The organism is Micromonospora sp. NPDC048947, from assembly GCF_040649495.1.
GTDB classification, from domain to species: Bacteria; Actinomycetota; Actinomycetes; order Mycobacteriales; family Micromonosporaceae; genus Micromonospora; species Micromonospora alfalfae.
Map to the genome: position 1 here is coordinate 54,871 of NZ_JBEZFO010000015.1, position 56,825 is coordinate 111,695.

The window sequence follows — 56,825 nt, forward strand, 5'->3', positions numbered from 1 at the left end:
GCTGCGGCGCACCGAGTTCGGGGTGCTGTTCCAGTTCGGTCAACTGGTGGCCGAGTTGACGGCAGCCGAGAACGTCGCCCTGCCCCTGCTCCTCGCCGGCACGGGGCGGCGAGAGGCACGGACGGCGGCGCTCACCTGGCTGGAACGGTTCGGGGTGGCCGAGGTGGCCGACGTGCGGCCGGGTGAGATGTCCGGGGGTCAGCAGCAACGCTGCGCCACGGCGCGGGCGCTGGTGACCGAGCCTCGGGTGCTCTTCGCCGACGAGCCGACCGGCGCACTGGACACGCTCGCCGGCGAGCAGGTCCTCACCCAACTGGTCCGGCTCGCCCGCGAGCAGCGCACCGCCGTCGTGCTGGTCACCCACGAGCCGCGGATCGCCGCGTACGCGGATCGGGAGATCGTGCTGCGCGACGGCCTGGTGGACCACACCGGCCTGGGGCTCGACGTGCCGCTGGCCGGCGGTGCCCGTTGAGACCGACGACGCTGCTCCGCCTCGCGCTCGCCGGCACCCGCACCGACACCGCCCGGGTGGTCCTCACCGCGCTCAGCGCCCTGCTGGCGACCCTGGCCGGGCTGACGGCGCTCACCGTGTTGGCCATCGAGAAGCCCGCCGGCGACGCCTGGGCCCAGTCGGAGCAGTACCGCAACGCGCTGCTGCGCGAGCCCGGGTTGCGCGGTGGCACGGCGTTCGCGCTGCTGATGCTGATGATCCCGGTGCTGGCGTTGGCCGGTCAGTGCGCCCGGCTCGGCGCGCCGGCACGGGACCGCAGGTTGGCCGCGCTCCGGTTGGCCGGCGCCACGCCCGGGCAGGTCACCCGGCTGGTGGTGCTGGAGACCGGCGTGGCCGCTCTGCTCGGCACGCTCGTCGGGCTGGGTGTCTATCTGGTCGGCCGCGATCTGCTGCACCGCCCGGACGCGCAAGGGCGACTGGCCCTGCCCACCGACGTGCTGCCGTCGACCGGCGCGCTGGCCGGAGTGGTGCTCGGTCTGCCGGTTGTGGCGGCGCTGGCCACCGTCCTGATGCTTCGTACTGTCACCACCAGCCCGCTCGGGGTGAGCCGCAAGGCCGCCCGCGAGCGTGGTCCGGGTCCGTGGGCGGGGCTCCTGATCGGGTTCGGCGTGGCCTCGTTCGCGGTGATCCGCCCGGTGGTGAATTCGATCGACGACGACGGAGGGCTGACCTGGCTGGTGCCGCTGTTGTTCGCGGGGGGTGCCTTGGCGGCGATGATCGGGGTGGTGATCGGCACCGGCTGGCTGTCGTACCACTGCGGCCGGTTGTTGCGCCGGCACGCCCGGGGTCCGGCTGCCCTGCTCGCGGCGGGCCGGCTGATGGCCGACCCGTGGGCGGGTAGCCGCACGTTCGCGGCGCTGCTCGCCGCCCTGATCTTCGGCGGGGGCGCAGCCGCCCAGCGGGCCTACTTCGGGACCAAGGACCAGCTTGAGCGGGAGCAGAACCGGGTCGCCGGGTTGGATGGTGGCACCAACCCCTTCTACCTGTCCACTATGGATTACGTCGATGGCGCGATTGCCGTGGCCATCCTGATCGCGACGGGCGGGCTGATCGTCGCGCTGGTCGAGGGGATCGTCGCCCGCCGACGCGCCTACGCCGCACTGGTCGCCACCGGGGTGCCCCGCGCCACGCTGAGCCGTTCGGTGGCCTGGCAGGCGTTGGCGCCGGCAGCACCGGCGATCCTGCTCGCCCTCACAGTGGGCACGCTGCTCGGCCGAGGGCTTGCCGCGGCGGAGGTGTCGGCGGGCGGCGGGTCGACGATGATCTGCGAGGCCACGGCAGCGCTCTGTGCGGACCCTGCCACCAGCGCACAGTACAACCGGATCGTGCACATTCCCGAGGTGCAGCGCGCCGTTCCCGTACCTCTGGAGCACCTGGCGTGGCTCGGCGCCGGCGCCTTGGCCGCGGTGCTGGTGACGATCGGCGTCGGCCTGCTCTTCCTGCGCGTCAGCACCGCCCTGGACGAGCTGCGGACGACCTGAGTCGAGCCGAACCCGCCGCCCGGCCGGGTCAGGCGGCGAGCAGGCCGGAGGAGAGCGCGATCAGGGTGCCGACCACTGCCGAACAACAGCAGACCAGCAGGCCGGCGACCACAGCGAGGATCAGCCAGACCCGGCGATCCCGGGCCACCGACGCCACGCTCGGACGGCGGCCCTCCTCGGCGGCCCCGCCGTCACCATCCGTAGCCCCGGTCACCCCGGAAGTCTAGGCCGCGACATCCGCTGCGACCCGGGAACACCGGGCGCGGCGCCTGCCACCCGTGACCCGCCGGTGATCGCGCCCGATCAGGAAAGTGGCGCCCTCTCAACGACCGAGGGGACGGACCACCTCCGGGATCGGGCGCGATCACCGCGACCCAACGGGTCAGGCGCGGCCGATGCGGTCCAGGATCCAGGCGTTGATGAACGCCTCCTCGCGCCAGGAGTCGTAGCGACCGCTCGGGCCGCCGTGCCCGGCACCCATCTCGGTCTTGAGCAGGTAGTCGCCGCTCGGTGCCACCGCCCGCAGTCGGGCGATCCACTTCGCCGGCTCCGAGTAGAGGACCCGGGTGTCGTTGAGGCTGGTCACCGCGAGGATCGCCGGATAGTCCACGGCGGCCACGTTCTCGTACGGCGTGTAGGACTTCATGTACGCGTACACCTCGGGGTCGTCGAGGGGGTTGCCCCACTCCTCCCACTCGGTGACTGTCAGCGGCAGCGACGGGTCGAGGATCGACGTGAGCGCGTCCACGAACGGCACCTGCGCCACGATCCCGGTGAACGCGTCCGGCGCGAGGTTGGCCACAGCGCCCATCAGCAGGCCACCGGCCGAGGCGCCCCGGGCGACCAGCCGGTCGCTGGACGTCCAGCCGGCCTTGACGAGGTGCTGGGCGCATGCCACGAAATCGGTGAAGGTGTTCTTCTTGGCCAGCAGCTTGCCCTGGTCGTACCACCGCCGGCCCAGCTCACCGCCGCCCCGGATGTGCGCCACGGCGAAGACCACACCCCTGTCCAACAGGGACAGTCGGGCCACCGAGAACCACGGGTCCATGCTGGCCTCGTACGAGCCGTAGCCGTACAACTCGCAGGGCGCCGAGCCGTCCCGGGGGGTGCCGACGCGGCAGACCAGTGAGATCGGCACCCGGGTGCCGTCGTCGGCGAGTGCCCAGTCGCGGTGCTGCTCGTACTCGGCCGGGTCGTACGGTCGCCCGTCCGGACCGGGCAGCACCGGCTTCTGTTTGAGCAGCACCATCTGCCGGGTGACCAGGTCGTAGTCGTACACCGAGTCGGGGGTGATCAGCGAGGAGTAGCGCAGCCGGACCTGGCCGGTGCGGTACTCCGGGTTGGCGTCCAACCCGACGCTGTACAGCGGCTCGGGGAAGTCGATGTCGTACCCGTCGTCACTGCCCACCGGCAGCACCCGCAGCCCGGTGAGCCCCTCGGTGCGCAGCGACACCACCAGGTGGTTGGCGAAGGCGTCGACGGCTTCCAGTCGGGTGCCGGGGGTGTGCTCGATCAGCGGCACCCAGTCGCCCGGTACGTCCGCCGAGGTGAACGCCAGCGCGAAGTCCTCCGCGCCGTCGTTGTGCAGGATCAGGAAACGGTGGCCGTGGTGCTCGACCGTGTATTCGACGCCCTGTCGGCGGGGGGCGATCACGGCCGGCGCGCCGGTCGGGTTGCCGGCGGGGATCACCAGCACCTCGCTGGTGACCTTGCTGTGCACGTCGATGAGGATGAACTTCTCCGACCGGGTCAGCTCCACCCCCACCCAGAACCGCTCGTCGTCCTCCTGGTGGACGACCACGTCGTCGGCTGCTGCGGAGCCGATGGTGTGCCGCCAGACCCGGTTCGGCCGCCAGGCGTCGTCCACCGTCACGTAGAACAGCACCGAGGCGTCCGACGACCAGGCGGTGCCGTAGAAGGTGTCCGGCACCTCGTCCGGCAGCAGTTCGCCGGTGGTCAGGTCCTTCACCCGCAGGGTGAAGCGTTCGTCACCGGAGAAGTCGGTGGAGTAGGCCAGCCAGCGTCCGTCCGGGCTGACGTCGAACGCGCCGAGCGAGAGGAAGTCGTGCCCCTCGGCCAGCAGGTTGCCGTCGAGCAGCACCTCCTCGCCGTCGAGCGGGGCGCCGTCCGCGCTGACCGGCGGGTCGGTCTCACCGTCGCGGACCGCCCGGCGGCACTGCACTCCGTACTGTTGCCCCTCGACCGTCCGGGTGTAGTACCAGTGCCCGCCCTTGCGGGTCGGCACGGACAGGTCGGTCTCCTGGGTGCGTCGGCGAGTCTCCTCGAACAGGTCGGCGCGCAGGTCGGCCAGGTGTGCGGTGCGCGCGTCGGTGTACTCGTTCTCGGCGGTCAGGTAGGCGATCGTCTCCGGGTCGTCCTTGGCGGCGAGCCAGGCGTACTCGTCGACGACGGTGTCGCCGTGGTGGGTGCGCTCGCTGGGCACCCGCTTCGCCGCGGGCGGGGCAGTCTCGGTGGTCACGGCGGCCACGTTACCGGCCGGCAGCCGCAGCGCGCCGGACCAGCGGCATCCCGATACTCGCCACCACGACTTTAGAACACATGTACGATGGCCGGCATGGCGGCAGCAGCGAGTTCCCTCGGCCGGTCCGGAGCCCTTGAGATCACCCGGCGGTTGGCGGCGATCTGCGGTCCACCGTTCTCCCGGCTGGCCGGGCCGGCCGACGAGGTGGCGGGGCGACCGGCGCGTTGGGTGGCCGTCCCGGGCGGGCCGCACGCCGCCGCCGAGGTGCTGCGGCTGGCCGCCGTGCACGATCTGGCGGTGGTGCCCCGAGGCGCGGGCACGAAGATCGACTGGGGTGCCGCCCCCGTTCAGGTCGACATCCTGCTCGACACCGGCCGACTGGCCGGCATCGGTCACGAGCCGGTCGACTCGCTGGTGACCGAGGTGGGGGCCGGCACTCCACTGCGGGCGGTGCAGGCCACCCTGGAGCGCACCGGCCAGCGGCTCGCGATGGACGCCCCCTCACCCGGCGCGACAGTGGGCGGCGTGCTCGCCGCCGGCGAGGCCGGCCCGTTGCGCCACCGCCACGGCAGCCCCTGCGACCAACTTCTCGGTCTGCGTTACCTCGCCGCCGACGGCGAGCTGACCAGCGTCGGCGGTGGCGCGCCCGGGCTCGACCTGGCCCGACTGCTCTGCGGCTCCCAGGGTGCGCTCGGCGTGCTGGTGTCGGCGAGCCTGAGGGTGCAGCCGGTGCCGGCGAGCAGGCTCTGGGTGTCCCGCCCGGTGTGGACGCCGTTGGAGGTGCACGACCTGGTCCGGACGATCCTCGCCGCTCGGCTGGAGCCGGCGGCCATCGAGCTGGACCTGCCCGGAGGCACCCCCCGCCCACGTACGCCGTACCCGCCCGGTCACCCGGCGGCCACCGCCCGGGAGCGCCATCCGTCGATGTCCGGCCGGGCCGGCGCCCCGTCCCGGGCCGGCAGCCTGGTGGTGCTGCTGGAAGGCGGCCCCGCCGACGTCACCGAGCGTGCCGAGCGGCTTGTCGGCCTGCTGCACGGGGAGGCGACGATCGCGCACTCCGCGCCGACGTGGTGGCGCCGCTACCCGTTCGCGCCGGGTGACACGGCGCTGCGCCTGGAGGTGCCGATCGGCGACCTGCACGCCGCCGTCTACGCGCTACGCGACGCGGCCGGAGCGCCGGTGCCGATACGCGGGTCCGCCGGGCTGGGCGTGGTGCACGCGGCGTTGCCCGGGGCGCTGGCAGCCGACCGGGTGGCGTCCATCCTGGCCGCCGTCCGAGGGGTGCTGCTGGCCCGGCAGGGCCGCTGCGTGGTGGTCTCCGCTCCGGCGGCGGTCCGCCAGGCGGTCGACCTCTGGGGCGAGTTGGCCGGCCTGGCCCAGTTGCGGGCCGCGAAGCGGCACCTCGATCCGGAGCACCGGCTCGCGCCGGGGCGGCTCCCCGGCGGCCTGTGAGGCCTGGCCGGCCGTGCTCAGTCCAGCCACCACCGGTGCATGTCCAGCAGTGGAGGGGTGAGGCGGGCCACCAGCACCAGCAGGCTGCCGGCCGCCCCGGCCAGCAGCAGTGACCGGGTTGCCCGGGGCAGGGCCTCGCGCTCCCGGACGACCAGCGCCACCGCGACGATCGCCAACGGCAGCCCGAGCACAGCACCCGTCAGGTAGAGCACCGCCACCACGGGGTGGAGCACCCCGAAGAAGGCCATGTCCTTCGGGTCGTACGCGCCGGTCAGCATCTCGGCCGGGCCGACGCCGGCGCTCGCCATCTGACCGACGTAGAGCAGCAGCACGGCGAGGAACCCGCCGATGGTCGCGAACTGCGCGACGATCAGGGCCCGGACAAACGGCCGGGAGTACGACGTGACCTGCGCGGCACTCGACATGGTCGTCAATCTACCGAGCAAACCCGATAGCCGTTGGCCGCGCTGCGGTCAGGTCGCGTCGTTGCGGAGCACCAGGACGGCGATGTCGTCCCGGGGTGGCTCGACCGAGAAGTTGATCGCCGCGGCGCGCAGCCGGGCGGCCACCACGTCGGCCGAATATCCGGCCAGGGGAGCGGCGGCGTCCCGCAGCCGGTCGGTGCCGAACAGCTCCCGGCCGCGCCTCCGCTCGGTGACGCCATCGGTGTAGAAGATCAGCGAATCGCCCGGTGCGAGCGTGATCTCCGCCGTCGGCGAGGTGATCGTGTCGAGCAGGCCGAGCGCGGTGCCGCCGGTGCCGACGAACCCGGCGCCGCCCGCTGCGGCGAGCAGCACCGGCCGGTCGTGCCCGGCGAGGTGCAGCGAGACGTCCAACTGGTCACCCTCGCCCGGCCCGACCGCTGCCAGGGCCAGCGTGCAGTAGCGACCGCCACCGCGCTCGACAAGCGTCTCGTTGAGCCGGGCCAGCGCCTCGGGTAACGGTTTGCCGTCGCCGACCAGCACCCGGATCACGTCCCGGACCAGCCCGGTCACCGCGGCGGCCTGGACACCCTTGCCCGAGACGTCACCGATCACCACCAGCCAGCGCCCGTCGGGCAGCGGCACCACGTCGTAGAAGTCGCCACCCACCTCGGCGTCGTCGCCGGTCGGGACGTACTCGGCGGCGAAACCGATCCCGTCCACAAGCGGCAGCACCGGCGGCAGCAGAGACTGCTGGAGCGTCTGCGCCACCCGACGGCGTTCGGCGTGGATCCGGGCGTTCTCGATGGCCAGCGCGGCCCGTCGAGCCACGTCCTCCAACACGGCCACCTCGTCCGGGTCGTGCCGGTGCCGCTGGTGCCGCCCCACCGCCAGGGTCCCGAGCCGCTGCCCGCGGGCGATCAGCGGGACGGCGAAACCCTCCATCGGCCCGCCCAGGGGGATCTGCGCCGCGCTGCGGGACGCCTCGCGGAGACGGGCCTGGATCGAGTCCGGCCCGGTCTCCGCCAGCACCTTGTGCAACTGCGGAAGCATCGACTCGTCGGCGTGGCTGGCAGCCGCCAGCCGGAGCCGACCCCATTCGTCGGCGGTGTGCACAGCGCACCACTGACCGAGTCGCGGCACCACCAACTGCGGCACCAGCGCCATGGTCAGGTCGACGTCGAGCGACTGGGCCAGCAGTTCGCTCGCCTCGGCCAGGAAGGTCAGCCACACCTGCCGGCGGACGTCGGCCCGGCGCAGCCGGTCGTTCTCCAGGTGCAGCGACAGCCGCTCGGCGGTGAGCACCGCCAACGGTTGGGCGTACGCCGACGGCGCGGCGTCCAACTCCAACTCCCCGGCGTACGGGCGGTGCACAGTCAGTGGGACCCGGAGCAGGTCGCTGCCGGGGCGGGGCGGCCGACCGAAGCGGGCCAGCACCTGACTGCCCTGCCCGTCGCCCCGGTCCAGGCGGATGGTGCCGCCGGCTGCGCCCACCATCTCGGCGACCCGGCTGAGCAGGCTGGTCGCGAAGTCGGGCAACGGGTCGTCCCCGTACAGGTCGGGGGCTGTCTGCATGAGTTCGCTCATCGCGCTGGCGCTCGGCGCGGACCCGTCGGCGCTCGTCCGGGGGCCGGCGTTGGCCGGTGTCGATTCGCCGATGGTCCCGCTGGAGGGCGGGTCGGCGCCAGGGCGGTCCAGCCGGAACCAGACGCCCTTCCCGGTGGGCAGGTACGTGGTGCCCCAGCGGCTGGCGAAGTGGTCGACCAGCAACAGGCCCCGGCCCCGGACGGAGACCTCGTTGATCTCGGTGGAGTCGTTGCGGTCGCCGACTGTCAGCTCGTCGCCGGAACCGGGGGCGAAGTCGGAGACGGTGACGGTCAGCCCGATCTCGTCCGCGACGACCTCGATGTCCAGTTCGGTACGGGCGTGCTCGACGGCGTTGGTGGTCAGCTCGGTGGTGAGCAGCAGCGCCTCGTTGGCCAGTTCGTCGAGGTGTGACTCGGTCAACACCGAGCGGACCACGGCGCGGGCGGCGGCCGGCGTACGGCGGTCGGCGGGCAGCCGCACACGCCGGACGGCCCCGTCCCGGGCCCCGGCCGTCGCGGGCCCCGCCTCGGCTGACACCCCCGTATCCTCCACCGTCCCCCTGCCGGGTGCCAAGCCGATCACCGATCGCGGGCTGTCGCGTCGGTCAGCGGCACCGGCGGCAGGGGGCTGGTCGACGCGTCGAAACGAACGGTCCGGGAGCCGGGCGAGGTTTGCGGCGCGCCGTGCCGGCTCGACCCTGATCGGGCGGGTCGGCGGGCGATCGATGCCACCTGGCGGGTCGCGCACCCTGGCACCACGGCGCGCGCGGGCACAATATGGGGTGCCGGTGTGCCCGCACGGACCGGCGCCCCCCGAGTTGAGCGAGGAATGATGACCACGTCGAAGCAGTCGGTGGCGGATCCGTCCGCGTCCGACCACGAGGCGCTCCTCGGTGAGTTGGCCGAGGCACTGCGACGGATCGGGCGCGGTGACCTGAAGGTCCGGCTCCCCCGCCGGGCCGGCGCGGCCGGTGAGGTGGCGGACGCCTTCAACGAGGTGGTCTCGCTCCAGGAGCGGCAGTACCTGGACCTGCGGCGGATCAGCCGAATCGTCGGTCGCGACGGCCGGCTCACCGAGCGGCTCGACGACGAGGGGTTGGACGGCTCGTGGGCGGAGGGGCAGCGGGCGATCAACTCGCTGATCGACGACCTGGGTCGACCGACCACCGAGATCGCCCGGGTGATCGTGGCGGTCGCCGACGGTGACCTGTCCCAGCACATGGCGTTGGAGATCGACGGTCGGCCGCTGCGCGGTGAGTACCTGCGCATCGGGCGCACCGTGAACACGATGGTGGACCAGCTGTCGTCGTTCTCCAACGAGGTGACCCGGGTGGCCCGTGAGGTGGGCACCGAGGGCAAGTTGGGTGGCCAGGCCGACGTGCGGGGCGTCGCCGGCACCTGGAAGGACCTCACCGACTCGGTGAACACCATGGCGTCGAACCTGACCGGCCAGGTGCGGTCGATCTCGCAGGTGGCGACGGCGGTGGCCAAGGGTGACCTGTCGCAGAAGATCACGGTCAGCGCCCGTGGTGAGGTGGCCGAGCTGGCCGCCACGATGAACTACCTCACCGACACGCTGCGGCTCTTCGCCGAGCAGGTGACCCGGGTGGCCCGTGAGGTCGGCACCGAGGGCAAGTTGGGCGGCCAGGCCGAGGTGCCGAACGTGGCAGGCACCTGGAAGGACCTGACCGACAGCGTCAACTCGATGGCGTCGAACCTGACCGCCCAGGTCCGTAACATCGCCCAGGTCTCCACTGCTGTGGCGCGCGGCGACCTGTCGCAGAAGATCACGGTGGCGGCGCAGGGCGAGATCCTGGAGCTGAAGGACACCGTCAACACGATGGTGGACCAGTTGTCGTCGTTCGCGGACGAGGTGACCCGGGTCGCGCGTGAGGTGGGCATCGAGGGCAAGTTGGGCGGTCAGGCCCAGGTGCGCGGCGTCTCCGGCACCTGGCGGGACCTCACCGAGAACGTCAACCAGTTGGCCGGCAACCTGACCAGCCAGGTCCGCAACATCTCTCAGGTCTCCACCGCCGTGGCGAAGGGTGACCTGTCGCAGAAGATCACGGTGGACGCCCAGGGCGAGATCCTGGAGCTGAAGAACACCGTCAACACGATGGTCGACCAGTTGTCGTCGTTCGCCGACGAGGTGACCCGGGTGGCCCGTGAGGTGGGCACCGAGGGCAACCTGGGCGGTCAGGCGCAGGTGAAGGGTGTCTCGGGCACCTGGCGGGACCTGACCGACAACGTGAACTCGATGGCGTCGAACCTGACCAGCCAGGTCCGCAACATCGCCTCGGTGACCACCGCTGTGGCGAAGGGTGACCTGTCGCAGAAGATCACGGTGGACGCGCGGGGCGAGATCCTGGAGTTGAAGTCGACTGTCAACACGATGGTGGACCAGTTGTCGTCGTTCGCCGACGAGGTGACCCGGGTCGCGCGTGAGGTGGGCACCGAGGGCAAGTTGGGCGGTCAGGCCCAGGTGCGCGGGGTCGCCGGCACCTGGCGGGACCTCACCGACAACGTGAACTCGATGGCGTCCAACCTGACCGCCCAGGTGCGCAACATCGCCCAGGTCTCCACCGCTGTGGCGAAGGGTGACCTGTCGCAGAAGATCACCGTGGACGCGCGGGGCGAGATCCTGGAGTTGAAGTCGACTGTCAACACGATGGTCGACCAGTTGTCGTCGTTCGCCGACGAGGTGACCCGGGTCGCGCGTGAGGTGGGCACCGAGGGCAAGCTCGGCGGTCAGGCGCAGGTGAAGGGGGTCTCCGGCACCTGGCGGGACCTCACCGACAACGTGAACTCGATGGCGTCCAACCTGACCAGCCAGGTCCGCAACATCGCCTCGGTGACCACCGCCGTGGCGAAGGGTGACCTGTCGCAGAAGATCACCGTGGACGCCCAGGGCGAGATCCTGGAGCTGAAGTCGACTGTCAACACGATGGTCGACCAGCTGTCGTCGTTCGCCGACGAGGTGACCCGGGTCGCGCGCGAGGTCGGTATCGAGGGCAAGCTCGGCGGTCAGGCGCAGGTGAAGGGCGTCTCCGGCACCTGGCGCGACCTCACCGAGAACGTCAACCAGCTCGCCTCGACGCTGACCACGCAGTTGCGGGCCATCGCCCAGGTGTCCACCTCGGTGACCCGGGGCGACCTGACCCAGCGGATCGCTGTCAAGGCGCAGGGCGAGGTCGCCGAGCTGAAGGACAACATCAACCAGATGATCGTCACCCTTCGGGAGACGACAAAGAAGAACGCCGAGCAGGGCTGGCTGGACTCCAACCTCGCCCGGATCGGCGGCCTTTTGCAGGGCCAGCGCGACCTCGGCGAGGTCTGCCGCATGATCATGACGGAGGTGACTCCGCTGGTCGACGCCCAGCTCGGCGCCTTCTTCCTGGCCGACGACACAGACGGCAGCATGCGGCTGCGGCTGACCTCCTCGTACGGGTACGTGGCGCGGGGGCACGACGTCACCTTCGGGCCGGGTGAGGGGCTGGTCGGGCAGACAGCGCTCTCCCGTCGCACGATCCGGGTCAGCGCCTCCCCGAACAGTCGGCTCACCCTGCGGTCCGGCCTGGCCGAGACACCCCCGTCCGACCTGGTGGTGCTCCCCGTCCTGTTCGAGGGCGAGCTGCTCGGGGTGATCGAGTTCGCCAGTGTGTCGGCCTTCTCCGAACTGCACCTGTCGTTCCTGGAGCGGTTGGTGCTCACCATCGGCATCGCCGTCAACACCATCCAGGCCAACCGGCGTACGGAGGAGCTGCTGGCCCAGTCGCAGCGGCTGGCCCACGAGATGCAGGAGCAGTCGGCGGAGTTGCAGCGCACCAACGCCGAGCTGGAGGAGAAGGCCACTCTGCTGTCCGAGCAGAAGGGCAACATCGAGACGAAGAACCGGGAGATCGAGCTGGCCCGGCTGGGCCTGGAGGAGAAGGCGCAGCAGCTGACCCGGGCGTCGGCGTACAAGTCGGAGTTCCTGGCCAACATGAGCCACGAGCTGCGGACCCCGCTGAACTCGTTGCTGCTGCTGGCCCGTCTGCTGGCTGAGAACTCGGAGCAGAACCTCAGCCCGAAGCAGATCGAGTTCGCCCGGACCATCCACGGGTCCGGCTCCGACCTGCTGCGACTGATCGACGACATCCTCGACCTGTCCAAGATCGAGGCGGGCCGGATGGACGTCGAGCCGACCGAGATCCGCTTCACCGAGCTGCGCGGCTACGTGGAGCAGGCGTTCGCGCCGCAGGCCGAGGAGAAGAACCTGGACTTCCAGGTACGGGTCAGCAAGGATCTGCCGCCGGCGTTGGTGACCGACGCGCAGCGGTTGCAGCAGATCCTGCGCAACCTGCTCTCCAACGCTGTGAAGTTCACCGACAACGGTGCCGTGACGTTGCGGATCGCCCCGGCCGCGGAGAACGCGGTCTTCGACGTGCCGGCGCTGACGAACGCCCAGCAGGTGATCGCGTTCACCGTGATCGACACCGGGATCGGCATCTCCGACGACAAGCTGTCGATCATCTTCGAGGCGTTCCAGCAGGCCGACGGCACTACCAGTCGCCGGTACGGCGGCACCGGCCTGGGCCTGTCGATCAGCCGCGATCTGGCCCGACTGATCGGCGGCACCATCACCGTCTCGTCCGCGCCCGGTCAGGGCTCGACCTTCACCCTGTTCGTACCGCAGGTGCTGGCCCCGGACGCGGTGGTCGTGCCGCAGACTCCGTCGCCGCAGCGCGCCGGGCTGCCGTCGTCGCTGCTGATGCCGCCGCTGGAACTGTTGCCGGAACGCCCGGAGGCACCGGCCACCCGTCAACTGGACGGCGCCACGGTGCTGATCGTGGATGACGACGTCCGCAACGTCTTCGCCTTGACCAGCGCGTTGGAGCTGCACGGGATGACCGTGCTGTACTCGGACAACGGGGCGGACGGTGTCCGTCTGCTGGCCGAGCATCCGGAGGTGGACATCGTGCTGATGGACGCCATGATGCCCGACCAGGATGGTTACGAGACCACCCGCCAGATTCGCCGCAACCACCGGTTCGCCGACCTTCCGGTGGTCTTCCTGACCGCGAAGGCGATGCCGGGTGACCGTGAGTCGGCCCTCGCTGCCGGGGGCAGCGACTACATCACCAAGCCGGTCGACCTGGACGACCTGATCGAACTGATGTCGTCCTGGATCAACGGCAGCCGGACCGAGGAGACTTCGTGACCCAGATGGCCAAAGCGCTGCTCGTGGACGACCGGCGGCAGAACCTGACAGCCCTGGAGGCGATCCTCCAGGGGTTGCCGGTCCAGTCGGTGGCGGTGGAGAGCGGCGAGGCGGCGCTGAAGCAGTTGCTGGTGGACGACTTCGCGGTGATCCTGTTGGACGCGCAGATGCCGGACATGGACGGCTTCGAGACGGCGAGTCACATCAAGCGCCGCGAGCGGACCCGGCACGTGCCGATCATCTTCCTCACCGCCGCCGACCGGGACGCCCAGCTCGCCCTTCGGGGTTACCAGGTGGGCGCGGTGGACTACCTCACCAAGCCGTTCGATCCGTGGGTGCTCCGGGCCAAGGTGTCGGTCTTCGTCGAGCTGTGGGTGAAGACCCGGCAGCTCGCCACCCAGTCGGATCTGGTCCGGGAGCGCGACACGCAGTGGCGGCGGCTCACCGACGCGGTCGACGAGGCGACCGCGCAGCTCCGCTCGGACGACCCCGAGGTCCGCGACCGGGCGGTACGGCTGCTCGAACAGGCCCGTTGGGGCAACACCGCCTGACGGCGGCGGGGCGGCTCAGCCGGTGGGCTGGTCGTTGCGGATCATCAGGGCGCTGCGCAGGCCGGTGATGTCCAGCACGCGGATCAGGAAGTCGCCCACGTGCGTCAGCATCAGCAGGCTCTGCGCGTGGCTGGCCTTGCGGCTGAGCACGACAAGGGTGCCCAGGCCCTGCGAGTCGCAGAAGGTGACGCCGCCGAGGTCGAGCACGATCCGCGGGGGTGGGTCGGCCAGCACCTCGTTGACGACGGTGGAGAGCTGGGCCGCCGTGAGCATGTCGATCTCACCGGCCAGGCGCAAGACTGCTTCGTCGCCCGTCCGGTGTAGCGTGATGGACAGTTCGGCACGATCCACCCGGTCAGCCTAGCGCGATCCGACCGACCTGGCCTGTCGAGGCCGCGAGCCGTCGCCGTCCAGGCCACGAGCCCCGTGTCGGCGCTGTTGACCGACGCGGGTTGCAGGTGAGCCGGGTAACCCCGCCACGGGGTGGCTGCTGGTTGACCGTCCGGCGCTGTCACAATGGCGGCATCGTGACCGACATCTTTCCTGCCGGATCCGGCCGCTACCCAGCCGACGCGCCGGCCTCCGAGGCCCTGTTCGACCGCGCCCGCGCCATCGTGCCGGGCGGGGTGAACTCCCCTGTGCGCGCCTTCCAGGCGGTCGGCGGCACCCCGCGTTTCATGGTCCGTGGTGAGGGCCCGTGGCTGTACGACGCCGACGGTCGCCGCTACGTCGATCTGGTCTGCTCCTGGGGTCCGTTGATCCTCGGGCACGCCCACCCGGAGGTGGTGGAGGCTGTCCAGGCCGCCGCCGCCCGGGGCACCAGCTTCGGCACTCCCACCCCCGGTGAGGTGGAGCTGGCCGACGAGATCGTCGCCCGGACCCCGGTCGAGCAGGTCCGCCTGGTCAACTCCGGCACCGAGGCGACCATGTCGGCGATCCGGCTGGCCCGTGGCTTCACCGGCCGCTCGAAGATCATCAAGTTCGCCGGCTGCTACCACGGCCACGTCGACGCGTTGCTCGCCGCCGCCGGCTCCGGCGTGGCCACCCTGGGCCTGCCCGACTCGCCCGGCGTGACCGGCGCGGCGGCCAGCGAGACGATAGTGCTTCCGTACAACGACATCCGGGCCGTCGAGGAGGCATTCGCCGCCGAGGGCCCGCACATCGCCGCGGTGATCACCGAGGCCGCCGCCGGCAACATGGGCGTGGTGGCCCCCCGCGACGGCTTCAACCAGCAGCTCGCCCGGATCGCGCACGCACACGGCGCACTGCTGGTGGTGGACGAGGTGATGACCGGGTTCCGGGTCTCCCGCGCCGGGTGGCACGGCCTCGACGCCTCCGACGCCGATCTGTGGACGTACGGCAAGGTCATGGGGGGTGGCCTGCCCGCCGCGGCGTTCGGCGGGCGCGCGGACATCATGGCGCGTCTCGCGCCGGCCGGCCCGGTCTACCAGGCCGGCACCCTCTCCGGTAACCCGCTGGCCTGCGCCGCCGGCCTGGCGACCCTGCGGCTCGCCGACGACGCGTTGTACCAGCGCCTCGACGAGACGGCCGCCGTCGTGGGCAAGCTGGCGTCCGACGCGTTGGCCGCCGCCGGGGTCCCACACCGACTGTCGTACGCGGGCAGCATGTTCTCGGTCTTCTTCACCGACGCCGACGTGGTCGACTACGACAGCGCGCGCACCCAGCAGGTGCCGGCGTTCAAGGCGTTCTTCCACGCGATGCTCGCCGCTGGCGTCTACCTGCCGCCAAGCGCGTTCGAGTCGTGGTTCGTGTCGGCGGCGCTCGACGACGCCGCTCTGGAACACATCGCCGACGCGCTGCCCACGGCGGCGAACGCGGCGGCAGCGGCCGGTCACGGGGGGTAGAAGATCGTGAGCAAGACGGTGGTCCACGTGCTTCGGCACGGCGAGGTGTACAACCCCGACCAGATCCTCTACGGCCGGCTGCCCGGGTTCCGCCTCTCCGAGCTGGGTGTGCAGATGGCCAAGGCCGCCGCGCAGGGCCTGGCCGAGCGGGAGATCGTGCACGTGGTGGCCAGCCCGCTGGAGCGCGCCCAGCAGACCGCCGAGCCGATCGCCGCCCAGTTCGGGCTGCCGGTGGGGGTGGACGAGCGGCTGATCGAGAGCGCCAACTGGTTCGAGGGCAAGAAGGTCTCCCCGGGTGACGGGTCGTTCCGCGACCCGCGCAACTGGTGGGTGCTGCGCGACCCGGTGACCCCGTCCTGGGGTGAGGCGTACCGGGTGATCGCGGAGCGGATGTTCGCTGCCGTGCACGCCGCCCGGGTCGCCGCCGAGGGACGCGAGGCGGTGCTGGTGTCGCACCAGCTCCCGATCTGGACGTTGCGTCGTTACGTCGAGCGCAAGCGGCTCTGGCACGACCCGCGCAAGCGGCAGTGCGGGCTGGCGAGTCTCACCTCGTTCCACTTCGACGGCGCGAAGGTGGCGGGCATCGGCTACAGCGAGCCGGCCGCGCACCTGATCGCTCTCTCCGCGACCGCCCGGACGGCCAAGGGGGCCTGATGAACGCCCGGAGGTGGACCGCCGGTCTGCTCGCCACCGTCGCCGCGGTGGCGTTGGTCGGCTGCACGTCCGGGGGCGGCGGGGAAAAGGACTGCACAAGTGATGGCCTCACGATCACCTGTGCGCCGGACCAGCGGTCGAAGACCCCCAAGGTGATCGGCGAACTGCTCACCGGCGGCCAGTACGACGTCTCCCAGGCGCGCGGCCAGGTGGTGGTGGTCAACTTCTGGGGTTCCTGGTGCGCTCCCTGCCGTGCGGAGGCCGACGACCTGGAGGACACCTACCAGGCCACCAAGGCGTCCGGGGTGACCTTCCTCGGGGTCAACGTGCAGGACAGCAAGGACAAGGCGATCGCCTTCGAGCAGGGGCGGGCCACCTACCCGAGCATCTTCGACCCCTCCAGCCGCCAGGCGCTGAACTTCGACATCCCGCCCAATTCGACACCGGCGACTGTGGTCCTCGACCGCGACGGCCGGATCGCTGTGGTGATCCGTCGCGCTGTGACGAAGGACGAGCTGCTGCCGATCGTCGAACGGGTCGCCGCCGAGAAGCCGGCCCCGAACTGATGGGGGAGACCTTCGAGCAACTGGCCCTCCGCGGGCCGCTGCTGCTAGCCATCGGCGCGGCGGCGCTCGCCGGCCTGGTCAGTTTCCTCTCCCCGTGCGTGCTTCCACTCGTCCCCGGTTACCTGTCGTACGTGACAGGTCTGGCCGGCGCCGACCTGGAGGGCCGGCGGCCGGAGGCCGATCCCGCGCCGGCCGGCGGGGGTGTCGCCGTCAAGGAGCGGGTCGCGCGGGTCGGCGCGGTCAAGGGTCGGGTACTCGCCGGGACGCTGCTCTTCATCGGCGGCTTCACAGTCGTCTTCGTGGCCACCGCGATCCTCTTCGCCAGCATCGGCCGGGTGTTCTTCGACTACAAGCGCGAGTTGCAGATCGGCGTCGGCGTGCTGATCATCGTGGCGGGGTTGAGCTACCTCGGGATGATCCCGGCCCTGCAACGGGAGTTCCGGATCTCCCGGTTGCCGTCGGCCGGTCTGCTCGGCGCACCGGTCTTCGGGGCGGTCTTCGCGCTCAGTTGGGTGCCCTGCACCGGCCCCACGCTCGGCGCGGTGATGGGCATGGCCACCGCCAGCGGCCAGAGCGACCGAGCCGTGGTGCTCGCCGTGGCGTACTGCCTCGGGTTGGGGATACCGTTCATCGTCTTCGGGCTGGGCTTCGAACGCGTGCTCGGGGTCTTCCGCGCCGTTCGGCGCAACAGCCGCTGGGTCACCCGGGTCGGTGGCGCCCTGCTCATCCTGATCGGTCTGGCCCTGGTCACCGGCGGATGGCAGAGCTTCGTGATCTGGCTGCAGACCACCGTCGGGGTGGGCGAGGTGAGCATCTGATGACTGTCGTCGACGACCGACCGGAGACCGTGGCGCCCGCGCCACGCCGCCGGCCGAACCGGCTGCTGGCCCTGCTGCGCAACTCGTGGCGGCAGCTCACCAGCATGCGTACGGCGCTGATTCTGCTCTTCCTGCTCGCGATCGCCGCCATCCCCGGCTCGGTGCTGCCGCAGCGCGGGATCAGCCCGGAGAAGGTCAACGAGTACTTCGTCGACCACCCGGACTGGGCCCCCCGGCTGGACCGGATCGGCGCGTTCGAGGTCTTCGGGTCGGTCTGGTTCTCCGCGATCTACCTGCTGCTGTTCACTTCCCTGATCGGCTGCATCACTCCCCGGCTGCGTGACCACATCCGCACGCTGCGCTCGCGTCCGCCGGCCGCGCCGAAGCGGATGGCCCGGCTGCCGCAGCACACAGTGCTGCCCGCCCCGCCCGGTGGGGCGGCGGCCATCGCGGAGGCGCTGCGCAAGCGCCGCTGGCGTGTCGAGGTGCGCGGCGGCGAGGTCTCCGCCGAGAAGGGCTACCTCAAGGAGACCGGCAACCTGCTGTTCCACACCTCGCTGATCGCTGTGCTGATCGGGGTGGCGCTCGGCTCCTGGTACGGCTGGAGCGGCAACCGGCTGCTGGTGGCCGGCGCTGACAACGCGTTCTGCAACACCCGCCAGCAGTACGCCGAGGCGAAGCTCGGCCCCCAGGTGGACAGCGCCGACCTGCCCGGCTTCTGCCTGCGGCTGGACGACTTCGAGGCCCGGTTCCTGGCGTCCGGCCAACCGGAGTTCTTCAACGCCACTGTCACAGTCGACGGCCCGGACGAGCCGACCCGCAGCGCCGACTTCTCGGTGAACTCGCCGCTGCGCCTCAACGACGCGAGCGTCTACCTGCTCGGCCACGGGTACGCCCCGGTGATCCGCTACACCGACCGGTTCGGCAACAGCCAGATCAGTGACGAACCGTTCCTGACCACCGGCGACATGGGCCTGACCAGCGAAGGGTTGGCGGCCTTCCCGGACGCGAACGTCGACCCGGCGACCGGTCAGCGCGCACCGGATCTGCAGATGGCGTTCACCGGCATCTACCTGCCCACGGCACCCGAGCAGGCGCCGTTCGTCCGCTCGCAGTACCCGACCGAGCGCAACCCGGCGCTGAACCTGGTCGCCTATCGGGGCAACCTCGGCCTGGACGCCGGTATCCCCGGCTCGGTCTACCAGCTCGACCAGCGGCAGGTGCGGGCCGGCAAGGTCAAGGAGGTCGGCACCAAACTGCTCCGCAAGGGCGAGACCTGGAAGCTGGACGACGGCACGACAGTCGAGTTCCTGGGCACCGAGCGGTACGTCACCCTCTCCATCCGGCACGATCCGGGCTCGACGATGCTGCTTGTCAGCTGCGGCGTCCTGCTGGTCGGGTTGATGGGTTCGCTGTTCGGGAAACGCCGCCGGGTGTTCTTCCGGGTGGTGCCGGCCGACCCCGGGGAAGGATCTCCGACGAGCGGTAGTAGCTTGATGGAGGTCGGCGGGTTGCCGCGTACCGACTATCCAGGGTTCGCCGACGAGTTCACCCAGCTGGTCGCCGCCGTCAGCGGTGCCGAACGGGCTGGTGCTGGCGCTGACTCCGCTGACCGGGCCGGCGTGCGAGAAGGAGCCGAGTGATGTCCGCACTCTCCGACAATCTGGTGACATTCGCGATCCTGGCGTACCTGATCGCGATGATCGGCCACGCCGTCGAGTACGCGCTGGGCAACGTGCGTACCCGGGTCGCCACGGCGGCTCCGGTGCGCGAGTTGGTCGGTGCCGGTGGCGGTGTCGTCCCGACGCCGCCCGCGCCGGTCCCGTCGCCGCCCACGGTCGACCGTTCCGCCGGGCGGGCACGGCTCGCGGGCCTGATCGGGGTGGGTGCCACGGCTGTCGCCGCCGCGCTGCACCTGGCGGCGCTGGTGACCCGTGGGCTCGCTGCGGACCGGATGCCCTGGGGCAACATGTACGAGTTCGTGCTCACTGTGACGTTCATCGGGGTGGCCGCCTGGCTGGTGGTGCTCTGGAAGCGACAGTCGCTGCGCAAGCTCGGGCTCTTCCTCACCCTGGTGATGGTGCTGCTGGTCGCCACCGCCGAGCTGGTGCTGTACGTGCCGATCGTGCCGCTGGTGCCGGCGCTGAACTCGTACTGGTTCATCATCCACGTCTCGACGATCGTCTTCGCGTCCGGCATCTTCCTGCTCGGCGTGGTGCCGGCGGTCGGCTTCCTGATGCGCAACGGGTACGAGCAGGGCAAGCGCAGCTTCCCGTACACACTGGCCAAGCGGCTGCCCGGCGCGGCCGGCCTGGAGCGGCTGACCTTCGCGCTGCACGCCTTCGCCTTCCCGATCTTCACCTTCGCGGTGATCGCCGGTGCCATCTGGGCCGAGGCGGCCTGGGGCCGGCCGTGGGGCTGGGACCCGAAGGAGACCTGGGCGTTCATCTCCTGGGTGGTGTACGCCGGCTACCTGCACGCCCGCGCGACGCCCAGCGTCAAGCGCAACGTGGCCACCTGGATCGCGGTGCTCGGCTTCCTCACCATGCTGATGAACCTGTTCGGCGTGAACATCTTCTTCACCGGCCTGCACTCGTACGGCGGGCTGGACTGACCTGTTCGATGAACCGCGGGCCGGCCACGGAATTCGTCCGTGACCGGCCCGCGTCGTTCTGTCGGCCTCGGTCAGCTCACCGTGACCGGGGCGGTGTCGTTGTCCGGGTCGTCGTCCACCCGGGGGTGGGCGCTCAGGACGGCTGGACCTCGCGGGGCCCGCGTCTACGGCGTGGGCAGCCGGGCCCGGATGGCCCGCTCGACCTGGATCGTCACCTGGTAGGACACCTCCGGTAGGTCGGCCAGCTCGATCCGCTCGCCGCGCAACGCCAGTTGGGCGTGCAGCTCACGGGCGATGGCGTCGCGAAGCTCGACCTGTAGGGGTGACAACCCGTCCGGGTCGCCGACGACGTACGCATCCGACATGGATCCACTCTGCTCCTGCGTCCCGCCGTTCGGCCAGCCACGGTGAGATGTGCCCGCCGGTCTTGACCCGACCCTGGTCGGTGATGCGGCAGCGGCCCGCGCCCGGTCGCCGTTGATCCACTCGACTTTCGTGAAGTCGGGGTGTCCTGCCGCCTGGGATACCGCGATTTCATGAAGCCCGAGTGGATCTCGCGGTGACAACCGTCAACCCCCGGCACCCGCTGACCGTCCGCCGGGTCCTCGCTGACCCTGGCTGCCCGGTGCGGGCCGGTCACGGATCATCCGTGACCGGCCCGCGTCGTTCAGGCGGCAGTGATCAGCTCACGGTCACCGGGGCGACGTCGTTGTTCGGGTTGTCGTCCACCCGGGGGTAGCGCTGGAACGGCTGGACCTCGCCGGGGACCCCGGAGAGGCTGTCGATCCGCAGGTCGAACCCGACCTTGTGGGCCGTGCCGGCCGGGAAGACCGACCCCGGCCCGTTGCAGTACCAGGTTGCCGGGACGGTCTCGGTCTCCTCCTCGTCGCCGTTCAGCCAGCAATCGGATGGAGCGGCCAGCACGGTGACCCCGGCGGGCGGGACGAAGGCGAAGGCCCCGACGCCCTCGCCGGAGAGGCTGCCGTCTGGCACGCCCGGACCCTTGTTGCGCAGGCCCACTGTGACCCGCACGGTGTCACCGACGGCTGCGGTGACGGCCGCGCCCTTCGCGACGATGTCGAAGGTGCCGTGCACGCCCCGCAGGTAGGTCTGGCCTTCGGCCCGGGTCGCCTCGGTCGGCAGCACGTCGAGCGGTGCGCCCACCGCCCGTAGCCGTAGCGCCTGGTCGGCGTCGCGGCTCTTGAGTTTCACCCCACTCGGGAGCGGGCCGGCGCTGGCCAGGGCCTGCACGACCTGGGTGATCCGCTTGCTGCCGAGCGTCGCCGGGCCGACCGTGGTGGCCAGCCCATCCCGCAGCTCGTGCCGCTGGCCGGGCGCGAACGTGCCCCGCACGGTGCAGACGACCACTGTGGCGAGCACCCGGTCGGTGCCGTACCGGCAGTTACGGTAGCTGGCGGGCACGAGGCCCACCGGGAAGCGCATGGTGAGCCGCAGGTCCACGGCCGGCTGGTCGCCGGCGTTGACCACGGCCACCGGGACGGGAAGCGTGTCGCCCACGTCCACGCCGGTCACGGTCTGATCGACCATGTCGAGCAGGTTGGGCCCGGACCGCACGGTGACAGTCGCCTGCTGGGTGTACGCCTCGGTCTGCTCGCCGAGCGCCGTGTAGTCGAGGGTGCCGGTCGCGCCGTCGACAGCGCCGGGCGCGGCCCGGAACACCACCGGCACGGTGCCGGTGAGCGTGCCGAACTCGTCGATGGCGGTCGGAGGCATCGGGCAGGTCACCGAGGTGCCCTGGGTTACGCAGTAGTCGGGGAAGGCGGCGGTGGCCACGCCCGTCAGGCCGGTCAGGTCGATGGTCACCCGGGGCTGGCTGGCACCGGTGCTGGTCAGGGTCAGTGGCACAGTGCGGCCGGGAGCGCCGGGGCCGCCGACGGTGACGTCATCGAGCCATCCGCTGACCCAGCCGGGGTCGTCCTGGGCCGTGGCCGGGCCAGCCGCAACGGCGACCCCCGCGGTGCCCACGACCAGAGCGGTCAGGCCGCGCAAGAGCCTGCCACGCGCAACGTGCACAGATCTCATTGATCTCCTTGCTGAGGGATGAGCCGATCGGAAGAAGCCGGGTCTGCCGCACCCCGACCCGATCGGCATCCATGATCTTAGAGATCGCCTGCGACAGTTTTCGATCGGTCGACCAGGTCGCGATCGTCGTCGAAACCGGACCCGGTCGGCCGTTTGATCCACTCAGTTTTCAGGAAGTGGGGGTGTCCTGCGCCGTGCGATGTCGCGACTTCCTGAAACCCGAGTGGATCTTGTGGTGGCAGACGGCTAGCCGGGGTCGCAGCTCGCGTTACCGCGACATGCGCGTCATGGGGTGACGCAGCGTCGAGTGCTCGCTACCGTGCGGCAGGTGGGTCGTGCGACCCGACGATCGCGGCGGAAGGTGGGTGCAGTGACCACAGTGGTGTCCACGGCGGCGCTGATCCGGGAGCAGCTCCGGCGGTCCCGGCTCGCGGCCGGGCTGACTCAGGAGGAGTACGGCAAACGCGCGCACTACTCGCCGTCAATGGTGTCGGCCGTCGAGCTGGGGCAGGCGGCGCCCAACGAGGCGTACCTGATCCGGGCCGACGAGGTGCTCGACACCGGCGGCCTGCTGGTCTCACTGCGGGAGCTGGGTCGGCGTGACGGCGAGCCGGTCTGGTTCCGCCCCTGGCTGGAGGTCGAGCGGGTCGCCACCCAACTGCGTTGCTTCGGCGCGACGATGATCCCCGGGCTGTTGCAGACCGCCGACTACGCCCGGGCGGTGTTCCGGCTCGACCTGGGGCTGACCGCCGACCGGGTGGAGGAGTTGGTGGCGGCCCGGTTGGAGCGGCAGACGATCCTCGACAGGGAGCACCCGCCGCAGCTCACCGCCGTGATCGACGAGGCCGCGTTGCAGCGCTTCGCGGAGGGCTGTGCCGGGGTGCTGGCCGAGCAACTGCGGCACCTGGTGGCGTGCGCCCGCCGCCCGCACATCAGGGTGCACGTGCTGCCGCAGGGTGTGGGCCTGCACGCCGGCCTCTTCGGGCCGTTCATCCTCGGCCGCACCGCCGACGGCAGTTGGCTCGGCTTCCTCGACAACCAGACCGGTGGCACCGCCGTGGACGACATCAACGAGGTGGCGACGCTGCTCGGAAGGTGGGAGAGTCTGCGCAGTGACGCGCTGCCCCGGCAGCAGTCGATCGACCTGCTCGAGGAGATCGTGAAGCCATGGATCTGACCGGAGCCCGCTGGCACAAGTCCACCCGGAGCGGCAATGACGCTGGCGCGTGCGTCGAGGTCGCCGACAACCTGCCCGGCCGGGTGCACGTCCGCGATTCCAAGGACCGCGACGGCGACCTGCTCACCTTCACCCCGGCCTCGTGGCGGGCCTTCGTCGAGCTGGCCCGCACCCACTGACCGTCCACCGAATCAGCCGCCGTCCACCGAACCAGCCGGCCGGCAGGCGCGATCAGCCGCCGGCAGCCGCGATGAGCTGCCCGGCAGCCGCGATGAGCTGCCCGGCAGCCGCGATGAGCTGCCCGGCAGCCGCGATGAGCTGCCCGGCAGCCGCGATGAGCTGCCCGGCAGCCGCGATGAGCTGCCCGGCAGGCGCGATGAGCTGCCCGGCAGGCGCGATCAGCCGCCGAACCAGCCGGGCACGTCGAGTCGGAACCAGTTGGCCGAGGCCATGGTGCCGAGGTCGTCTTCCATCGCGGTGACCCGATCCGGGCCGAGCGTGTCCGCCCACTGTGCACGCAGCCGGTCGAAGATCTCGGCCGAGCGGCGTAGCCCGTCGGCGCCGCGCGCTGTCACCCGGACCAGCCGCCGTCGGGCGTCGGTGGGGTCGTCGACCCGCTCCAGGTAGCCGACGGCCACCAACCGGTCGACGGTCTTGCCGGCGGCCTGTTTGGAGATGCCCAGTCGCTGACCCAGCTCGGTGGCGGTGGTGCCGTCCGCGCCGACGGCCTGGAGCACGAACCCGTGCAGCGGTCGCAGCTCCGGATGCCCCTCCCGGGCCAGCTCGGCGTGCAGGTCGTCGATCAGCGTCCGGAAGCCGGCCAGCAGCAGCAGCGGCAGCGCGAAGCCGGGCCGCGCGGGATCAGGGGTTGCCATGTTCGACAACCACGTTTACTATTTCGTCAACCACGTTGACTATCTTACGTCACGCGATCCGAACTCCGGAAAGTAGGCAGCCATGCCCGTCTTCACCGCTCACACCGCCGAGACCGCGCCCGCCGCCGCCCGACGAGCCATCGAGGGCGTACGCGGCCGGTTCGGTTGGCTGCCCAGCGCGGTGGCGCTGATAGCCGACTCGCCGCAGTTGCTCACCGGCTTCCTCACCGCCAGCGCGGGCTTCGAGCAGACCGACCTCGCCCCGCTGGAACGGGAGGTGGTCATCCTGGCGATCTCCACCAGTCACGAATGCCATTTTTGCGTCGCCCTGCACACCGGCAAGCTCACCCAACTCGGCGCGACCGCCGAACTGATCACCGCACTACGCGCCGGCTCGGCGCTGCCCGAGCCGCGACTGGAGGCGCTGCGCCGCTTCACGCTGGCCGTGCTCGACCACCGAGGCGCAGTGCCCGACGACGAGTTGGACGCCTTCCTGACCGCCGGCTACCAGCCCCGGCACGCGCTGGACGTGGTGCTCGGCGTCGGCGCGTACACAATGTCCACCTTCGCCAACCGGCTCACCCGGGCGCCGCTCGACCCACCGCTGGCCGCCCACGCCTGGACGCCCGCGGCTTGACCAGCGTGGCCGGGTCGGTGTCTCCGGCGCGCAGACTCGGACACGTCACCGACCGTCGCTCAGGCCGCCCCGCTGCTCAGGACGCCCCGAGGAAGTCGCGCAGCAGGGCGAGCATCTCGTCCGGACGCTCCTCGTACAGCCAGTGCCCGCAGTCCCCGATCACCTCGCCGCGGACCGTGTCGGCGTACCGGCGAACCTGCTCGGCGACCTGCCCGCCGAGGCTGGCCGCCGCGCCGACGGCCAGCACCGGCATGGTCAGCTTCGTGCCCCGGTACGCCGCGTTGTCGGCGATGTCCTGCTCGAACGCCCGGAAGTAGGCGAAGCTGGCCCGCAGATGCGCCGGGTCGCGCAGATGGCTGGCGAACTCCTCGACGTCGGGCGCGGCGATGCTGCCCTTGCGCACCATCAGCGCGTCGGTGAACCGGTCCACCCAGAGTGACTCCCGCCCGTCGACCAACGCCTCCGGAAGCCCGTTGCCGATGGAGAAGTAGCCGAAGTTCCACACCCCGGGCCCGGCCGAGGTGAGCGCGGGGAACGTGTAGATGCTCTCGTCGGGGATCGGCGCCTCGCTGAGCACCAGCCGACTCACCCGCTGCGGATGGGCGGCGGCGTACGCGTACGCCACCATGGTCCCCAGGTCGTGCCCGACCAGCCGAAGGTCACTGGCCAGGCCGAGCTGGTCGAGTAGTCCATGCAGGTCGGAGGCGACAGTCTTCTTGTCGTACCCGCCGTCCGGGGCGTCGCTGCCCCCGAAACCGCGCAGGTCGGGCGCGACCACGTCGAAGGAGCGCCCCAACTCGGGCAGCAGATGCCGCCACATGTGCCAGCACTGCGGGTACCCGTGCAGCAGCACCAGTGGCGGGCCGGCACCGCCACGAACGTAGTTCATGGTGATCTGACCGACCCGAGCCCGCTGCTCGCTGAACCCCGCCGGAACCCGCTCCCCAGCCATCGCCGCCTCCATCCGCCGCCCGCCCGCCGCGCGCGTCCTCTGCCGTACGCCGCGCGCGTGCCCTCTGCCGCCCGGCAGCCGCCTGCCCGGCTACCCGCTCCACCGGCCGCCATGCCCGCGAGATTCGGGTCCCGCCGGTTGATCGACTCGTCTTCCTTGAAGTCGCGGTGTCTGGCAGCCCGGGACACCGCGACTTCAAGGAACCCGAGTCGATCTAGACGCGCCGCCCGCCGCCCGGGCCCGCCGCCCGCCCGGGCCCCCCGCCCAGGCCCGCCGCCCGCTGCTGACGGCGGGCGATCGCGAGCGTCACAGCACCCGGCTTGGGCCCTGCGGGAGTCGGTGCGGGAGACTGGGCGACATGGCGGCTCGTGGCTTCCCGTACACCGATCTCAAGGACTTCATCGCGGCGCTGGAGCGCGCGGGGGAGTTGCGCCGGATCGACGTCCCGGTCGATCCGACCCTGGAGATCAGCGAGGTGGTCACCCGCACGGTGCGGGCCGGCGGCCCGGCGCTGCTCTTCGAGCGTCCGACCCGGGGCGAGATGCCGGTGGCGATCAACCTGTTCGGCACCGAGAAGCGGATGGCGATGGCGCTCGGCGTCGACTCGCTGGACGAGATCGGTGCCCGGATCGGCGCGATGATCAAGCCGGAGTTGCCGGTCGGCTGGTCGGGCATCCGGGAGGGCCTCGGCAAGGTCATGCAGCTCAAGTCGTTGCCGCCGCGCAAGGTGAAGACCGCCCCCTGCCAGGAGGTCGTCTACCGGGGTGAGGACGTCGACCTCGGCCGGCTGCCGGGCTTGCAGGTCTGGCCCGACGACGGCGGGATCTTCCACAACTACGGGCTGACCCACACCAAGCACCCGGAGACCGGCAAGCGCAACCTCGGCCTGTACCGACTCCAGCAGCACGGCCGCAACACCCTGGGCATGCACTGGCAGATCCACAAGGACTCCACGGCGCACCACGCGGTCGCCGAGCGGCTCGGGCAGCGCCTGCCGGTCGCGGTCGCGATCGGCTGCGACCCGGTCGTCTCGTACGCGGCCAGCGCGCCGCTGCCCAGCGACATCGACGAGTACCTGTTCGCTGGGTTCCTGCGCGGCGAGCGGGTGGAGATGGTCGACTGCCTCACCGTGCCGCTGCAGGTGCCGGCGCACGCGCAGATCGTGCTGGAGGGCTACCTGGAGCCGGGTGAGCGGCTGCCCGAGGGGCCGTTCGGCGACCACACCGGCTTCTACACGCCGGTCGAGCCGTTCCCCGTGCTACACATCGAAGCGATGACCATGCAGCGCAAGCCGGTCTACCACTCGATCGTCACCTCGAAGCCGCCGCAGGAGGACCACGGCCTCGGCAAGGCCACCGAACGGATCTTCCAGCCGCTGCTCAAGCTGATGATCCCGGACATCGTCGACTACGACCTGCCGGCCGCGGGCGTCTTCCACAACTGCGCGATCGTCTCGATCCGCAAGCGCTACCCGAAGCACGCCCAGAAGGTGATGAACGCGATCTGGGGCGCGCACCTGATGTCGCTGACCAAGCTGATCGTGATCGTCGACGAGGACTGCGACGTGCACGACTACAACGAGGTCGCCTTCCGGGCCTTCGGCAACGTCGACTACGCCCGCGACCTGCTGCTCACCGAGGGTCCGGTGGACCATCTCGACCACTCGTCGTACCAGCAGTTCTGGGGCGGCAAGGCTGGCGTCGACGCGACCCGCAAGCTGCCCACCGAGGGCTACACCCGCGGTTGGCCGGAGGAAATGAGCATGAGCCCCGAAGTCACCGCCCTGGTCGACAAGCGCTGGAAGGAGTACGGGATCTGATGGCCGTCATCGACGCACCGACGGCGAAGCCGGGCCGGACCAAGTCCTTCCTGAAGCTCGTCGCCGTCGAGCACTCGGTCTTCGCGCTGCCGTTCGCGTTCCTCTCCGCGCTGACCGCCATGCAGATCAACGGCGGCCGGGTACGGTGGCTCGACCTGCTGTTGATCACAGTGGCGATGGTCGGGGCGCGGACGTTCGCGATGGCAGCCAACCGGATCCTCGATCGCAAGATCGACGCGCGGAATCCGCGTACCGCCGGTCGGGAACTGGTCACCGGAGCGGTGAGCGTGCGGACGGCCTGGACCGGCGCGGCCGTCGCACTTGTGGTCTTCCTCGTCGCCGCCGCCCTGCTCAACCCGCTCTGCCTGGTGCTCGCGCCGCTCGCCGTGGTGCCGCTGGTCGTCTACCCCTACGCGAAGCGGTTCACCAACTGGCCGCACGCCATCCTCGGGATCGCCCAGGCGGTCGGCCCGGTCGGCGCCTGGCTGGCGGTCACCGGCACCCTGGACGGCTCCGGGCCGGCGTGGCTGCTCGGCGCGGCAGTGGGCCTGTGGATCGGCGGCTTCGACCTGATCTACGCCTGCCAGGACTCCGAGATCGACCGGGAGATCGGCGTGCACAGCGTGCCGGCCCGGTACGGTCGGCGTTTCGCGCTGCACGCCTCCACCGTCGCGCACGTGGTGACCTTCGCGCTGTTCATCTGGTTCGGTGCGCTGATCGGTCTCGGCTGGCTCTGGTGGATCGGGCTGGCGCTGACCGCTGTGGCGTTCGGCTACCAGCACCTGGTGGTCACCCCGACCGACCTCAGCAAGGTCAACCGGGCGTTCTTCACCGCAAACGGCTTCGTCGGCATCGCGCTGTTCCTCTTCGCCCTGCTCGACCTGGTGATCCGGCTCGGCCTACGGCAGTGAGGCCGGGTGGTCCGGCTCGGCCTACGGCAGTGCGGCTGGTGGGCTGGTGCTGACGGGGTAGCGGGCGCTCTCGAAGGTCCAGTCGATGGTTCCGCGCACGGCGTTAGCGATCCCGTCGGAATGATCGGCGACCGCCTCGTCCAACGCCGGGCCGAATGACGGCACCGCGGCGCGCAACGCGACGAAACGGCGCATCGCCTCCCGCCAGTGCTCGGCAGCCCGTTCGGCCGCCTCCGCCTCCGGCACGCCCAGTTCGGCCTCGATGGCGAGGACGAGGTTGTGCCCGCCGGCGGTCCTCCGGTCCCGTTCCAGCGACGCCAGGTCGTTGTACCAGGAGAGCAGGTCGTTGCCGGTGCGGGCGATCTGACGCAGCAGCGGGTGGTGGTAGACCGGGTCGGGCAGTGCCCGGCCGCTGACGAACTCCACAAGCGGGTACGACACCTCCGCCGCCGAGGTCGACCGACGTAGCTCGACGTACTCGTCCACGCTCGGACGGCGCCCGGCCTCCTTGGTGACGGCCTCCTGCCAGGTGCCGTCGAGGTGCCGGGCCACCGCGTCGGCGAAACGCTGCCGCCACCGTGCCGGCATCCGGCGGCGCGGCTCCCGCCAGGCCAGCACCAGCAGTCGGCGCAGCGGGCCGGTCAGCCCGGCCTGCCGCAGCCGGGTGCCGTCGTGCAGCAGCGCCAGGGTGCCGTTGCGCAGCGCCCGGATCTGCTCCGGCGTCAACCGACTCGGCCCGTCGCAGGCGTCGTCGACCAGGAAGAACCAGGTGAACAGCGCGGTCAGCACCCGCAGATCGGCTTCGGTCGCCGTCGGGTAGAGCCGCGCGGCGTACCTGGCGAATGCGCCCCGGGACAGCCGGTGCAGCGCGGCGTCGTCCAGTGGAAGGCCAAGGTCGGGCAACAGACCGAGCAGCCAGTCCTGCACACGATCGACGTGTGGTGGTGGAAGCCGGGGCGGGATCGGACATTCGGCACGCAGTGCCCGGAGGATCTCGCCGGTAGTCACCGATGCCTCCTCTGCGACATGGTGTCGGTGCAATCGCCAGCGGCAGCATGTCAGGTCGGTGGGATGCGCAGGTGCCCCGTCCGACATGTCGGACCGGACCAACCCCGGGGGTGCCCACCAGCGGGCCAGCCGGACCAGGCAGGCTGGGGGGCATGCGGGAACCATGGGTGGTCGGGGTCTCCGGTGCCTCCGGTACGCCGTACGCGGCGGCAGTCGTCGGCGGACTACTCGACGCCGGCGAACCGGTGGACCTGATCGTGTCCCGGGCGGCACGACTCACGGTGCTCGACGAGACCGGCCGGCCCTTCCGCGACGGGCACTGGGCCGAGGACCTCGCCGCCTGGCTGGATCGGGACCTGACCAGTGCGGATGTGCGGCACTGGCCGGCCGGCGACCTGGCCGCCGGGCCGAGTAGCGGCTCCTACCGGGTACGCGGGATGGCGGTGGTCCCGGCCAGCACGGCCGCCTGCGCGGGCATCGCGATCGGGCTCTCCAAGGACCTGTTGCAGCGCGCCGCAGAGGTCAACCTCAAGGAACGTCGTCCCGTGGTGCTGGTCCCCCGGGAGACACCGGTGACCCGCAGCCATCTGGAGCACCTCATCGCCCTGCACGACGCGGGCGCTGTGGTGCTGCCGGCCAGCCCCGGCTTCTACGGCGCCGGGGCGGCGGCCAGCGCCCAGCAGTTGGTCGACTTCGTGGCCGGCAAGGTGCTGGACGCGCTCGGCGTCCCGCACACCCTGTTCCGGCGGTGGTCCGGCCAGCTCGGCGCAGCCCGAAGCTGAGCCGTCCCGCTCGTGCTGGGCCGTCCGCTCGCGCTCGGCACCGTTGTGCTGCTCAGCAACGCGCGGTGCTGCCGCCCGGCGGTCGGCCGAAGCGGGACGCGGACCGGACTGGTGTCCGGTCCGCGTGGCGTTGTCCGCACCAGTTCAGTACATGCCGGCGTTGGCCGGACCCGGCCCCGTGGATGCCGCCGGCCCCACATTGCGGGGCTTACCGACCTCATCCACCTCGTCCAGCATGCCCTCCCCCTCAAGCAGGGCTCGCACCTCGGATTCCCGAAACCGGCGATGCCCGCCTGGAGTCCGGATGCTTCCTATCCGGCCGGCCGCCGCCCATCTCGTCACAGTTTTCGGGTCTACCCGAAACAGCGCGGCGACCTCACCCGGTGTCAGCAGGCGATCTCCAGTGTCCACAGCCCCCTCCTCGCGTCGACGAAGCCCCCGGCTGAACACACTGCCCCCGGCTGGTGCGTAGCCCAGAGCCGTCATGAGGGACGTATGGCAATTACAGCACCAGGGACATGGCCTGTCCGCCCAAACGCGAAAAATGCACTGAGTGGGGAGTTAGTAATGTTACTGGTGCTACCTCTGCCCTGACCGGCGGTTTATGAACAGTGACTCACCGCTCAGTCCAACGGGTGCCGAAGGCAGCACGTTACGTGTCAGCGGTTAAGGTCACTCTCTGTGGATGCCATCGACCTGAGCCTCGTCGACCTGCTGCGCGGCAACGCCCGACTCTCGTACGCCGAGTTGGCCCGACAGGTGGGCCTCTCGGCCCCGGCCGTGCACGAGCGGGTCGGCAAGCTGGAGAGCAGCGGCGTGGTCCGGGGCTACCGCGCGGACGTGGCCCCGGAGTCGATCGGGTTGGGAGTCACCGCGCTGATCGGCATCGTCGAGGACTCCGGTGCCGACACCGACGACATGCTCGAGTCGCTGCGGGTGCTGCCCGAGATCGAGTCCTGCTACTTCATGGCCGGCGTGGAGTCGTTCCTGCTCAAGGCGCGGGTCGGCACCATCGCCGAGCTGGAGCAGTTGATCGTGCGGTTGAACCGGACGCCGGGGGTGGCCTCCACCCGTACCGCCATCGCGCTCTCCACCAAGTGGGAGAACCGCCCCCAGCCGGTCGGCTCGCCCGCGGCCTGACCGCCGCGTACCCCTGGTGTCGCCCGGCGGCCGGCGGTAGCGTGCGCCGATGACCCCGCCGGCGCGCCCAGTGGCCGTGGTGACCGGCGCTGCCGGCGGCCTGGGCCGCGCCATCGCCACCGCGCTGCACACCGACGGTTGGTCGGTGCTGCTCACCGACCTTGACCCGGCGGCGGTGCGGAGCGCCGCGGCGCCGCTCGGCGGCTGGTCGGCCGCCCTGGACGTCCGGGACGAGGAGGCCTGCGCCGCGATCGCCGCGAACGCGGCAGGCCGGGGCGATCTCGCCCTCTGGGTCAACAACGCCGGCATCCTGGTCACCGGGGCGTCGTGGGAGCACGACGCCGCGACCCGCCGTCGGCTGCTCGACGTGAACACCCACGGCGCCATGAACGGCACCCTCGCCGCGCTGAGCGTGATGCGCGGGCAGGGCCACGGCCACGTGCTCAACGTCGTCTCGTTGGCCGGGCTGGTCGCCGCGCCCGGCGAGACGGTGTACGCGGCCAGCAAGCACGCCCTGCTGGCGTTCAGCCTCGGCACCCTGTCCGACCTGCGAATGGCCGGGTACCGGCGGGTGCGCGTCTCCTGCCTCTGCCCGGACGGCATCTGGACCCCGATGCTGCACGACCGGCTGGACGACCCGGGGGCGGTAGCCTCGTTCACCGGATCGATGCTGACCGCGCAGCAGGTGGCGGCCCGCGCGGTCCGGCTGGCCCGCCGGCCACGTCCGGTGGTCAGCCTGCCCCGCTGGCGGGGAGCGCAGGTGCGCCTGTTGGACGCACTCCCAAGGTTGGCCGTCGCACTCACGCCCCTCGTCCGGGCCGCCGGCCGCGCCGGGCAGCGCCGCCAACGCCGCAGGTCAACGCCGCCGGACCGGCGCTGACCACAGCTGGCCCGCTTGCTAGGTTTCCGAGCGTGACTCATCTCGACCGGTGCGACGAATCCAGCCGAACCTGGGTGACCGAGGCGATCGCCGCCGTCGAGGCAGACGCGAACCGGTCCGCCGACACCCACCTGCTGCCGTTCCCGCTGCCCCGGGAATGGGGGATCGACCTCTACCTCAAGGACGAGTCGTCACACCCCACCGGCTCGCTGAAGCACCGGCTGGCCCGTTCACTGTTCCTCTACGGGCTCTGCAACGGCTGGATCGGGCCGCGCACCACGATCGTCGAGGCGTCGTCGGGTTCCACTGCCGTCTCCGAGGCGTACTTCGCCCGGATGCTGGGCCTACCGTTCATCGCTGTCATGCCCGCCTCCACCTCGCCCGAGAAGATCACGCAGATCGAGTTCCAGGGCGGCCGGTGCCACCTGGTGGATGATCCGGCGAGCGTGGTGGTCGAGGCCCGGTGGCTCGCCGAGGACTCCGGCGGGCACTTCATGGACCAGTTCACCTACGCCGAGCGGGCGACCGACTGGCGGGGCAACAACAACATCGCCGAGTCGATCTACGCACAGTTGGAACTGGAGCGGCACCCGATCCCCGCCTGGGTCGTGGTCGGCGCCGGCACCGGGGGCACCAGCGCGACAATCGGCCGCTACGCCCGGTACCGCCGGCTCGCCACCAAGCTCTGCGTCGTCGACCCGGAGAACTCGGCGTTCTACCCGGCCTGGCAGGCCGCCGACTGGTCGGTACGCACCGGGAAGGGCTCCCGCATCGAGGGGATCGGCCGGCCCACCGTGGAGGCGTCGTTCCTGCCCTCGGTGGTGGACCGGATGGTCCAGGTGCCGGACGCAGCGTCGGTGGCCGCCATGCGCGCCGGATCGGCGCTGCTCGGCCGCCGGGTGGGCGGGTCCACCGGCACCAACCTGTGGGGCGCGTTCGGCCTGATCGCCGCGATGCTCGCCGAGCGTCGGACCGGCTCGGTCGTCACCCTGATCTGCGACCCGGGCGACCGGTACGCCGACACGTACTACGCCGACGACTGGGTGGCCGCCCAGGGCCTCGACCTGACCCCGCACCTGGCCACCATCGACCGCTTCCTTGCCAGCGGGGCCTGGCCCGTCTGACGCGGTCAGCGGGGCCTGGCCCGCCTGGGCCGTCAGCGGGGCGTGGCCCGTGTGGGCCGTCAGCGGGCCTGGCCCGCTCAAGGCCAATCGGCCGGCCCGGCCCGCCCGGGACGCTGATCAGCGCGGGTCGATCCGTTCGGCCAGCCCGGGGTAGCGCACCACGTAGCCGCTGTCATCAAGATCGATGTCGGCCGTGAAGGTGCCGCTGGCGAACCGCACCCGACCCGGCCCGAGCCCGGTGTAGATCTGCTCGGCCGGCACCACCTCAAGACCGGGCAGCAGCACCCAGGCCACGGTGATCCGGTGTGCCACGTCGGCCGGCTCGGCCGCCATCCGAAGGCGGTGGACCGGCAGGGTGTTGAACAGCGGCGAACCGCTCAGGTCGACGTCGAGCGCGTCGGCCAGCCGGTCCGGGTCGTCCGTACCCGGCAGACCGGCCCGGCGGTGACCGGCCGCGACCAGGGCCGCGTCCAGGTCGCCCTGTTCGGCTGTGGTCACCCGCCAACGGCCCGCGGCCCGCTCCAGGGTCACCCGGCGCAGCCAGCCGAGACCCTCGGCCTCGACCTCGACCCGGGTGGTGGCCCAGTCCGGCGTGGTGGTCAGCTGGTAGCGGGCGGTCCACGGGATCGGGTCCACGGCGAGCAGAGTGCCCCGGGCCGCCAACCCTTGGCCGTCGTCGAGCAGAACCTGCTCGCTGCCGGCGGTGTCCGTCCGGGACCAGAAGATTGACTTCGGCATGGTCGGCATGAGCCGGACCTTACGCGACCTGCTCGGTATCGGCAGGGCATGCGCGAACGCCGCCGCGAAGCCTGGGCTTCGCGACGGCGTTCAGTGGATCAATCAGTGGGTACGCGCTGCGGGTCGCCCGCCAAAACCGCGCCGATCGTCACGTGGACGGTCCTCGCGGGGCCGGTCGTCGCGGGGCCGGTCGTCCCGGACCCGGCTCTCCGGGCGGAACCCACCCCGAGCGTCCCGGTCGCCGAAGCGCCGCTCGCCCTGCGGCCGGTCGCCGAAGCGACGCTCGCCGGTCGGTCGGTCGCCCCGACCGTCCCGGTCGCCGAACTGCTGCCGGTCGCCGAACCGACGCTCGCCCTGCGGCCGGTCGCCGTACCCCCGGGTGTCCCGATCGGCGTAACGCCGCTCGCCCTGCGGCCGGTCGCCGTAGCTCCGGTCACCCTGCGGGCGGTCGCTGTGCTGCCGGTCGCCGAACCGACGCTCCCCCTGCGGGCGGTCGCTGTAGCTCCGGTCGCCCTGCGGCCGGTCGCCGAAGCGGCGCTCGCCGGTGGGCCGGTCGCCGTAGCGGCGCTCCCCCTGCGGGCGGTCGCTGTAGCCCCGGTCGCCCTGCGGGCGGTCGCTGTAGCCCCGGTCGCCCTGCGGACGGTCGCCGAAGCGGCGCTCGCCGGTGGGCCGGTCGCCGAAGCGCCGGTCACCCTGCGGACGGTCGCCGTAGCGGCGCTCGCCTCCCGTGCGGTCGCCGAACCGGCGCGGGCCGCCGGAGCGGTCGCCGTAGCCCCGGGGCTCCGCCTCGACGCGGACCGGGACGCCACTGGGCTCGCGGGCGCCGACCAGCTCGGCCAACGCCGCGTCGCCGACCCGGACCCGGGTCTCGGCCGGCGCGACGCCGGCCTTCTCCATCATCGCCAGGGTGGTGCGACGCTGCTTGGGCAGCACCAGCGTGGCAACCGCGCCCGACTCGCCGGCCCGGGCGGTACGCCCCGCGCGGTGCAGGTAGTCCTTGGGGTCCTTCGGCGGGTCGACGTGCAGCACCAGGGTGACCCCGTCGACGTGGATGCCTCGTGCCGCCACGTCCGTGGCGACCAGCACGTTCATCCGGCCCTCACGGAACTCGGCGAGCGTCTTGGTGCGCATCCGCTGGGTCTTGCCGCCGTGCAGCCCACCGGCGCGTACGCCGACGGCCGCGAGCTGCTCGACCAGCCGGTCCACCCCGAGCTGGGTACGGGCGAAGACCATCGTCCGGCCGTCCCGGGCGGCGATCGAGGCCGCCACCGGGAACTTCTCGTGCGGCGGGATCAACAGCATGTGGTGGTCCATGGTGGACACCGAGGCGGTGGACGGCGCCGTGGAGTGGGTGACCGGGTCGGTCATGAACCGCTTGACCAACGCGTCGACGTCACCGTCCAGGGTGGCCGAGAAGAGCAGCCGCTGACCGTTCGCGGGCGTCTTCGCCAGCAGATCGGTCACCTCGGGCAGGAAGCCCATGTCGGCCATCTGGTCGGCCTCGTCGAGCACCGTGACCTCGACGTCGTCGAGCTGGCAGATGCCCCGCTCGATGAGGTCACCGAGCCGGCCCGGGGTGGCCACGATGATCTCCACGCCGCGGCGCAGCGCGTCGATCTGACGGTCGTACGGAACGCCGCCGACGGCGGTCTTGAGGAAGATGCCGACGGACTTGCCCAGCGGCACCAGGGCGTCGTTGACCTGCATGGCCAGCTCGCGGGTGGGCACCAGGACCAGGGCGCGCGGACGCATCGGCCGGGCCCGGTTGCGGTTGGCCAGCCGGGCGATCATCGGCAGCCCGAAGGCGAGCGTCTTGCCCGAACCGGTCTGCCCGCGGCCCAGCACGTCGCGGCCGGCGAGCGCGTCCGGAACGGTGGCCCGCTGGATCTCGAACGGGCTGGTGATGCCCTGCTGCGCGAGCGCCCGGACCAGCGGCTCGGGCAGGCCGAGAGCGGCGAAGCTCATCGGCTCGGCGGTCTCGGTCGGCTCGGCCTGAGCTGTCGCTACCGGCGGGGTGCCGGCCTCGCTCGGGGCGACGTCGAGCTGCTCCCGGGCGGCGTCGGCCCCCGGGACTGAGTTGAAAACGGACGTAACGGTGCTGGGGTCAGCAGAGGTGGTCAACAAAAACCTTTCGAGCGGGGCGCATCTTCGCGATGGCCTGCCGCGGCTGTACCGCCGGATCGCCCGCAAGATCGCCCAGGGGCGCACACCACGCGCGCCGGGTCAGTGATCTCAGCCAGTGTACGGCGGTCTGGCGAAGCCGCCAGCCGGTTGACCGACCGTAGTGGGCGGACTCACCATCGCTGGCGCTCGCTGGCTCACCCGTTGAGCACGCTGCCCACCAGACCGTCCAGGGCGTCACCGGCCAGCAGAACGACCATGACGCTGATCGCCACCAGCAGCCCCAGAGCGGCAGCCAGGACGATCATCACCCGGGCGTTACTGGACCGCTCGGCCGGCGTGTCGGACCAGCCCTGGGCCAGGATGTGCCCGGTCAGCGAGCCGGAGGTCTCCACCGCGTTGGCGGGTATCGCGACAGTGGTGAAGCCGGCGCCCTCGCCGTTGCCGTAGACGGTGCCGGCCAGGTCGGTACGACTGTCGTGCCGCCCACCACGGGCGCCGGCAGCGTCCCGTCCGGCGGAACCAGCCGGCGGGCCGCTCGGCGGCGAGGTCACGCGGGAGTTTCCGGTGTTCCCGTTTCCGGTGTTCCTGGTCGACGAGGGGGCCCCGGCGGTGGATGGTGGCCAGCTCGGCAGCGCTGGTGCGGGCACTACCGGCGGCGCGGAGGCGGGTGCCCCGGCCCATCCGGCACCGGATGTCGGGCGGGTCGCCCCACCGGTGGACGACCACCCGGCCGGTGGCGCGGAAACCGAAGCGCTGGCCCGTACGCCGGGCGTGTCGGACATCGCGGGCGGCGGCGGGAACGGCGGTGCTGGCATCGGGGCGGGCGGGGCCGGTGGCGCCGGCACCGGCGGACCGGGTGGCGGCAGCGGCGGGCTCGGGACGGGCGGCGTCGGCGGGCCGGGAATGGGCGGCACCGGCGAGGGCGGTGGGGTGGGCGGGCCCGGGACTGGTGGCACCGGACCGGGCGGCGGCGTGGGTCGAGGACCCGGCGTCGGCACCGGGCCGGGCGGATACGGGCCAGGGGCCGGCGCGGGCTCCGGTTCCGGTGGCGGCGGCTGGGCCGGCCCCGGGCCGGGTGGCGTGGGGTCCGGCTCCGGCTCCGGAGTCGACGGCGTCGGAGGCTGGGCCGGCTCGGCACCCACCGGCGCGGCTCGATAGACGGCCGGCGTGCTCTCGCGACGGTCCGGGGTGCCCAGGGCGCTGGCAGTGCCCCGGCTGCTGCTCGGAACCGTGGCGCTGGCCCGGGCCGGGGTGGAGGAGTCGCTTCGCTGGCCCGGCAACGACACGTCGGCTGGGCTGGCCGAGCCTGTCGCACGGTAGGTGGTAGCGGTGACCGGAGCGCTGGCCGGCAGGTCACTGCGGAGAGCACCGGCGGTCACGACGCTGGCACGTGCGCGGACCGGTGCCGCAGCCGCGCTCTGGCGCTCGTCGCCGGCTACGGATGCGTCGTCATCGGCCTCGGCCTCGGCCTCGGCTGCGGCGTCCGCGACGTCCGTCGCAGTGCCGCTGCCGCCCGGGTCGCTGCCGCCCGGGTCGCTGCCGACCGGATCGCTGACAGCGGAGGCGGCGTCGCCGTCAGTGGAGCCGGAGTCGGCCGAGCTGGTGGCAGTCGAGCTGGTGTCGCTGCCTGTCGAGCTGGTGGCAGCCGGGCTGGCGTCGCTGGCGGCCACCGGGTCGGCGTTGTCCGGCCCTGATGGGCCGGCCTGGTCGACCACGGGGTCGACAGTCTCCGCCGGATCTCTCTGCTCGGCCATTTCCGCCCTCCGCGCCAATGCTCGCACCCGGACCCGTGACGTCGAGTCGGATGTGCCTGGTTGTCACGGTGCCACAGATCGTCCCGAGCGGACAGCCGGAGCGGTCGTGGCGGATCAGCCCGTGGCGCTGGGGCTGCCCGTCGCGCTGCTACTGCCCGTCGCGCTCGTGCTGGCCTTCGGCGTGGTCGTCGGAGACGCGCTGGTCGGCGCGTTGGTCGGTGCCGAGGGCGCTGTCGACGGAGTGTTGCTCGGGGTGTTCGACGGCTTCGGCGTCTTGCTGACGGAGGGGGTGGGCGTCGGGGTGGTCGTCAGCGTCGGCGTGGGCGTGGGCGTCGGCTTGGTGGTCTTCGTCGGCGTCGGCGTGGGCGTCGGCTTGGTGGTCTTCGTCGGCGACGGGGTGGGCGTCGGCTTCGGGGTCGAGACCGGCGGGGTCGGGTTGGTCACGACCGGCGCCGGCACCGCGCCGATCACCCGGGTGGCGGCGTACAGCCGGGACCAGCGGACGACGGAGATCTTGACGACGTCGCCAGTGGTGGGTGCCTGCACCATCTTGCCGTTGCCGATGTACATGCCGACGTGGTGGATCGTCGTCCAGCTGCTGCCCGAGGCGAAGAAGAGCAGGTCGCCGGGGAGCAGCGCGCTCTGCGGAACGGTGCGCCCCCGGGTGGCGGCGTACTGGTCGCGGGAGACCCGGGGCAGATCGAAGTAGTCGGCGCCGGGGGACCGGTACGCCGCCCACATCAGGCCGGAGCAGTCGAACTGGTTCGGCCCCTCCTCGGACCACTTGTACGGGTCGCCGAGCTGGGCGAGCGCGTACCGGACCGCTGCCAGTGCCCGGGGGTGCGCGGCCATGCCGCTGATGCTCTGGTTGGAGACGTAGCCGGCGCCGATCTGCTGCTCGGCGGCTTCCTGCTGGCGCTCGATCTCGATCAGCGCGGCGGCGTTGTCCCGGCGCAGCTTGAGCAGGCTCGCCTCGGCGGTGCGGAGCGCCGTCTCACCGGTGGTGAACTCCGCCTCGGCGGCGACGAGCAGATTCTTGGCGTCGGCGTGCTTCTGGTACGCGGCCTGCTCGCCGGCGCGGGCCCGGGACAGCTCCCCGGCCACCCCTGTGGTGCCGCCGTCGACCTTCTCGCCCCGGGTGATCGCCTGGAGACGGCTGAGCCCACGGATGTCCTGGGCGAGCTCGCCCGGCGGCAGCGCGGCGGCGGCCTTGACGGCCTCGGCGGCGGCGGTGTCGGCCGTCTGCTGGGCCCGGAGCAGGGCGTCCTGCGCGGTCGCCAGCGCCTTGCCGGCCGCGTCGAGCTGCGCCTGAGCGTCGACGCGTTTCTGCCGCCTCACCAGCAGCTCCTCGCCGAGCGCCCCGACCTGGGCCTCCCCGGCGGAGATCGCGGTGGCCAGCGGACCGTTGCCGATGTTGACCACCGGAGGAACGGTCACGCCGGCGACCGGCGCGCCACCGGGCAGCTGAAGCGAGCCGGTGACCGCCGGGCGCGAACCGGTGTCCGGCACCGTGGTCGGCACGCCGGGCTCCGCGTACGCGGGGGTGGCCAGCACGGCCGCGGCGATCGCGCCGAGCAGGGCGGCCCAGAGCTTCGGACGCAGGACCGGCGAGATCACCGGGCTCCGTCGTCGCTGCCGTCGCCCGCGCCCGCTGTAGATCATGCCGCTCCCCGTCCAACCGCTCGTCGCCGCGCTCGGTGGGCGCGACCGCCGGGACGGTACCAGTGTGTGTGTTCCGCCCCACCTTGTTACTACCGCACCGCGCCACTCATGTCGATGCGTTGTCGGGTTACGGGAGGCTGAGAGTCTGGTGAAGTGGATCGCTGCCGGCGACCGTGCCGCCGGGCCCGTCGGCACCGCGACGTACGCTCGATCCGGACCGCAGGTGGAAGGGACGTGCCATGGACGCCGGACTCAAGCGTGAGCTCGAAGCGAAGGTGTACGCCGGTGAGCGGCTGACCCGGGAGGACGGGGTCGCCCTCTACGAGAGCGACGACCTGACCTGGCTGGGACGGCTGGCGCACCACAAGCGCACCGAGCTGAACGGCGAGCGGGTGATGTTCAACGTCAACCGGCACCTCAACCTGACAAACGTCTGTTCGGCGTCCTGTGCGTACTGCTCGTTCCAGCGCAAGCCGGGCGAGAAGGACGCGTACACGATGCGCATCGACGAGGCCGTCCGCAAGGCCAAGGAGATGGAGGACGAGCAGCTCACCGAGTTGCACATCGTCAACGGCCTGCACCCCACGCTGCCCTGGCGTTACTACCCGAAGGTGCTGCGCGAGCTGAAGGCGGCGCTGCCGAACGTGAAGCTCAAGTGCTTCACGGCGACCGAGGTGCAGTGGTTCGAGAAGATCAGCGGCCTGAGCGCCGACGAGATCCTCGACGAGCTGATGGACGCCGGTCTGGAGTCGCTGACCGGTGGTGGCGCGGAGATCTTCGACTGGGAGGTCCGGCAGCACATCGTCGACCACGCCTGCCACTGGGAAGACTGGTCGCGCATCCACGCCCTGGCGCACAGCAAGGGCATGAAGACCCCGGCGACGATGCTGTACGGCCACATCGAGGAGCCCCGGCACCGCGTCGACCACGTGCTGCGGCTGCGCGAGTTGCAGGACGAGACCGGCGGCTTCGCTGTCTTCATTCCGCTGCGCTACCAGCACGACTTCGTCGACTCGGCGGACGGCAAGATCCGCAACCGGATCCAGGCGCGCACCACGATGGCCTCGCCGGCCGAGTCGCTGAAGACGTTCGCCGTCTCCCGGCTGCTCTTCGACAACGTGCCGCACCTGAAGAACTTCTGGGTGATGCACGGGCTGTCGGTGGCCCAGCTCTCGCTGAACTTCGGCGTGGACGACCTGGACGGCTCCGTCGTCGAATACAAGATCACCCACGACGCCGACTCGTACGGCACCCCGAACACGATGCACCGGGACGACCTGCTGCACCTGATCTGGGACGCCGGCTTCCAGCCCGTCGAGCGGGACACCCGCTACAACGTGGTCCGGGAGTACGACAAGGCCCCGTCGCTGGCCGAGCGGCGTGCCGAGCCGCAGCAGGTCTGGGCCTGAGTCACCACGTACCCTCGCAGTCGATGACCGAGCAACGAGGACCTGAGCAGCAGAGCGGGTTTCCCCGCCGGGACGCCGAGGGCCGCATCCGTACCCTGGGCGATCTGCTCGGGGTGTGCCTGGCCGGCCTGGTCATCGGCGTGCTCGCGTTGGTGTTGTTCGACTGGGCGTTCGCCTCGATCGGCGCCGGCGACTTCGGGCACACGAATGGTTGGCTGGCGGTGATCCTGCCCGCCTGGCTGTTCTGGGACGACTTCCGGGCTTGGGAGTTCGGCGCGGCCCGGGTGGTGGCGGCGGTGGTCGCCGCTGCCGTCGGGGTGTTCGCCGGGCTGCTGATCGCCGGTCTGGGCGCGGGGTTGCCGCCGTTGCTCTCCGGCGCGTTGGCGGCGGGGGCGTTCACAGTGGCGTACGCGGCCCTCTGGTTCCCGGGTGTCCGCTGGCTGGCCCGCCGGACCGGCTGACCACGACCGCCCGCCGGGCGGCTCGACCCTTCCGCCGGCAGTGGCGGGCGACGGAGAGAACGGAGTGGTGCAGGTGAGCGCCGCGCTCAAGTACACGCTGGGCCGGATCGGGCTGTTCGTCGCCGTGCTGGCCGGCCTCTGGCTGATCGACATGAACGTGTTCCTGAAGCTGATGCTGGCGCTGGTGTTCTCCGCTGCGCTCTCCTTCTTCCTGCTGCGTGGTTGGCGGGACGAGATGGCCGGGGAGATCGCCGAGGCAGCCGAGCGTCGCCGCACCGAGAAGGAACGCCTCCGCTCCGCCCTGGCCGGCGAAGACCAAACCCCCACTCCTGACCAAACCCCCACCCCTGACCCTCCCACCCAGGCCCCAGACTCCCCGCGTTGATCATGAAGTTATTGCCACGACACGCCGAGTAGTCGGGCAATAACTTCATGATCAACGGCGCTGGGCGTGGGGCTACCAGTTGGTGGAGCCGGGGACCTTGGGCCAGGGCTTGGCGGTGGGCTTGATCAGGTACGCGATGCCGCCGGAGCCGCCGGAAACACCACCGCTGGCGTTCGTGCGCTTGGTGCGCAGCCAGATCTGCTCGAACTGCTCACGCTTGTAGACGTTGCGCACCACGTCGTTGCTGGACGAGGCCGGGTCGTTGACGATCACGTCGCCGTCGGCGGTGAAGCCGACCACCACGAAGAGGTGCCCGGAGGTGCCGTAGTTCGCCCCGTCCAGCTCACTGGCGAGGAAGGACTGGCTGGTCACGACGGGAATGCCGGCGGCGATGAAACGCTCCAGCTCGTCCAGTGAGTGCAGCCGGGTCACCCGACCCTCCAGCCCGGGGAAGCTGGCCGCGTACGCGGTGTTGAACGGCCAGTTGCCCGCGCCGTCGTACGCGTAGTCGTAGGTCATCCGGGCGGCGTGGTTGACGGTCGGGTCGGGGTAGGTCGGGTCCACCCAGGAGGTGTCGGCCGCCGACGGTCTGCGTCCCCAGTACTCGACCACCATCTCCGTCGAGGTGGGTGAGCACCATGCCTCGCCGCCGCCGTCGTACTCGGGGTAGTGCCCGGAGTGCACGTTCTGCGAGTAGCGCGGCACCGGCAGCTCCCGGCCCCAGGCGATGTGCCCGGCGCTCGGGGTCACTGTGAACCGGTCCGGCACCGTGGAGCTCATCGCGCCCAGCATCCGGACCACCGGGGCGGCGCTCTGCCCGGGTGCGCGGTAGAGGGTCAGCTTGAGCTGGTACGACCGCAGCAGCACCCCTGCGGTGGCGTCGTCGATGCTGAAGGTGTCGGTCCAGATCGTCGACCAGGGGTCGCCCTGCCGGTTGACGCTGGTCCGCTTGATGTCGGTGTCGCCGGACGCCCAGCGACCCAGGACGTACCACGGGGTCTGGTCGCCGCTGGTGTAGCTGCCCTGCATCTCCACCTGGATCCAGGTGCCGGCGGGGGTCTCCGCGTTCCAGGAGGCGATCAGTTCGGTGGCGTCGAACCCGATCCGGGTCACCGGCGAGGTCCAGGTGCCGTACTCCCAGGTGCGGGTGGCGCCGGTGTGCGGGTCCGCGTACTCGGTGGTGCCGGCCGGGCTTGCCAGTGTGATGCCCGCTCGGGCGCCGGGCACGACGCGGGTGCCGGCCCGGCTGCCCCGGTGCCAGTCGGCGGGCCCGGACCAGTCCTGGTAGGTGATCTGCTCGTCGTGGGCGGGGGCGGGCGGGTGGGCCGCTAGCGCGGGCGCGGCGCTGGTGAGCAGGGCGAGCGTGGTGACGCCGGCGAGGGCGGCCGCGCGCAGGCGGGATCTGGCCATTGGTGCTCCGCGGTGTCGAGGGGGCATCGTCGCTGGTCAGTTTTCCGCTTGGAGGGAAGTTTCGCCAGATGTTGATAGGTGGAAAATCATTGCCGCCATGATGATCCGCCTGGGATGGCCAACGCAGCGATCAATATTGATATGACCATGTGACAGGTGGTGAAGTGTCCTTCACCGAGCGGGATCTCCCGCCCATCGAGGAGGTAGTCCATGGCCCTCCGCACGCCCACCCCCCTCCGCCGTGTCCTGGTGCTCGCCGTCGTCACCGGGCTGGGCATCGTCACCGTCGCCGCCGGCCCGGTCACCGCCGGCCCGACCGCCGCCCGACCGGCACCGGACCGCACCGCTGAGCAGGTCGCCGCCGGCTACCGGGTGCTCGGGCCCCGGACCCTCGCCGACCGCAACGCGGTGGCCCGCACCGGAGCCGCCATCGACTACTCCGAACACGGCGTGCTGCACATCTCGGCCACCGCCGCCGAGGCCGCCGCGATCGGCAAGCTCGGCTTCCGGCTGGAACCGCTCGCCCCGCCGCCCAACGCCGAGCGCGGCGCCGGCGACTTCGGCGCGCTGGCCTTCCCGCCGGCCGACTCGAACTACCACGACTACGCGGAACTGACAGCCGTCGTGAACCAGGTCGTCGCGGACCATCCGGCGATCGCGCGCAAGATCAGCATCGGTTCGTCGTACGAGGGCCGCGACCTGATGGCGGTGAAGATCTCCGACAACGTCGGCACCGACGAGAACGAGCCGGAGATCCTGTTCAACTCCCAGCAGCACGCCCGCGAGCACCTGACCGTCGAGATGGCGATCTACCTGCTCAACCTCTTCACCGACAGCTACGGCAGCGACTCCCGGATCACCAACATCGTCAACGGCCGGGAGCTCTGGATCGTGCCGACCGTCAACCCGGACGGCAGCGAGTACGACATCGCCACCGGGTCGTACCGGTCCTGGCGCAAGAACCGGCAACCCAACAGTGGCTCGTCCAACGTCGGCACCGACCTGAACCGCAACTGGTCCTACAACTGGGGATGCTGCGGCGGCTCGTCCGGCAGCACCTCGTCGGAGACCTACCGGGGGCCGTCGGCGTTCTCCGCGCCCGAGACGCAGGCGCTGCGCAACTTCGTCAACGGCCGGGTGGTCGGCGGTGTGCAGCAGATCAAGGCGAACATCGACTTCCACACGTACTCGCAGCTGGTGCTCTGGCCCTACGGCTACACCACGGCGAACACCGCGACCGGGATGAACGCGGACCAGTACAACACCTTCGCCACCATCGGTCAGCAGATGGCCGCAACCAACGGCTACACGCCGGAACAGTCCAGCGATCTCTACATCACCGACGGGGACAGCCTCGACTGGATGTGGGCCACCCACAACATCTGGGCGTACACGTTCGAGATGTACCCGGGCTCGTCCGGTGGCGGCGGCTTCTACCCGCCCGACGAGGTGATCCCGGCGCAGACCTCGCGTAACCGCGAGGCGGTGCTGATCCTCAGCGAGTACGCCGACTGCGCGTACCGGGCCATCGGCAAGCAGTCGCAGTACTGCGGCGGGGGTGGCGGCACCACCGTCTGGTCGGACACCTTCGAGACCGCCACCGGCTGGACCATCAACCCGGCCGGCACCGACACCGCCACGGCTGGTGCGTTCGAGCGGGGCGCCGCCCAGGCGACCACGTCCTCCGGGGCCAAGCAGCTCACCCCGTACGCCGGGTCCAACGACCTGGTCACCGGCCGGCTGGCCGGCTCGGCGGCCGGTGACTACGACCTGGACGGCGGCGTGACCAGCGCCCGGTCACCGGCGGTGACCCTGCCGTCCTCCGGCACGCTGACCCTCTCGCTCGCCTGGTACCTGGCGCACGGCTCGAACGCCTCGTCGGCGGACTACCTGCGGGTGAGCGTGGTGCACAACGGCGGCACCACAGCGCTGCTCACCCAGGCCGGCGCGGCCAGCAACCGCAACGGGAGTTGGGCGGTCGCCAACCTCAACCTCACCCCGTACGCCGGCCAGTCGGTCCGCGTGCTCGTCGAGGCGGCGGACGCGTCCGGAGCCAGCCTCGTGGAGGCGGCTGTGGACAACGTCACCATCACGTCCTCCTGATCGGGTGGGGTCCCGTCCCGCCCCGGCGGGGCCCCACCACCCATTCCTGAGCCTCCAGATCCGGGACAAACCCCTCGTGCGCCACGGCTCCGCGATCGATCCAGTCTGATCGGCCCTTGATCGATCCGGCATCTCCTGGCGGTGCGCTACCGTCTTAGCGACCAGTCCGCAGCGAAGCCGGTGCTCATCCCGGCGCTGTCCCGCAACTGTGATGCCCCACCGCCAGGTGGGGACGAGCCAGGTCGCCTACGGATCGGTCGCGAAACGCGCTCTCGAGGAAGGGCGCCTCGTGGGCGGGCGTACGAAAGTCCCTGTCGGCGAAGCACCACACTCCTCGACCGACAGGAGGCCCCCATGAACAGACGTACCCCTCGACTCTTCGCGGCGACACTCGCGGTTACCGCGCTCGCCCTCGGCGCCTGCGCCGACAAGGCCGACGACCAGCCGAACGCCGGCACCGCAGCCGCCGCCTACCCGGTCACCGTCGGCGCGCTCACCCTCGACAAGCGCCCTGAGAAGATCGTCGTGCTGTCGCCCTCCGCCACCGAGATGCTCTTCGCGATCGGTGCCGGTCCGCAGGTGACAGCCGTCGACGACCAGTCGAACTACCCGGCCGACGTGCCCAAGACCGACCTCTCCGCCTTCCAGCCGAACGCCGAGGCGATCGCCGGTAGGAACCCTGACCTCGTGGTGCTCTCCGACGACCGCAACAAGATCGTCGAGCAGCTCGGCAAGCTGAAGATCCCGGTGTACCAGACCCCGGCGGCGACCACGCTCGACGACTCGTACCGGCAGATCACCGAGCTGGGCACGCTGACCGGGCACGCCGACCAGGCCACCGACGTCGCCACCCGGATGAAGGACGACATCGCCAAGCTGGTCAAGGACCTGCCGCAGCGCACCGAGAAGCTCACCTACTTCCACGAGCTGGGCCCGGAGCTGTACAGCGCCACCAGCAAGACCTTCATCGGCTCGCTCTACAGCCAGGCCGGCCTGACGAACATCGCCGACCCGGCCGACGCGGACGGTAAGAACTTCGGCTACCCGCAGCTGTCCCAGGAGTTCATCGTCAAGGCCGACCCGGACTTCGTCTTCCTGGCCGATGCCAAGTGCTGCCAGCAGAGCGCCGACACGGTCAAGGCACGCAGTGGCTGGGCCGGCCTCACCGCCGTGAAGAACAACCAGGTCGTCGCCCTCAACGATGACATCGCCTCCCGCTGGGGCCCACGGGTCGTGGACCTGCTCCGGGTCATCATCGACGCGGTCGCCAAGGTGCCCGCATGACCGTCGTCAGTCAGTGACCGGGCCGCGACAGGTGTCCGATCCGGCACCAACCGGTCGACTGGCCGAGCCGCCGCCGACAGCCTCGCGGGCCGAGCCACGTTCCGGGGCCCGGCCCGCCGGGCTGCCGTCCGGGGCCCGGCCCGCCGGGCTGCGCATGCGGTGGTTGGTCGCGGGGTTGGTCGCGGTGCTCGTCGCGCTCGTCGTCGGGGTGTCGCTCGGCCCGGTGAGCCTGCCCCCGGGCAGCGTCGCCGCCGAGCTGCTCAACCTGTTTCCCGGGGTGCACCTCGACAGTGGGCTGACCGAGCGGGAGATCGCGATCGTCACCGAGCTGCGCCTGCCCCGGGTGGTGCTGGGCCTGCTCGTCGGCGGTCTGCTCGCCCTCGCCGGTGGTTGCTACCAGGGCGTGTTCCGCAACCCGCTGGCCGACCCGTACCTGCTCGGTGTGGCCGCCGGCGCCGGCCTCGCGGTCACCGCGGCCATCGCCCTCGGCGGCGCCGGTCAGCAGGGCACGCTCTCCGGCTTGCCGATGACCATTCCGCTGGCCGCGTTCGCCGGTTCGCTGCTCGCCGTCACGATGACCTACGTGCTCGGCGCGGCCGGGGGGCGACGCGGGTCACCGGCCATGCTGATCCTGGCCGGGGTGGCGGTCTCCGCGTTCCTCTCCGCCGGGCAGACGTACCTTCTGCAACGACACGCCGACACCATCCAGCCGGTCTACTCCTGGTTGCTCGGCCGGCTGGCCACCGCCGGTTGGCACGACGTGCTGCTGGTGCTGCCGTACGCCGTGCTCACCACAGTGGTGGTGCTGCTGCACCGCCGCGAGCTGGATGTCCTCGCGGTCGGCGACGACGAGGCGAGAAGTCTGGGCCTGCACCCGCAGCGCACCCGATACCTGTTGATCGCCGCCGCCTCGCTGGGCACCGCGGCGGCGGTCTCCGCCACCGGCCTGATCGGTTTCGTCGGCATCATCGTGCCGCACACCGTCCGGCTGCTCGCTGGGTCCAGCTACCGGGTGATCCTGCCGATGTCACTGCTGTTCGGTGGCGCGTTCCTGGCGCTGACCGATGTGGTGGCCCGCACCGTCGCCGCTCCGTCCGAGCTGCCGATCGGGGTGGTGACCGCCCTGCTGGGCGGCCCGTTCTTCGTCCTCGTGCTGCGGACCGCCCGGCGAGTGCTCACGTGAGCCGCGAACCCGTCGCCGGTGCGGCGGCCGTCGAGGTGCGCGGGCTGCACGTAGCCCTCGGTGGCACGCCGATCCTGACCGGCGTCGACCTCACCGTCGCCGTCGGCGAATGGGTCACCGTGATCGGCCCGAACGGCGCTGGCAAATCCACACTGTTGCGCGCCGTCGGCGGCCTGCTGCCCGCGCCGAGAGCGATCACCCTCTTCGGTACGCCGAGTGCCGCGCTGCGCCGTCGGGACCGCGCCCGAATAGTGGCCACTGTGGCACAGTCGCCGGTGGTGCCGCCCGGCATGTCGGTGCTGGACTACGTGCTGCTCGGCCGCACCCCGTACATCCCGACGCTGGGCCGGGAGTCGACCGCCGACGTCGACGCCGTGCACGAGGTGCTGGGGCGGTTGGACCTCGCCGGCTTCCACCGTCGCGAACTGGCCACCCTCTCCGGCGGCGAACGACAGCGGGTGTTCCTCGCCCGCGCGCTCGCCCAGGGCGCGACGCTGTTGCTGCTCGACGAGCCGACCAGCGCGCTCGACATCGGCCACCAGCAGGACGTGCTCGAAGTCGTCGACCAGCTACGCCGGGAGCACGGCCTCACCGTCCTGGCCACCATGCACGACCTCTCCCTGGCCGGTGAGTACGCCGACCGGATGGTGATGCTCGCCGCCGGTCAGGTGGTGGCCGCCGGAACTCCGTCCGAGGTGTTGACCGAGGACCTGCTCGCCACCCACTACCGGGCCAGCGTCCGGGTGGTCCCCGGGGCCCACGGCCCGTTGGTGGTCCCCGTCCGTCCCACCCGCCCCCTGAGCCCCGCTGCTGACGTGGCCAGGGTCGGGGCGCGCGATGGGTTCGTCAGGGGCCCAGGTCGATGACGGAGAAGAGGGCGCCCTGGGGGTCGCGCAGGGCGGCGAAGCGGCCCGCCGGGATGTCGCGGGGCGGGACCAGGATCGTTCCGCCCAGCTCGGAAGCGCGGGCCGCGGCGGCGTCCGCGTCGGCCACCGCGAAGTACACCGTCCAGTACGCGGGCAGGTCGGCCGGGAAGTCGTCGGCCAGCGGCGGCATCATCCCGGCGACGATCTGCGTCCCGAGCCGCCACCCGGTGTACGTCATCGCGCCCACCGCCTGGTCGTCGGGCTGCCAGCCGAACACCAGCTCGTAGAAGACCTTCGCGCCCTCGGGGTCGGGGGTGACCAGCTCGTTCCAGCTCATCGCGCCCGGCACGTTGAACACCTCGGCACCGGCCATGGCCAGCGGCTGCCAGACGCTGAACGTGGCGCCGGCCGGGTCGGCGAAGACCGCCATCCAACCCCTGTCGAAGACCTCGAACGGGGGTACGACCACCTGCCCGCCGGCCCGTTCGACCCGGCCGGCGACCAGTTCGGCGTCGTCGGTGGCGAGGTACGTGGACCAGATCGGGACCTGGTCCGGGATCGCGGGCGGGCCGGCGCCGGCCACCGGCTTGCCGTCGAGCAGGAAGACCGTGTAGCCGCCCGCCTCGGGCTCCGGGGTGACCTGGCCGGTCCACCCGAACAGTTCCGGGTAGAAGCGCCGCGCGTCGGTCAGGTCCGGGGTGGCCAGGTCGGCCCAGCAGGGCGTACCCGGCGGGACGGTGCTCACGTCAAGACCCCTCTCGGCCCGGGCGGCCACGGCGGCCCCCTGCCGGAATCCTGGCACCGTCCCGCCGCGGCTCGGGGCGGAAACGGACGAATCGTCAGCTGAACCGGCGACCCTCGTCCCGCCGGTACGCCCAACCGGCGAGCGCGGCGAGCAGCACCACCCAGACACCGAGCATGATCAGTGCCAGTGGCTCCACGGAGTAGTCGCCAACCGCCGCCCACATCAGTTCGGCCGCGCCCCGGGTGGGCAGGTACGGCGCGATCGTCTCGATGAACCCGGGCGCGTCGCCCGGCGCGGAGAGCAGGCCGCCGCCGAACGCCAGCGGCAGGAACACCACCTGCGCCACCACGATCGCCGCCTTGCTCGGCAGCGAGTAGCCGATGGCGAGCCCCATCAGTGTGAACGGCACCGAGATGACTGCCACGGTGCCGAGGGCCAGCAGGAACGCCGCCGGGGTGAGCTGGGCCGCGGTCAGCGTCGCGCCGATCACCACGACCGGGATCAGCGAGAGGTAGGTCAGCGCCAGGCCGGCCAGCACCCGGCCGGCGAACCGCGGGGTCGGCCCGGCCGGCAAGGTCCGGGTGTACGGGTTCCAGGGCTGGTCGCGGTCCTCGGCGACACCGACGCCGTACTGGAAGATGTTGGCGCTCATCACCGAGAAGGTGACCATCGACGCGGTGGCGTAGGTGGCGCCGACCGGGTCGTCACCGGCGAACGGCACCACGAAGAAGATCATGGAGGCGGCCGGGAAGAAGGCGCTGCCGAAGACGGCCACCGGGATCCGGATGATCTCCAGGAGTTGGTAGCGGGCGTGGACCAGGGCGAGCTGCACTGTCGCCTCCTCAGACTGTGGTGGGTCGGCCGCCGGCAGCGGCGGTGGTGGGTCGGCCGGTGTCGGCTGGCACGTCTGCGTTGGTGATGGCGAGGAACGCCTCCTCCAGCGAGGTCGGCCGTACCTCCAGGTCGGTGAACGGGGTCCGGGCCGTGACCAGCGCTCGGACCAGCTCGTCGGCGTCGGTGGTGAGCAGGTGCAACCGACCGTCGACCCGTTCGGTGCGGACCACCCCCGGCAGGTCGGGCAGGTCGTCGGCGACCAGGCTGACCCGGCGTACGCCCACGATGCCGCGCACCGCGTCGACCGTGTCGTCGGCGAGCACCCGGCCCTGCCCGATGACCACCACCCGGCGGGCGAGCGCCTCCACCTCCTCCAGGTAGTGACTGCTCAACAGCACTGTGCCGCCGTCGTCGTGGAACGCCCGGATCGCGTCCCACAGGGTGTGCCGGGCGGCCACGTCCAGGCCCGTGGTTGGTTCGTCGAGCAGCACCAGGCGGGGTCGGCCGACGAACGCCAACGCCACCGCCAACCGGCGGCGTTGCCCGCCGGAGAGCCCACCGGTCTGCCGTCGGGCCAGGTCGGCGAGGCCGAAGCGGTCGAGCAGCTCCGCCCGGGGCACCGGGTCGGGGTAGTGCGCGGAGACGAAGTCGACGACCTCGCCGACGCGCAGCGTGCTGGGTGGGCCGGTCTCCTGCATCGTGACCCCGATGTGTCGCCGGCTCGCCGCGTCGCGGGGGTCTCCGCCGAACAGCTCGACCCGCCCCGAGCTGGGGCGGCGCAGCCCCACCAGCAGTTTCATCAGGGTGCTCTTGCCGGCGCCGTTCGGCCCGAGCAGGCCGACCAGTTCACCGGCCCGGACCTCAAGGTCGACACGGTCGAGGGCGAGGACGTCGCCGTACCGGCGGCTGGCCTGTTCGGCGCGGGCGAGGGTCATGGCTGCTCCTTCGACTGGGTGGGGTCGAGCAGGGCGCGGATCGATTCGGTGTACTCCTCGAACGCCAGCCGACCTCGCCGGCTGAGCCCGACCAGGGTCGCCGGGGTGCGTCCACGATGGGTCTTGCTGATCTCCACATAGCCGGCGTCCTCGAGCTTGCGCAGGTGCACCGAGAGGTTGCCGGCGGTCATCGCGAGCAGCTCCTGTAGGCGGGGGAACGCGATCTTGTCGCCGACGTTGAGAGCGGAGAGGCTGGCCACCACCCGCAGCCGGGCCTGCGCGTGGATGACCGGATCCAGCTCGGTCACGGCTGCTGTCGCTGTCGCTGTCGCCGCCGGGCGAGCGCGCCGGCCACCAGCATTCCGCCGCCGCCGGCCACCGCCACGACGAGCGGGTGCCAGCCCGGCCCGGCGATCGCCCCGATCACGTTGATCACGCTGATCCAGACGCCCAGCCGGAACAGGTCCTGGTCCAGCCAGACCGCCCCGCCCGCCATGTGCAGCGCGCCGGTCAGCCCGACGGCGGTCGCCGACCAGAGCAGCGCCGCCAGGTCGTGCGGCAGGTGCTCGGAGATCCGGCCCAGCCCCGCGTAGACGCTCACCGAGCCGAGGGCCCAGGCGTACCCGTACCAGCGTCCACGCTGGGCGGACTCGCCGGTCACCTGGCCGTAGGCCCGTACGCTGACCACCGCCTGGATCGCCCCGGCGCTGGCGAGCAGGACGAAGAGGACTGTCAGCGGCAGCCAGCTCGGCAGTGCGACCAGCGCCCGATCACCGGGGGAGAACCGCAGGAAGAACAGCCCGAAACCGACCAGCCAGGCGACACCCCATGGCCAGTAGAGCAGGCGGGCGTCGGGGTCGAGCCGGCGTGCCGTCGCCGACCGTTGGTGCTGGATCAGCCGCAGCGCTGCCGCGGCGTCGGTGGGTGGTGAATCATCGTCGAGGTCCACGCAAACTACTTTACGATACAAAGTCGAGCTGGGTGACCCCGCCATCACCGGCCGGGACCCCCGATCGCGGCGAGCAGTGCCTATGGTGGGGAGTCGCGGCGACTGATCCGTCGCACAGCCCACAGGGGAGGGTCCGTGTCAAGCCCGAGCAATGAGCTGGAGGTCCAGCCGGAGGCCCTGACGGCGTTCGCCGCGGGGTCCAAGGATCGGGCGGCCCGCTTTCGCGAGCTGCACCGCGCCTTCGGCGACGGCCACGTGCCCCGGCACGCCTTCGGAGTGATGCCGGCGTCCTTCAGCCTCGCGGCGACGTACACCGAGCAGTTCGAGGCGTGCCTTCAGGGGCTCGCCGACGGTGCCGAGATGATGGCGGACATCGCCGAAGGGCTCACCGACACCGCCGCCGCCTACACCGGCACCGACGCGGCGAACACCGACCTGTTCGTGCCCGGCCGCCCGCCCGCTCCCGACGTCATCGCGCCCGGCCCCTGGTCGGGTGGCGCCGCCACTCCGAGCGGGTCGGTGCCCGCGTGAGCACCGAGGCGTTGCAGCGCAACAAGACCTACTTCGAGCAGATCGTCTCGGGCACACCCGAACCCTTCAAGCCGCTCTCCAACGCGGTGCTCTGGCCGTTCGAGCAACTGCTGGAGCTGGTCGCTGGCGAACCGGACGACCTGATGCGGGCTGCGCAGCTCTGCCTGGACACCGGTGCGGCGGTGCGGGAGATCGCCGGTGACCAGATCGCCGACCGGGCCCGGTTGCGCGGCGCCTGGACCGGCGACGCCGCCGACAGCTTCCATGCCTCGATGGAATCGGTGGAGGCGGCGATCGAGGAGCTCGCCCAGGGGCTCGACGGCACCAAGGAGGTGCTGGTCGAGGCGGCGAACGCGGCGGTGGACGCGTTCAATCTGCTGGTCGAGCTGATCCTCGAGTTCCTGCTCTGGTTCCTCACCGAGGTGATCATCGCGGCGGTGGCCGCGGCGCTGAGCGCCGGCGTCTCGCTGGCCGCCACAGTGGTCCGGGTGCTGGCCAGGTTGGCCACCACTGTGGGTCGGATGGTCAAGATCGTGGCCCGGTTCGCCGAGGTGCTCACCCGCCTCGCCGCCCGGCTGGGCAAGGTCGCCGGGCAGCTCCGCAAGTACGCGGACACCGTCATGGAGCTCAAGCAGCGCAAGAAGCAGTACAAGCTGCTCAGCAAAGGCGGCTGGACGGCCGAGGGGCGCGCCTTCCAGGTCGAGAAGCTCAAGACTCTGTTTCCCGGCAAGTTCGTCATCAATCAGGTCTCGCCGGTCAACATCCCCGGCTTTGGCGGCGCTCTGCTGGACACCGGCGTGGGCCTGCACGACATCTCCGACGGGCACAAGGACCGCAACTACCTGGTGGACGGCACGTACAGCGAGGACCTGGGCCCGTACACAGCGGGTGTGCAGAATGTCTTCGACTCCATCGTGAACTGAGAGGCAGCCATGACCTTCCCCGCCCTGGACCGCATCGAGGCGCTGGCTCGCAACCTGGACGGATGGCAGCGGCAACTCGCCGACCGGATGGCGGAGTTGGAGCAGACCACCGCCGAGGGTGTCAGCGACTCCGGCCTGGTGCGGGTCACCGCCGCCGCCGACGGCAAGATCGTCTCCACGGAGCTGAACGCACGGGCGATGCGACTGGATTCGTACAGCCTGGCCGAGGAGTTCACCGCAGCCGCCAACCGGGCGCAGGAGGCCGCTGCGGCCCAGGTCCGGGAGTTGGTCGGTGAGGTCATCGGCGCGCCGGGCGCCGGTCCGCGCCAGCCCGGCGACCACGAGGGGCGCTGATGACGGCCGACGAGAGCCAGGCACGGTACGTCGAGGGGATCACCCGACTGCTGGCCGCCGACGAGCGGGTGCGCGCGGTGGCCCAGGTTCGAGCGGGCGGCGGGCTGACCCCGGCACCGCCCTCCCAGCCGTCGGCCCCAACCGCCACTGGTGGGCCGGGCTTCCTGGGTGTCCTGCTCAACGTGCTGTCACCGAACATCACCTTCGGCCGGGCCGACAACGCCGTCGACTGGCTCTTCTTCGGTGTCGGCGGTCGAGGCGAACCGGACTCCCAGGCATCGGTCCTGCACCAGGCCCTGACCGTGGCGGCGAAGGGCCCCGGCCTCCGGAACCTCGTACTGGGGGTCACCGACCAGCGGCTGCTGCTCGGCGCGACAGCACCCGTCGGGCTGCTCTCCAGCTCGGCGGCAGACGAACAGGCGCAGGCCGACATCGAACTGCTCGGGTCCGTGCCGCGCGCCACCGTCGCCGCCAGGGTCGGCAGGTACCGGTTGAACTGGAAGCGGCTGCGGATCGACTTCGCCGACGGGTCGTGGCTGTCGTTCCACGTGCCGCTGGCCGACTCCAGCCGCCCGCTGCGGGAGGTCGCGGCGGCCCTGTCAGCGGGCTGACCCGCCGACCCTGTCAGCCGGCTGACCCGCCGGCGAGCGGCGCGGGCAGCGGCGCAACGTGCAGCACCGCCAGCCGGGACACCGCCCGGGTGAGGACCACGTACAACCGGTGCAGCCCGCGCGGCTCGGCCGCGACGATCGCCGCCGGCTCGACCACCACCACATGGTCGTACTCAAGGCCCTTCACCAGCGTCGCCGGCACCACTGTGACCCGCTCCGCGGCCGCCACGTCGTCGGCGGTCGCGGTTTCCACACCGGCCGCGGCCAACGCCGCGCGCAGCCCGTCGACCGCGTCGTCAGCGGCGATCACACCGACCGAGCCGTCGTGCGCGAGCGCCGCGCGCACCTCGGCCACCGTCGCCGCGGTCAGGTCGGTCACCGCACGCACGTCCAGGCCGCCGTCATGGCGCAGCGACTCGGCCGGCGGTACGTCCACCGCGAGCGCCGGGAGCAGCAGGTTCGCGAACGCGACGACTGCGGCGGGCACCCGGAAACCGATCGTCAACGGCACCACCACCGCGTCCGGCTTGCCCAGGTGGGCGAGGGATTCCCTCCAGTCCGTCGCCGCCCACGGCGCGGTGCCCTGGGCCAGGTCACCGAGGAGCGTGACCGAGCCGTGCTCGCTGCGCCGGGCGATGGCCCGACACTGCATCGGGGAGAGGTCCTGCGCCTCGTCCACTACCACGTGCCCGAACCCGGAGAGCCGTTCCAACAGCCCGGTCGCCTCGTCGATCAACACCGCGTCGGCGGCGGTCCACCGGGTCGCCTTCGGCGTACGGGGCGGCTTCGCCCAGATCAACTGCGCCTGCTCGGCGTCGCTGAGCAGCCCGTCCGCCGCTGCGGCGAGCCGGTCCGGATCGGAGAACAGGCTGTGCACCAGCCCTTCCGGGGTGAGCGCCGGCCAGACCGCGTCCAAGAAGTCGAGCACCGGCCGGCAGCGGCTCATCCGGCGCAGCCAGGCATCGCTGGGCGACTCCGCACGCCGCGCCTCGGCCTGCCGTTGCAGCAGACTCACCACCCGCGCCTGGACACGTTCCCGACCCGTGCCGTACGGCAGCCCCTCCCGGCGGGTCTCCTCGACGATTCGGTGCAACGGCTCCACCCCGATCCGCCAGCGGAACGAACCGTCCGACACGGTGATCGACTCGGTAGGGGTGCCGATCTGCGCCTGCACCGCGCGCCGCAGCACGTCGGCCATCCGTACGTCGTGTTTGAGCGCGGCCACCGCCGGCGCCTCGACCGCCCGGACCGACACCCGGGTGATCAACTCTTCCACAGTGGCCTGTTCGACCTCGACCTCACCGAGCGCCGGCAGTACCGCCGCGATGTACGACAGGAACGCCCGGTTCGGCCCGACGATCAGCACGCCCGCCCGCCGCAACCGCTCCCGATGCAGGTAGAGCAGGTACGCCGCCCGGTGCAGACCCACCGCGGTCTTCCCCGTACCCGGTGCGCCCTGCACACAGATCGAGTCGGCGAGGTCAGCCCGGACCAACTCGTCCTGCTCCGGCTGAATCGTCGCGACGATGTCCCGCATCGGCCCGACGCGCGGACGCTCGATCTCGGCGGTGAGGATCCGACTGGTCGTACCGAGCTCCTCGCCCCGATCCAGCCGCTCATCCTCGAAGCTGGTCAGCACACCATTGCTGAACCCGAACCGCCGCCGAACCGCCACCCCCTGCGGATCCCGCACACTGGCCCGGTAGAACGAGCGGGAGACCGGTGCCCGCCAGTCCAGCACCAACGGCTCGCCACGCTCATCAGTGACATGCCGCCGCCCCACGTGATACCGCCGACCGTGATGATCGCCGCTGGTGTCGGGCGCGGACGGGTCGCTGGCGGGCCCGCCCGCAGTGGTCCCGTCGCCCCTGGTCCTGCTGTCGGTGGTCCTGCCCTCGACGGTGTTGTTGTCAGTGGCGCCGCTGCTGGTGGTGCTGTGGTCAGTGGTGCTGTCGTGGGTGGTCCCGTTGTCGGTGGTGCTGTTGTTCGGGGCGCCGCCGAAGTCGAGGCGGCC

The 56,825-nt window shown here is 71.5% G+C and carries 53 protein-coding genes (2 of these 53 only partly in view); 31 read left to right on the forward strand and 22 right to left on the reverse strand.

The window, feature by feature from the left end; all coding sequences use genetic code 11:
• Both AB0B98_RS21565 and AB0B98_RS21570 read left to right on the forward strand, forming a co-directional pair.
• Positions 1-472, forward strand: partial view of an ABC transporter ATP-binding protein gene (locus tag AB0B98_RS21565; protein ID WP_238668683.1) — the 3' portion only. Its footprint begins 230 nt before the window's first position; the window shows 472 of its 702 coding nt (coding positions 231-702); the start codon falls outside the window, past its left edge; its stop codon occupies positions 470-472.
• The gene (locus AB0B98_RS21570; RefSeq protein WP_357364778.1) at positions 469-1,992 is read left to right on the forward strand and encodes an FtsX-like permease family protein; all 1,524 of its coding nucleotides are present in this window, start codon (positions 469-471) and stop codon (positions 1,990-1,992) included. Before AB0B98_RS21565 ends, AB0B98_RS21570 begins: the two co-directional genes overlap by 4 nt.
• Positions 1,993-2,020: 28 nt before the next feature.
• Here AB0B98_RS21570 and AB0B98_RS21575 read toward each other — a convergent pair whose 3' ends face one another.
• Both AB0B98_RS21575 and AB0B98_RS21580 read right to left on the reverse strand, forming a co-directional pair.
• A complete protein-coding gene (locus AB0B98_RS21575; RefSeq protein WP_357364780.1) occupies positions 2,021-2,206 on the reverse strand; it encodes a hypothetical protein in 186 nt (61 codons plus the stop codon).
• A gap of 168 nt (positions 2,207-2,374) precedes the next feature.
• Positions 2,375-4,471, reverse strand: coding sequence for a S9 family peptidase (locus AB0B98_RS21580; RefSeq protein WP_357364782.1), 2,097 nt, complete (start codon positions 4,469-4,471; stop codon positions 2,375-2,377).
• 96 nt (positions 4,472-4,567) lie between these two features.
• Between AB0B98_RS21580 and AB0B98_RS21585 the strand changes: the two genes are divergently transcribed.
• Positions 4,568-5,926: an FAD-binding oxidoreductase gene (locus AB0B98_RS21585; RefSeq protein ID WP_357364784.1), complete on the forward strand. Its 1,359-nt coding sequence runs from the start codon at positions 4,568-4,570 to the stop codon at positions 5,924-5,926.
• A 17-nt stretch (positions 5,927-5,943) separates the two neighbouring features.
• On the opposite strand, the gene AB0B98_RS21590 is transcribed toward AB0B98_RS21585, so the two are convergent.
• Both AB0B98_RS21590 and AB0B98_RS21595 read right to left on the reverse strand, forming a co-directional pair.
• A complete protein-coding gene (locus AB0B98_RS21590; RefSeq protein ID WP_238668688.1) occupies positions 5,944-6,351 on the reverse strand; it encodes a hypothetical protein in 408 nt (135 codons plus the stop codon).
• Between the two features lie 48 nt (positions 6,352-6,399).
• Positions 6,400-8,472: a SpoIIE family protein phosphatase gene (locus AB0B98_RS21595; protein ID WP_357364786.1), complete on the reverse strand. Its 2,073-nt coding sequence runs from the start codon at positions 8,470-8,472 to the stop codon at positions 6,400-6,402.
• A 294-nt stretch (positions 8,473-8,766) separates the two neighbouring features.
• Between AB0B98_RS21595 and AB0B98_RS21600 the strand changes: the two genes are divergently transcribed.
• A complete protein-coding gene (locus AB0B98_RS21600) occupies positions 8,767-13,134 on the forward strand; it encodes a HAMP domain-containing protein (protein WP_357364788.1) in 4,368 nt (1,455 codons plus the stop codon).
• Positions 13,131-13,685: a response regulator gene (locus tag AB0B98_RS21605; protein ID WP_091395745.1), complete on the forward strand. Its 555-nt coding sequence runs from the start codon at positions 13,131-13,133 to the stop codon at positions 13,683-13,685. Before AB0B98_RS21600 ends, AB0B98_RS21605 begins: the two co-directional genes overlap by 4 nt.
• Before the next feature lie 15 nt (positions 13,686-13,700).
• On the opposite strand, the gene AB0B98_RS21610 is transcribed toward AB0B98_RS21605, so the two are convergent.
• Positions 13,701-14,036 carry an STAS domain-containing protein gene (locus tag AB0B98_RS21610; RefSeq protein ID WP_007454492.1) on the reverse strand — a complete coding sequence of 112 codons (336 nt, stop codon included), beginning with the start codon at positions 14,034-14,036 and terminating at the stop codon, positions 13,701-13,703.
• Between the two features lie 176 nt (positions 14,037-14,212).
• Here AB0B98_RS21610 and hemL point away from each other — a divergent pair, with 176 nt between their 5' ends.
• From hemL to ccsB, 6 genes are read left to right on the forward strand one after another with little or no spacing between them, the layout of a single operon-like run.
• Positions 14,213-15,550: a glutamate-1-semialdehyde 2,1-aminomutase gene (gene hemL / locus AB0B98_RS21615; protein ID WP_238668691.1), complete on the forward strand. Its 1,338-nt coding sequence runs from the start codon at positions 14,213-14,215 to the stop codon at positions 15,548-15,550.
• 6 nt (positions 15,551-15,556) lie between these two features.
• Positions 15,557-16,204: a histidine phosphatase family protein gene (locus tag AB0B98_RS21620; protein WP_091395739.1), complete on the forward strand. Its 648-nt coding sequence runs from the start codon at positions 15,557-15,559 to the stop codon at positions 16,202-16,204.
• Positions 16,204-16,770, forward strand: a complete 567-nt coding sequence (locus tag AB0B98_RS21625) for a TlpA disulfide reductase family protein (protein ID WP_238668692.1) — start codon at positions 16,204-16,206, stop codon at positions 16,768-16,770. Before AB0B98_RS21620 ends, AB0B98_RS21625 begins: the two co-directional genes overlap by 1 nt.
• Positions 16,770-17,588 (forward strand): cytochrome c biogenesis protein CcdA, encoded by an 819-nt coding sequence (locus AB0B98_RS21630; RefSeq protein WP_357364790.1) that lies wholly within the window; start codon positions 16,770-16,772, stop codon positions 17,586-17,588. The genes AB0B98_RS21625 and AB0B98_RS21630 overlap by 1 nt, the downstream gene beginning before the upstream one ends.
• A complete protein-coding gene (locus AB0B98_RS21635) occupies positions 17,588-19,231 on the forward strand; it encodes a cytochrome c biogenesis protein ResB (protein ID WP_357364792.1) in 1,644 nt (547 codons plus the stop codon). Before AB0B98_RS21630 ends, AB0B98_RS21635 begins: the two co-directional genes overlap by 1 nt.
• Complete coding sequence (ccsB, locus tag AB0B98_RS21640) at positions 19,231-20,202, forward strand: c-type cytochrome biogenesis protein CcsB (RefSeq protein ID WP_238668695.1); 972 nt, start codon at positions 19,231-19,233, stop codon at positions 20,200-20,202. Before AB0B98_RS21635 ends, ccsB begins: the two co-directional genes overlap by 1 nt.
• A gap of 164 nt (positions 20,203-20,366) precedes the next feature.
• Here the strand turns inward: ccsB and AB0B98_RS21645 are convergent, their stop codons facing one another.
• Both AB0B98_RS21645 and AB0B98_RS21650 read right to left on the reverse strand, forming a co-directional pair.
• Positions 20,367-20,567 (reverse strand): hypothetical protein, encoded by a 201-nt coding sequence (locus AB0B98_RS21645; RefSeq protein WP_357364794.1) that lies wholly within the window; start codon positions 20,565-20,567, stop codon positions 20,367-20,369.
• A 316-nt stretch (positions 20,568-20,883) separates the two neighbouring features.
• Positions 20,884-22,245 (reverse strand): hypothetical protein, encoded by a 1,362-nt coding sequence (locus AB0B98_RS21650; protein WP_357364796.1) that lies wholly within the window; start codon positions 22,243-22,245, stop codon positions 20,884-20,886.
• Between the two features lie 370 nt (positions 22,246-22,615).
• On the opposite strand from AB0B98_RS21650, the gene AB0B98_RS21655 reads away from it, so the two are divergent.
• Together AB0B98_RS21655 and AB0B98_RS21660 are read left to right on the forward strand one after the other, a co-directional pair.
• A complete protein-coding gene (locus AB0B98_RS21655) occupies positions 22,616-23,422 on the forward strand; it encodes a helix-turn-helix transcriptional regulator (protein WP_357364798.1) in 807 nt (268 codons plus the stop codon).
• A complete protein-coding gene (locus tag AB0B98_RS21660) occupies positions 23,413-23,601 on the forward strand; it encodes a DUF397 domain-containing protein (protein ID WP_238668697.1) in 189 nt (62 codons plus the stop codon). Before AB0B98_RS21655 ends, AB0B98_RS21660 begins: the two co-directional genes overlap by 10 nt.
• A gap of 219 nt (positions 23,602-23,820) precedes the next feature.
• Here the strand turns inward: AB0B98_RS21660 and AB0B98_RS21665 are convergent, their stop codons facing one another.
• Positions 23,821-24,297, reverse strand: coding sequence for a MarR family winged helix-turn-helix transcriptional regulator (locus AB0B98_RS21665; RefSeq protein WP_357364800.1), 477 nt, complete (start codon positions 24,295-24,297; stop codon positions 23,821-23,823).
• An 82-nt stretch (positions 24,298-24,379) separates the two neighbouring features.
• Here AB0B98_RS21665 and AB0B98_RS21670 point away from each other — a divergent pair, with 82 nt between their 5' ends.
• Complete coding sequence (locus tag AB0B98_RS21670) at positions 24,380-24,934, forward strand: carboxymuconolactone decarboxylase family protein (RefSeq protein ID WP_357364803.1); 555 nt, start codon at positions 24,380-24,382, stop codon at positions 24,932-24,934.
• Positions 24,935-25,010: 76 nt separating this feature from the next.
• Here the strand turns inward: AB0B98_RS21670 and AB0B98_RS21675 are convergent, their stop codons facing one another.
• On the reverse strand, positions 25,011-25,886 hold the full coding sequence (locus AB0B98_RS21675) for an alpha/beta hydrolase (protein ID WP_357364804.1): 876 nt from the start codon (positions 25,884-25,886) through the stop codon (positions 25,011-25,013).
• A gap of 358 nt (positions 25,887-26,244) precedes the next feature.
• On the opposite strand from AB0B98_RS21675, the gene AB0B98_RS21680 reads away from it, so the two are divergent.
• Positions 26,245-27,705, forward strand: a complete 1,461-nt coding sequence (locus AB0B98_RS21680; protein ID WP_357364806.1) for a menaquinone biosynthesis decarboxylase — start codon at positions 26,245-26,247, stop codon at positions 27,703-27,705.
• Positions 27,705-28,616, forward strand: coding sequence for a menaquinone biosynthesis prenyltransferase MqnP (gene mqnP, locus AB0B98_RS21685; RefSeq protein ID WP_238668702.1), 912 nt, complete (start codon positions 27,705-27,707; stop codon positions 28,614-28,616). The genes AB0B98_RS21680 and mqnP overlap by 1 nt, the downstream gene beginning before the upstream one ends.
• 21 nt (positions 28,617-28,637) lie before the next feature.
• On the opposite strand, the gene AB0B98_RS21690 is transcribed toward mqnP, so the two are convergent.
• Positions 28,638-29,624 (reverse strand): terpene synthase family protein, encoded by a 987-nt coding sequence (locus AB0B98_RS21690; RefSeq protein WP_357364808.1) that lies wholly within the window; start codon positions 29,622-29,624, stop codon positions 28,638-28,640.
• A 152-nt stretch (positions 29,625-29,776) separates the two neighbouring features.
• On the opposite strand from AB0B98_RS21690, the gene AB0B98_RS21695 reads away from it, so the two are divergent.
• Positions 29,777-30,406, forward strand: a complete 630-nt coding sequence (locus AB0B98_RS21695; RefSeq protein WP_238668704.1) for a UbiX family flavin prenyltransferase — start codon at positions 29,777-29,779, stop codon at positions 30,404-30,406.
• 144 nt (positions 30,407-30,550) lie between these two features.
• On the opposite strand, the gene AB0B98_RS21700 is transcribed toward AB0B98_RS21695, so the two are convergent.
• Positions 30,551-30,817: a BldC family transcriptional regulator gene (locus tag AB0B98_RS21700; RefSeq protein WP_007454516.1), complete on the reverse strand. Its 267-nt coding sequence runs from the start codon at positions 30,815-30,817 to the stop codon at positions 30,551-30,553.
• Between the two features lie 270 nt (positions 30,818-31,087).
• On the opposite strand from AB0B98_RS21700, the gene AB0B98_RS21705 reads away from it, so the two are divergent.
• From AB0B98_RS21705 to AB0B98_RS21715, 3 genes are read left to right on the forward strand one after another with little or no spacing between them, the layout of a single operon-like run.
• A complete protein-coding gene (locus AB0B98_RS21705) occupies positions 31,088-31,546 on the forward strand; it encodes an Lrp/AsnC family transcriptional regulator (RefSeq protein WP_238668705.1) in 459 nt (152 codons plus the stop codon).
• Between the two features lie 49 nt (positions 31,547-31,595).
• Positions 31,596-32,426: an SDR family NAD(P)-dependent oxidoreductase gene (locus AB0B98_RS21710; RefSeq protein WP_357364810.1), complete on the forward strand. Its 831-nt coding sequence runs from the start codon at positions 31,596-31,598 to the stop codon at positions 32,424-32,426.
• Positions 32,427-32,458: 32 nt separating this feature from the next.
• Positions 32,459-33,550 (forward strand): PLP-dependent cysteine synthase family protein, encoded by a 1,092-nt coding sequence (locus AB0B98_RS21715; protein ID WP_357364812.1) that lies wholly within the window; start codon positions 32,459-32,461, stop codon positions 33,548-33,550.
• Positions 33,551-33,667: 117 nt separating this feature from the next.
• Here AB0B98_RS21715 and AB0B98_RS21720 read toward each other — a convergent pair whose 3' ends face one another.
• The 4 genes from AB0B98_RS21720 to AB0B98_RS21735 form a co-directional block, all read right to left on the reverse strand.
• Positions 33,668-34,288 (reverse strand): putative glycolipid-binding domain-containing protein, encoded by a 621-nt coding sequence (locus tag AB0B98_RS21720; protein ID WP_238668901.1) that lies wholly within the window; start codon positions 34,286-34,288, stop codon positions 33,668-33,670.
• Positions 34,289-34,390: 102 nt separating this feature from the next.
• Positions 34,391-36,253: a DEAD/DEAH box helicase gene (locus AB0B98_RS21725; RefSeq protein WP_357364918.1), complete on the reverse strand. Its 1,863-nt coding sequence runs from the start codon at positions 36,251-36,253 to the stop codon at positions 34,391-34,393.
• Between the two features lie 353 nt (positions 36,254-36,606).
• Positions 36,607-38,166, reverse strand: a complete 1,560-nt coding sequence (locus AB0B98_RS21730; RefSeq protein ID WP_357364813.1) for a hypothetical protein — start codon at positions 38,164-38,166, stop codon at positions 36,607-36,609.
• A gap of 114 nt (positions 38,167-38,280) precedes the next feature.
• Complete coding sequence (locus AB0B98_RS21735; protein ID WP_357364815.1) at positions 38,281-39,828, reverse strand: C40 family peptidase; 1,548 nt, start codon at positions 39,826-39,828, stop codon at positions 38,281-38,283.
• Positions 39,829-40,067: 239 nt separating this feature from the next.
• Between AB0B98_RS21735 and mqnE the strand changes: the two genes are divergently transcribed.
• The 3 genes from mqnE (at position 40,068) to AB0B98_RS21750 (ending at position 42,083) form a co-directional block, all read left to right on the forward strand.
• Positions 40,068-41,237, forward strand: coding sequence for an aminofutalosine synthase MqnE (mqnE, locus tag AB0B98_RS21740; RefSeq protein WP_091395685.1), 1,170 nt, complete (start codon positions 40,068-40,070; stop codon positions 41,235-41,237).
• Positions 41,238-41,260: 23 nt separating this feature from the next.
• Entirely contained in the window at positions 41,261-41,698 is a 438-nt protein-coding gene (locus tag AB0B98_RS21745; protein WP_091395682.1) for a hypothetical protein, read from the forward strand.
• Between the two features lie 73 nt (positions 41,699-41,771).
• A complete protein-coding gene (locus AB0B98_RS21750) occupies positions 41,772-42,083 on the forward strand; it encodes a DUF4229 domain-containing protein (protein WP_357364818.1) in 312 nt (103 codons plus the stop codon).
• A gap of 72 nt (positions 42,084-42,155) precedes the next feature.
• On the opposite strand, the gene AB0B98_RS21755 is transcribed toward AB0B98_RS21750, so the two are convergent.
• Positions 42,156-43,493, reverse strand: coding sequence for a C39 family peptidase (locus AB0B98_RS21755; RefSeq protein WP_357364820.1), 1,338 nt, complete (start codon positions 43,491-43,493; stop codon positions 42,156-42,158).
• 210 nt (positions 43,494-43,703) lie between these two features.
• Here AB0B98_RS21755 and AB0B98_RS21760 point away from each other — a divergent pair, with 210 nt between their 5' ends.
• The 4 genes from AB0B98_RS21760 to AB0B98_RS21775 all read left to right on the forward strand — a co-directional run bounded on the left by AB0B98_RS21760 (position 43,704) and on the right by AB0B98_RS21775 (position 48,929).
• Positions 43,704-45,596: a M14 family metallopeptidase gene (locus AB0B98_RS21760; RefSeq protein WP_357364822.1), complete on the forward strand. Its 1,893-nt coding sequence runs from the start codon at positions 43,704-43,706 to the stop codon at positions 45,594-45,596.
• 354 nt (positions 45,597-45,950) lie between these two features.
• Positions 45,951-46,880, forward strand: a complete 930-nt coding sequence (locus AB0B98_RS21765) for an ABC transporter substrate-binding protein (RefSeq protein ID WP_238668715.1) — start codon at positions 45,951-45,953, stop codon at positions 46,878-46,880.
• 154 nt (positions 46,881-47,034) lie between these two features.
• On the forward strand, positions 47,035-48,063 hold the full coding sequence (locus AB0B98_RS21770) for an iron ABC transporter permease (protein ID WP_238668903.1): 1,029 nt from the start codon (positions 47,035-47,037) through the stop codon (positions 48,061-48,063).
• Complete coding sequence (locus AB0B98_RS21775; protein ID WP_357364825.1) at positions 48,060-48,929, forward strand: ABC transporter ATP-binding protein; 870 nt, start codon at positions 48,060-48,062, stop codon at positions 48,927-48,929. The genes AB0B98_RS21770 and AB0B98_RS21775 overlap by 4 nt, the downstream gene beginning before the upstream one ends.
• Here AB0B98_RS21775 and AB0B98_RS21780 read toward each other — a convergent pair.
• From AB0B98_RS21780 to AB0B98_RS21800, 5 genes are all read right to left on the reverse strand, one after another.
• On the reverse strand, positions 48,910-49,674 hold the full coding sequence (locus AB0B98_RS21780; protein ID WP_238668717.1) for a VOC family protein: 765 nt from the start codon (positions 49,672-49,674) through the stop codon (positions 48,910-48,912). The two genes, AB0B98_RS21775 and AB0B98_RS21780, sit on opposite strands and share 20 nt — an antisense overlap.
• A gap of 94 nt (positions 49,675-49,768) precedes the next feature.
• On the reverse strand, positions 49,769-50,506 hold the full coding sequence (locus tag AB0B98_RS21785; RefSeq protein ID WP_357364827.1) for an ABC transporter permease: 738 nt from the start codon (positions 50,504-50,506) through the stop codon (positions 49,769-49,771).
• A 10-nt stretch (positions 50,507-50,516) separates the two neighbouring features.
• Positions 50,517-51,443 carry an ABC transporter ATP-binding protein gene (locus tag AB0B98_RS21790; protein ID WP_357364828.1) on the reverse strand — a complete coding sequence of 309 codons (927 nt, stop codon included), beginning with the start codon at positions 51,441-51,443 and terminating at the stop codon, positions 50,517-50,519.
• Positions 51,440-51,751: a transcriptional regulator gene (locus AB0B98_RS21795; RefSeq protein WP_357267490.1), complete on the reverse strand. Its 312-nt coding sequence runs from the start codon at positions 51,749-51,751 to the stop codon at positions 51,440-51,442. Before AB0B98_RS21795 ends, AB0B98_RS21790 begins: the two co-directional genes overlap by 4 nt.
• Positions 51,748-52,392, reverse strand: coding sequence for a transporter (locus AB0B98_RS21800; protein ID WP_357364829.1), 645 nt, complete (start codon positions 52,390-52,392; stop codon positions 51,748-51,750). Before AB0B98_RS21800 ends, AB0B98_RS21795 begins: the two co-directional genes overlap by 4 nt.
• Before the next feature lie 135 nt (positions 52,393-52,527).
• On the opposite strand from AB0B98_RS21800, the gene AB0B98_RS21805 reads away from it, so the two are divergent.
• From AB0B98_RS21805 to AB0B98_RS21820, 4 genes are read left to right on the forward strand one after another with little or no spacing between them, the layout of a single operon-like run.
• Positions 52,528-52,923, forward strand: a complete 396-nt coding sequence (locus tag AB0B98_RS21805) for a type VII secretion target (RefSeq protein ID WP_357364831.1) — start codon at positions 52,528-52,530, stop codon at positions 52,921-52,923.
• Entirely contained in the window at positions 52,920-53,846 is a 927-nt protein-coding gene (locus AB0B98_RS21810; protein WP_238668723.1) for a WXG100 family type VII secretion target, read from the forward strand. The genes AB0B98_RS21805 and AB0B98_RS21810 overlap by 4 nt, the downstream gene beginning before the upstream one ends.
• Positions 53,847-53,855: 9 nt before the next feature.
• A complete protein-coding gene (locus AB0B98_RS21815; RefSeq protein WP_357364833.1) occupies positions 53,856-54,200 on the forward strand; it encodes a YbaB/EbfC family nucleoid-associated protein in 345 nt (114 codons plus the stop codon).
• Positions 54,200-54,811: a hypothetical protein gene (locus AB0B98_RS21820; protein WP_357364836.1), complete on the forward strand. Its 612-nt coding sequence runs from the start codon at positions 54,200-54,202 to the stop codon at positions 54,809-54,811. Before AB0B98_RS21815 ends, AB0B98_RS21820 begins: the two co-directional genes overlap by 1 nt.
• A 13-nt stretch (positions 54,812-54,824) precedes the next feature.
• On the opposite strand, the gene AB0B98_RS21825 is transcribed toward AB0B98_RS21820, so the two are convergent.
• Positions 54,825-56,825 carry the 3' portion of an AAA family ATPase gene (locus AB0B98_RS21825; protein ID WP_357364837.1) on the reverse strand. Its footprint extends 246 nt past the window's final position, so the window shows 2,001 of its 2,247 coding nt (coding positions 247-2,247); its start codon lies beyond the right edge, outside the window; its stop codon occupies positions 54,825-54,827.

Coding starts and splice junctions, on each gene's coding strand:
- AB0B98_RS21585 (WP_357364784.1), top strand. CDS start 4,568: ATGGCGGCAGCAGCGAGTTCCCTCGGCCGGTCCGGAGCCCTTGAGATC.
- AB0B98_RS21590 (WP_238668688.1), bottom strand. CDS start 6,351: ATGTCGAGTGCCGCGCAGGTCACGTCGTACTCCCGGCCGTTTGTCCGG.
- AB0B98_RS21600 (WP_357364788.1), top strand. CDS start 8,767: ATGACCACGTCGAAGCAGTCGGTGGCGGATCCGTCCGCGTCCGACCAC.
- AB0B98_RS21625 (WP_238668692.1), top strand. CDS start 16,204: ATGAACGCCCGGAGGTGGACCGCCGGTCTGCTCGCCACCGTCGCCGCG.
- AB0B98_RS21630 (WP_357364790.1), top strand. CDS start 16,770: ATGGGGGAGACCTTCGAGCAACTGGCCCTCCGCGGGCCGCTGCTGCTA.
- AB0B98_RS21635 (WP_357364792.1), top strand. CDS start 17,588: ATGACTGTCGTCGACGACCGACCGGAGACCGTGGCGCCCGCGCCACGC.
- ccsB (WP_238668695.1), top strand. CDS start 19,231: ATGTCCGCACTCTCCGACAATCTGGTGACATTCGCGATCCTGGCGTAC.
- AB0B98_RS21645 (WP_357364794.1), bottom strand. CDS start 20,567: ATGTCGGATGCGTACGTCGTCGGCGACCCGGACGGGTTGTCACCCCTA.
- AB0B98_RS21650 (WP_357364796.1), bottom strand. CDS start 22,245: ATGAGATCTGTGCACGTTGCGCGTGGCAGGCTCTTGCGCGGCCTGACC.
- AB0B98_RS21660 (WP_238668697.1), top strand. CDS start 23,413: ATGGATCTGACCGGAGCCCGCTGGCACAAGTCCACCCGGAGCGGCAAT.
- AB0B98_RS21665 (WP_357364800.1), bottom strand. CDS start 24,297: ATGGCAACCCCTGATCCCGCGCGGCCCGGCTTCGCGCTGCCGCTGCTG.
- AB0B98_RS21670 (WP_357364803.1), top strand. CDS start 24,380: ATGCCCGTCTTCACCGCTCACACCGCCGAGACCGCGCCCGCCGCCGCC.
- AB0B98_RS21675 (WP_357364804.1), bottom strand. CDS start 25,886: ATGGCTGGGGAGCGGGTTCCGGCGGGGTTCAGCGAGCAGCGGGCTCGG.
- AB0B98_RS21680 (WP_357364806.1), top strand. CDS start 26,245: ATGGCGGCTCGTGGCTTCCCGTACACCGATCTCAAGGACTTCATCGCG.
- mqnP (WP_238668702.1), top strand. CDS start 27,705: ATGGCCGTCATCGACGCACCGACGGCGAAGCCGGGCCGGACCAAGTCC.
- AB0B98_RS21695 (WP_238668704.1), top strand. CDS start 29,777: ATGCGGGAACCATGGGTGGTCGGGGTCTCCGGTGCCTCCGGTACGCCG.
- AB0B98_RS21710 (WP_357364810.1), top strand. CDS start 31,596: ATGACCCCGCCGGCGCGCCCAGTGGCCGTGGTGACCGGCGCTGCCGGC.
- AB0B98_RS21720 (WP_238668901.1), bottom strand. CDS start 34,288: ATGCCGAAGTCAATCTTCTGGTCCCGGACGGACACCGCCGGCAGCGAG.
- AB0B98_RS21725 (WP_357364918.1), bottom strand. CDS start 36,253: ATGAGCTTCGCCGCTCTCGGCCTGCCCGAGCCGCTGGTCCGGGCGCTC.
- AB0B98_RS21730 (WP_357364813.1), bottom strand. CDS start 38,166: ATGGCCGAGCAGAGAGATCCGGCGGAGACTGTCGACCCCGTGGTCGAC.
- AB0B98_RS21735 (WP_357364815.1), bottom strand. CDS start 39,828: ATGATCTACAGCGGGCGCGGGCGACGGCAGCGACGACGGAGCCCGGTG.
- mqnE (WP_091395685.1), top strand. CDS start 40,068: ATGGACGCCGGACTCAAGCGTGAGCTCGAAGCGAAGGTGTACGCCGGT.
- AB0B98_RS21745 (WP_091395682.1), top strand. CDS start 41,261: ATGACCGAGCAACGAGGACCTGAGCAGCAGAGCGGGTTTCCCCGCCGG.
- AB0B98_RS21755 (WP_357364820.1), bottom strand. CDS start 43,493: ATGGCCAGATCCCGCCTGCGCGCGGCCGCCCTCGCCGGCGTCACCACG.
- AB0B98_RS21760 (WP_357364822.1), top strand. CDS start 43,704: ATGGCCCTCCGCACGCCCACCCCCCTCCGCCGTGTCCTGGTGCTCGCC.
- AB0B98_RS21765 (WP_238668715.1), top strand. CDS start 45,951: ATGAACAGACGTACCCCTCGACTCTTCGCGGCGACACTCGCGGTTACC.
- AB0B98_RS21770 (WP_238668903.1), top strand. CDS start 47,035: ATGCGGTGGTTGGTCGCGGGGTTGGTCGCGGTGCTCGTCGCGCTCGTC.
- AB0B98_RS21790 (WP_357364828.1), bottom strand. CDS start 51,443: ATGACCCTCGCCCGCGCCGAACAGGCCAGCCGCCGGTACGGCGACGTC.
- AB0B98_RS21815 (WP_357364833.1), top strand. CDS start 53,856: ATGACCTTCCCCGCCCTGGACCGCATCGAGGCGCTGGCTCGCAACCTG.
- AB0B98_RS21820 (WP_357364836.1), top strand. CDS start 54,200: ATGACGGCCGACGAGAGCCAGGCACGGTACGTCGAGGGGATCACCCGA.